The sequence below is a fragment of the Stenotrophomonas sp. SXG-1 genome, from assembly GCF_014083965.1.
GTDB lineage: Bacteria > Pseudomonadota > Gammaproteobacteria > Xanthomonadales > Xanthomonadaceae > Stenotrophomonas > Stenotrophomonas geniculata.
Genome location: NZ_CP046588.1, coordinates 2,731,519 through 2,786,872 on the forward strand (window position 1 = coordinate 2,731,519; position 55,354 = coordinate 2,786,872).

At 64.7% G+C, this 55,354-nt stretch carries 59 protein-coding genes (2 of these 59 running past the window's edge); 15 read left to right on the plus strand and 44 right to left on the minus strand.

The window, feature by feature from the left end:
- Both GOC52_RS12540 and GOC52_RS12545 read right to left on the minus strand, forming a co-directional pair.
- A protein-coding gene (locus GOC52_RS12540) for a methyl-accepting chemotaxis protein (RefSeq protein WP_049482641.1) crosses the window boundary here: on the minus strand, positions 1–287 show its beginning. Its footprint begins 1,540 nt before the window's first position; 287 of the gene's 1,827 nt are visible here — the first part of the coding sequence; the start codon lies at positions 285–287; its stop codon lies beyond the left edge, outside the window.
- Positions 288–542: 255 nt separating this feature from the next.
- On the minus strand, positions 543–1,088 hold the full coding sequence (locus GOC52_RS12545; protein ID WP_029550665.1) for a GNAT family N-acetyltransferase: 546 nt from the start codon (positions 1,086–1,088) through the stop codon (positions 543–545).
- A gap of 152 nt (positions 1,089–1,240) precedes the next feature.
- Between GOC52_RS12545 and GOC52_RS12550 the strand changes: the two genes are divergently transcribed.
- A complete protein-coding gene (locus GOC52_RS12550) occupies positions 1,241–2,329 on the plus strand; it encodes a DUF5694 domain-containing protein (RefSeq protein WP_191849586.1) in 1,089 nt (362 codons plus the stop codon).
- 39 nt (positions 2,330–2,368) lie between these two features.
- On the opposite strand, the gene GOC52_RS12555 is transcribed toward GOC52_RS12550, so the two are convergent.
- The 7 genes from GOC52_RS12555 to GOC52_RS12585 all read right to left on the minus strand — a co-directional run bounded on the left by GOC52_RS12555 (position 2,369) and on the right by GOC52_RS12585 (position 9,717).
- Positions 2,369–2,599, minus strand: a complete 231-nt coding sequence (locus GOC52_RS12555; protein WP_010484939.1) for a hypothetical protein — start codon at positions 2,597–2,599, stop codon at positions 2,369–2,371.
- Between the two features lie 62 nt (positions 2,600–2,661).
- The gene (locus tag GOC52_RS12560) at positions 2,662–4,851 is read right to left on the minus strand and encodes a PAS domain S-box protein (RefSeq protein ID WP_019336521.1); all 2,190 of its coding nucleotides are present in this window, start codon (positions 4,849–4,851) and stop codon (positions 2,662–2,664) included.
- A 208-nt stretch (positions 4,852–5,059) separates the two neighbouring features.
- Complete coding sequence (locus tag GOC52_RS12565) at positions 5,060–7,441, minus strand: Tex family protein (protein WP_043403100.1); 2,382 nt, start codon at positions 7,439–7,441, stop codon at positions 5,060–5,062.
- Positions 7,442–7,648: 207 nt separating this feature from the next.
- The gene (locus GOC52_RS12570; RefSeq protein ID WP_005410085.1) at positions 7,649–7,864 is read right to left on the minus strand and encodes a hypothetical protein; all 216 of its coding nucleotides are present in this window, start codon (positions 7,862–7,864) and stop codon (positions 7,649–7,651) included.
- 766 nt (positions 7,865–8,630) lie between these two features.
- Positions 8,631–9,083, minus strand: coding sequence for a hypothetical protein (locus GOC52_RS12575; protein WP_010484931.1), 453 nt, complete (start codon positions 9,081–9,083; stop codon positions 8,631–8,633).
- Positions 9,080–9,283, minus strand: coding sequence for a PspC domain-containing protein (locus GOC52_RS12580; RefSeq protein WP_010484929.1), 204 nt, complete (start codon positions 9,281–9,283; stop codon positions 9,080–9,082). The genes GOC52_RS12575 and GOC52_RS12580 overlap by 4 nt, the downstream gene beginning before the upstream one ends.
- Positions 9,284–9,348: 65 nt before the next feature.
- Positions 9,349–9,717 (minus strand): YfeK family protein, encoded by a 369-nt coding sequence (locus GOC52_RS12585; RefSeq protein WP_191849588.1) that lies wholly within the window; start codon positions 9,715–9,717, stop codon positions 9,349–9,351.
- Between the two features lie 251 nt (positions 9,718–9,968).
- Here GOC52_RS12585 and GOC52_RS12590 point away from each other — a divergent pair, with 251 nt between their 5' ends.
- Positions 9,969–10,931, plus strand: coding sequence for an IS110 family transposase (locus GOC52_RS12590; RefSeq protein WP_019338765.1), 963 nt, complete (start codon positions 9,969–9,971; stop codon positions 10,929–10,931).
- Between the two features lie 22 nt (positions 10,932–10,953).
- Here the strand turns inward: GOC52_RS12590 and phaC are convergent, their stop codons facing one another.
- From phaC to GOC52_RS12605, 3 genes are read right to left on the minus strand one after another with little or no spacing between them, the layout of a single operon-like run.
- Positions 10,954–12,021 carry a class III poly(R)-hydroxyalkanoic acid synthase subunit PhaC gene (gene phaC, locus GOC52_RS12595; protein WP_043402892.1) on the minus strand — a complete coding sequence of 356 codons (1,068 nt, stop codon included), beginning with the start codon at positions 12,019–12,021 and terminating at the stop codon, positions 10,954–10,956.
- Complete coding sequence (gene phaE / locus GOC52_RS12600; RefSeq protein ID WP_043402895.1) at positions 12,018–13,082, minus strand: class III poly(R)-hydroxyalkanoic acid synthase subunit PhaE; 1,065 nt, start codon at positions 13,080–13,082, stop codon at positions 12,018–12,020. Before phaE ends, phaC begins: the two co-directional genes overlap by 4 nt.
- Positions 13,083–13,104: 22 nt before the next feature.
- Positions 13,105–13,719: a CDP-alcohol phosphatidyltransferase family protein gene (locus GOC52_RS12605; protein WP_043402897.1), complete on the minus strand. Its 615-nt coding sequence runs from the start codon at positions 13,717–13,719 to the stop codon at positions 13,105–13,107.
- A gap of 344 nt (positions 13,720–14,063) precedes the next feature.
- Between GOC52_RS12605 and GOC52_RS12610 the strand changes: the two genes are divergently transcribed.
- The gene (locus tag GOC52_RS12610; RefSeq protein WP_100446065.1) at positions 14,064–14,714 is read left to right on the plus strand and encodes a class I SAM-dependent methyltransferase; all 651 of its coding nucleotides are present in this window, start codon (positions 14,064–14,066) and stop codon (positions 14,712–14,714) included.
- An 81-nt stretch (positions 14,715–14,795) separates the two neighbouring features.
- Here GOC52_RS12610 and GOC52_RS12615 read toward each other — a convergent pair whose 3' ends face one another.
- The 5 genes from GOC52_RS12615 to ppsR form a co-directional block, all read right to left on the minus strand.
- Positions 14,796–16,157: an MATE family efflux transporter gene (locus GOC52_RS12615; RefSeq protein ID WP_191849590.1), complete on the minus strand. Its 1,362-nt coding sequence runs from the start codon at positions 16,155–16,157 to the stop codon at positions 14,796–14,798.
- Between the two features lie 117 nt (positions 16,158–16,274).
- Complete coding sequence (locus tag GOC52_RS12620) at positions 16,275–16,892, minus strand: DUF2239 family protein (protein ID WP_019660267.1); 618 nt, start codon at positions 16,890–16,892, stop codon at positions 16,275–16,277.
- A gap of 144 nt (positions 16,893–17,036) precedes the next feature.
- Positions 17,037–17,525 (minus strand): NUDIX hydrolase, encoded by a 489-nt coding sequence (locus GOC52_RS12625; protein WP_043402902.1) that lies wholly within the window; start codon positions 17,523–17,525, stop codon positions 17,037–17,039.
- A gap of 42 nt (positions 17,526–17,567) precedes the next feature.
- Positions 17,568–18,077: a DUF1249 domain-containing protein gene (locus GOC52_RS12630; protein ID WP_010484911.1), complete on the minus strand. Its 510-nt coding sequence runs from the start codon at positions 18,075–18,077 to the stop codon at positions 17,568–17,570.
- A gap of 147 nt (positions 18,078–18,224) precedes the next feature.
- Positions 18,225–19,046, minus strand: a complete 822-nt coding sequence (gene ppsR, locus GOC52_RS12635) for a posphoenolpyruvate synthetase regulatory kinase/phosphorylase PpsR (RefSeq protein WP_010484909.1) — start codon at positions 19,044–19,046, stop codon at positions 18,225–18,227.
- A gap of 144 nt (positions 19,047–19,190) precedes the next feature.
- Between ppsR and ppsA the strand changes: the two genes are divergently transcribed.
- Entirely contained in the window at positions 19,191–21,569 is a 2,379-nt protein-coding gene (gene ppsA / locus GOC52_RS12640; RefSeq protein ID WP_010484907.1) for a phosphoenolpyruvate synthase, read from the plus strand.
- A 154-nt stretch (positions 21,570–21,723) separates the two neighbouring features.
- Entirely contained in the window at positions 21,724–22,617 is an 894-nt protein-coding gene (locus GOC52_RS12645) for a mechanosensitive ion channel family protein (protein ID WP_191849592.1), read from the plus strand.
- Positions 22,618–22,663: 46 nt separating this feature from the next.
- Here the strand turns inward: GOC52_RS12645 and GOC52_RS12650 are convergent, their stop codons facing one another.
- The 5 genes from GOC52_RS12650 to GOC52_RS12670 all read right to left on the minus strand — a co-directional run bounded on the left by GOC52_RS12650 (position 22,664) and on the right by GOC52_RS12670 (position 26,527).
- On the minus strand, positions 22,664–23,779 hold the full coding sequence (locus GOC52_RS12650; RefSeq protein ID WP_043402908.1) for an alkene reductase: 1,116 nt from the start codon (positions 23,777–23,779) through the stop codon (positions 22,664–22,666).
- Positions 23,780–23,918: 139 nt separating this feature from the next.
- Positions 23,919–24,794 carry an EcsC family protein gene (locus GOC52_RS12655; RefSeq protein ID WP_010484901.1) on the minus strand — a complete coding sequence of 292 codons (876 nt, stop codon included), beginning with the start codon at positions 24,792–24,794 and terminating at the stop codon, positions 23,919–23,921.
- A 125-nt stretch (positions 24,795–24,919) separates the two neighbouring features.
- A complete protein-coding gene (gene orn / locus GOC52_RS12660; protein ID WP_043402905.1) occupies positions 24,920–25,492 on the minus strand; it encodes an oligoribonuclease in 573 nt (190 codons plus the stop codon).
- Positions 25,493–25,567: 75 nt separating this feature from the next.
- Positions 25,568–26,092, minus strand: a complete 525-nt coding sequence (gene tadA / locus GOC52_RS12665; protein ID WP_049436615.1) for a tRNA adenosine(34) deaminase TadA — start codon at positions 26,090–26,092, stop codon at positions 25,568–25,570.
- Positions 26,093–26,167: 75 nt separating this feature from the next.
- The gene (locus GOC52_RS12670) at positions 26,168–26,527 is read right to left on the minus strand and encodes a winged helix-turn-helix transcriptional regulator (RefSeq protein WP_010484895.1); all 360 of its coding nucleotides are present in this window, start codon (positions 26,525–26,527) and stop codon (positions 26,168–26,170) included.
- A gap of 77 nt (positions 26,528–26,604) precedes the next feature.
- Between GOC52_RS12670 and GOC52_RS12675 the strand changes: the two genes are divergently transcribed.
- From GOC52_RS12675 to GOC52_RS12685, 3 genes are all read left to right on the plus strand, one after another.
- Positions 26,605–27,372: an NAD(P)H-dependent oxidoreductase gene (locus tag GOC52_RS12675; RefSeq protein WP_043403253.1), complete on the plus strand. Its 768-nt coding sequence runs from the start codon at positions 26,605–26,607 to the stop codon at positions 27,370–27,372.
- A 68-nt stretch (positions 27,373–27,440) separates the two neighbouring features.
- Complete coding sequence (locus GOC52_RS12680; protein WP_010484891.1) at positions 27,441–27,878, plus strand: acetyltransferase; 438 nt, start codon at positions 27,441–27,443, stop codon at positions 27,876–27,878.
- Between the two features lie 58 nt (positions 27,879–27,936).
- Entirely contained in the window at positions 27,937–28,143 is a 207-nt protein-coding gene (locus GOC52_RS12685; protein WP_005410107.1) for a hypothetical protein, read from the plus strand.
- A gap of 22 nt (positions 28,144–28,165) precedes the next feature.
- On the opposite strand, the gene GOC52_RS12690 is transcribed toward GOC52_RS12685, so the two are convergent.
- A complete protein-coding gene (locus GOC52_RS12690) occupies positions 28,166–28,672 on the minus strand; it encodes a GNAT family N-acetyltransferase (RefSeq protein ID WP_071306062.1) in 507 nt (168 codons plus the stop codon).
- Positions 28,673–28,946: 274 nt separating this feature from the next.
- On the opposite strand from GOC52_RS12690, the gene GOC52_RS12695 reads away from it, so the two are divergent.
- From GOC52_RS12695 to GOC52_RS12705, 3 genes are read left to right on the plus strand one after another with little or no spacing between them, the layout of a single operon-like run.
- The gene (locus GOC52_RS12695) at positions 28,947–29,603 is read left to right on the plus strand and encodes a hypothetical protein (RefSeq protein ID WP_458309528.1); all 657 of its coding nucleotides are present in this window, start codon (positions 28,947–28,949) and stop codon (positions 29,601–29,603) included.
- Positions 29,604–29,643: 40 nt separating this feature from the next.
- Complete coding sequence (locus tag GOC52_RS12700; protein WP_029379978.1) at positions 29,644–30,297, plus strand: hypothetical protein; 654 nt, start codon at positions 29,644–29,646, stop codon at positions 30,295–30,297.
- Positions 30,294–31,619 carry an XVIPCD domain-containing protein gene (locus tag GOC52_RS12705; protein WP_010484883.1) on the plus strand — a complete coding sequence of 442 codons (1,326 nt, stop codon included), beginning with the start codon at positions 30,294–30,296 and terminating at the stop codon, positions 31,617–31,619. Before GOC52_RS12700 ends, GOC52_RS12705 begins: the two co-directional genes overlap by 4 nt.
- 54 nt (positions 31,620–31,673) lie before the next feature.
- On the opposite strand, the gene GOC52_RS12710 is transcribed toward GOC52_RS12705, so the two are convergent.
- From GOC52_RS12710 to GOC52_RS12805, 20 genes are all read right to left on the minus strand, one after another.
- Positions 31,674–32,942 carry a hypothetical protein gene (locus GOC52_RS12710; RefSeq protein ID WP_235304025.1) on the minus strand — a complete coding sequence of 423 codons (1,269 nt, stop codon included), beginning with the start codon at positions 32,940–32,942 and terminating at the stop codon, positions 31,674–31,676.
- Between the two features lie 97 nt (positions 32,943–33,039).
- Positions 33,040–34,044 (minus strand): XVIPCD domain-containing protein, encoded by a 1,005-nt coding sequence (locus tag GOC52_RS12715; protein ID WP_010484880.1) that lies wholly within the window; start codon positions 34,042–34,044, stop codon positions 33,040–33,042.
- Positions 34,045–34,101: 57 nt separating this feature from the next.
- Entirely contained in the window at positions 34,102–34,638 is a 537-nt protein-coding gene (locus tag GOC52_RS12720) for a hypothetical protein (protein WP_010484878.1), read from the minus strand.
- A gap of 733 nt (positions 34,639–35,371) precedes the next feature.
- Positions 35,372–35,920 carry a DUF4189 domain-containing protein gene (locus GOC52_RS12725; RefSeq protein WP_080356529.1) on the minus strand — a complete coding sequence of 183 codons (549 nt, stop codon included), beginning with the start codon at positions 35,918–35,920 and terminating at the stop codon, positions 35,372–35,374.
- A gap of 318 nt (positions 35,921–36,238) precedes the next feature.
- On the minus strand, positions 36,239–36,400 hold the full coding sequence (locus GOC52_RS20915) for a hypothetical protein (RefSeq protein ID WP_010484874.1): 162 nt from the start codon (positions 36,398–36,400) through the stop codon (positions 36,239–36,241).
- A 42-nt stretch (positions 36,401–36,442) separates the two neighbouring features.
- Positions 36,443–36,991 (minus strand): DUF4189 domain-containing protein, encoded by a 549-nt coding sequence (locus tag GOC52_RS12735; RefSeq protein WP_100053227.1) that lies wholly within the window; start codon positions 36,989–36,991, stop codon positions 36,443–36,445.
- A 322-nt stretch (positions 36,992–37,313) separates the two neighbouring features.
- Positions 37,314–37,853, minus strand: a complete 540-nt coding sequence (locus tag GOC52_RS12740; protein WP_080356581.1) for a DUF4189 domain-containing protein — start codon at positions 37,851–37,853, stop codon at positions 37,314–37,316.
- A gap of 39 nt (positions 37,854–37,892) precedes the next feature.
- A complete protein-coding gene (locus tag GOC52_RS12745; protein ID WP_010484868.1) occupies positions 37,893–39,038 on the minus strand; it encodes a TrbL/VirB6 family protein in 1,146 nt (381 codons plus the stop codon).
- A 61-nt stretch (positions 39,039–39,099) separates the two neighbouring features.
- Complete coding sequence (locus GOC52_RS12750; protein WP_010484866.1) at positions 39,100–39,951, minus strand: hypothetical protein; 852 nt, start codon at positions 39,949–39,951, stop codon at positions 39,100–39,102.
- Positions 39,948–42,395, minus strand: a complete 2,448-nt coding sequence (locus tag GOC52_RS12755; RefSeq protein WP_043398684.1) for a VirB4 family type IV secretion/conjugal transfer ATPase — start codon at positions 42,393–42,395, stop codon at positions 39,948–39,950. The genes GOC52_RS12750 and GOC52_RS12755 overlap by 4 nt, the downstream gene beginning before the upstream one ends.
- 81 nt (positions 42,396–42,476) lie before the next feature.
- Positions 42,477–42,785, minus strand: coding sequence for a VirB3 family type IV secretion system protein (locus GOC52_RS12760; RefSeq protein ID WP_010484859.1), 309 nt, complete (start codon positions 42,783–42,785; stop codon positions 42,477–42,479).
- Entirely contained in the window at positions 42,778–43,188 is a 411-nt protein-coding gene (locus tag GOC52_RS12765) for a TrbC/VirB2 family protein (RefSeq protein WP_010484857.1), read from the minus strand. The genes GOC52_RS12760 and GOC52_RS12765 overlap by 8 nt, the downstream gene beginning before the upstream one ends.
- A 74-nt stretch (positions 43,189–43,262) precedes the next feature.
- A complete protein-coding gene (locus tag GOC52_RS20920; RefSeq protein WP_010484855.1) occupies positions 43,263–44,246 on the minus strand; it encodes a lytic transglycosylase domain-containing protein in 984 nt (327 codons plus the stop codon).
- A 3-nt stretch (positions 44,247–44,249) separates the two neighbouring features.
- On the minus strand, positions 44,250–45,293 hold the full coding sequence (virB11, locus tag GOC52_RS12775) for a P-type DNA transfer ATPase VirB11 (protein ID WP_012511439.1): 1,044 nt from the start codon (positions 45,291–45,293) through the stop codon (positions 44,250–44,252).
- Positions 45,294–45,307: 14 nt separating this feature from the next.
- Positions 45,308–46,558: a TrbI/VirB10 family protein gene (locus tag GOC52_RS12780; RefSeq protein WP_043398679.1), complete on the minus strand. Its 1,251-nt coding sequence runs from the start codon at positions 46,556–46,558 to the stop codon at positions 45,308–45,310.
- Positions 46,555–47,334 carry a TrbG/VirB9 family P-type conjugative transfer protein gene (locus GOC52_RS12785; RefSeq protein ID WP_019338166.1) on the minus strand — a complete coding sequence of 260 codons (780 nt, stop codon included), beginning with the start codon at positions 47,332–47,334 and terminating at the stop codon, positions 46,555–46,557. The genes GOC52_RS12780 and GOC52_RS12785 overlap by 4 nt, the downstream gene beginning before the upstream one ends.
- Positions 47,331–48,386, minus strand: coding sequence for a VirB8 family type IV secretion system protein (locus GOC52_RS12790; protein ID WP_010484847.1), 1,056 nt, complete (start codon positions 48,384–48,386; stop codon positions 47,331–47,333). The genes GOC52_RS12785 and GOC52_RS12790 overlap by 4 nt, the downstream gene beginning before the upstream one ends.
- Positions 48,387–48,475: 89 nt before the next feature.
- Positions 48,476–48,922: a hypothetical protein gene (locus tag GOC52_RS12795; protein WP_010484845.1), complete on the minus strand. Its 447-nt coding sequence runs from the start codon at positions 48,920–48,922 to the stop codon at positions 48,476–48,478.
- A gap of 427 nt (positions 48,923–49,349) precedes the next feature.
- The gene (locus GOC52_RS12800) at positions 49,350–51,029 is read right to left on the minus strand and encodes a type IV secretory system conjugative DNA transfer family protein (protein ID WP_049482596.1); all 1,680 of its coding nucleotides are present in this window, start codon (positions 51,027–51,029) and stop codon (positions 49,350–49,352) included.
- A 36-nt stretch (positions 51,030–51,065) separates the two neighbouring features.
- On the minus strand, positions 51,066–51,323 hold the full coding sequence (locus GOC52_RS12805; protein WP_029379975.1) for a hypothetical protein: 258 nt from the start codon (positions 51,321–51,323) through the stop codon (positions 51,066–51,068).
- Between the two features lie 234 nt (positions 51,324–51,557).
- Here GOC52_RS12805 and GOC52_RS12810 point away from each other — a divergent pair, with 234 nt between their 5' ends.
- Positions 51,558–52,766: an MFS transporter gene (locus GOC52_RS12810; RefSeq protein ID WP_099559590.1), complete on the plus strand. Its 1,209-nt coding sequence runs from the start codon at positions 51,558–51,560 to the stop codon at positions 52,764–52,766.
- A gap of 16 nt (positions 52,767–52,782) precedes the next feature.
- On the opposite strand, the gene GOC52_RS12815 is transcribed toward GOC52_RS12810, so the two are convergent.
- Positions 52,783–53,262 carry a MerR family transcriptional regulator gene (locus GOC52_RS12815; protein ID WP_049455405.1) on the minus strand — a complete coding sequence of 160 codons (480 nt, stop codon included), beginning with the start codon at positions 53,260–53,262 and terminating at the stop codon, positions 52,783–52,785.
- An 89-nt stretch (positions 53,263–53,351) separates the two neighbouring features.
- Here GOC52_RS12815 and GOC52_RS12820 point away from each other — a divergent pair, with 89 nt between their 5' ends.
- From GOC52_RS12820 to GOC52_RS12830, 3 genes are all read left to right on the plus strand, one after another.
- Entirely contained in the window at positions 53,352–54,590 is a 1,239-nt protein-coding gene (locus GOC52_RS12820; protein WP_099559589.1) for an NADH:flavin oxidoreductase/NADH oxidase family protein, read from the plus strand.
- A 93-nt stretch (positions 54,591–54,683) separates the two neighbouring features.
- Positions 54,684–55,160 (plus strand): hypothetical protein, encoded by a 477-nt coding sequence (locus GOC52_RS12825; RefSeq protein WP_099559588.1) that lies wholly within the window; start codon positions 54,684–54,686, stop codon positions 55,158–55,160.
- A 103-nt stretch (positions 55,161–55,263) separates the two neighbouring features.
- On the plus strand, positions 55,264–55,354 hold the start of the coding sequence (locus tag GOC52_RS12830; protein ID WP_010484830.1) for a hypothetical protein. It continues 179 nt past the right edge of the window; 91 of the gene's 270 nt are visible here — the first part of the coding sequence; the start codon lies at positions 55,264–55,266; its stop codon lies beyond the right edge, outside the window.

Consider the following 55,354-nt stretch of genomic DNA (forward strand, 5'->3'; position numbering starts at 1 on the left):
AACAGGGAATGATGCCCGCCCTGGATCTCCTCCAGCCGATAGCCCATCGCCTGCAGGAAATTGTCATTGGCCTGCAGGATGGTGCCGTCGAGCGCGAACTCGATGACGGCCTGCACGCGATGCAGCGCGGCCACCTGCGCTTCCAGCTCGGTGCGGTCGGTCACCGCCTTCTCTGTGCGGGTGCGTTGCTGTGGCGCCAGTACGCCAAGCAGCGCACGCCACGGCGACCAACGGGTATGCAGCTCGGCCGGCGCCTGCGCGCCCGCCGTGAAGCCTGGAATGAGCATTGTCTGATCCTCGGTGTCCGGTAAGCGGTTGTGACCCGACGGGCGGGATGCCCGGCGGCAACATCAGTTGCCAGGGACTACAGGTGCCAACCGGCACCTCTCGAGCGACTGCCAAGAGCGTCTGCTGCGGGTGCGATCGGCATCTGGAAGCGGCGGAACACACTGCGCGGACCGCCCATCGGGGGCAGCCCCGGGTCCTGCGGCGAGTGACTGGAGCGGGATCCAGAGGGAGTATCGGCGATGCCGTCGGCCGCTTTAGCGGGATTCCGCGACGTCCGTCGCAACTCCATGCATTGCAGCCGGAATGCGGTAGACGATTGCTGTGTACTTCACGCCCTGCTCACGTGCCACCGCCTGCCCACCGAGGGACTCAGCCAGTGAACGGCTGGACCGGTTCCGTTCCGCCACCGGGTAGCGGAACGCCGCACAGCGCAGGCGCTCGGAGGCCGCCGACCACACCGCCGCCACTGCTTCGCGGCCATAGCCGTGCCCATGCATCACTTCTGCGATCCAGATGCCCAGCTCGGGTTCTGCTTCCCCGGCTCGATGCAGGCCTGCCAGGCCAAGGAATACATCATCCTCGCGCCTGCGGATCACGAACGTGATGTCGGTCCCGTCGGCAATGGTGGGTAGCCACGTCTGCCAGACCGCAGCAAACGCCGCCTCCGACGGAGGCGGCTCGAAGGCCATGTAGCGGGTCAGCCCGGGTGTGATTCCCGCAAATGCCTCGTCGGCGTCACCGGGCGTGAATGGCCGGAGGTGCAGCCGCGGACTGTCGATGGTCCAGTCGTCGGATGTCATGTTCTGCATTGCCTGAGCGCTGAGTACAGCATCGCTCAGCAGAAGGATGCAGCTCAAGGCAGAAAGGTTTACATGACCAATGCGGGATTCCCCAGCCGGAGAAAATGACCAGCATGAAGGTCCCGCAGGACGCTTATCGACATGGAGATCGCATGTTCCCTCGCTTTGCCAGCCTTCTCTTCCTGGCCGTGTGCAGCAGCAGCGCGCTGGCCAACGACACCGCCTATCGACCGGCGTTCCACCCGGACCAGCTGAAGGGACCGCCCGCAGGACGCCCGAACGAAGTACTGGTACTGGGCAGCCCGCACCTGTCCAGCCTGCCGAAGACCTTCACGCCGGCGATGCTGGAACCTCTGCTGCAGCGCCTGGAAGCCTGGCGGCCCACCGCGATCGCAGTGGAGAACCTGTCCGGCCTGCAGTGTGACTTCATGCGCCGCAATCCAGCCCGATACGCGGAGAGCGTAGCGGACTACTGCGTCGATCCGGCCCCGGCGCAGGCCGCTACCGGCCTGGACGTGCCCAGTGCCAACGTGGAGATGGAACGCCTGCTTGCGGAATGGCCGAAGGCGCCAACCGCTGCCCAGCGACGCCGATTGGCCGCAGTCTTCCTGGCCGCGGGCGAAAGCAGCTCGGCAGTCGTCCAATGGCTGCGGCTACCCAGGGAAGAGCGACGTGCTTCGGACAGTCTGACGCCGGAGCTGGTGCGGTTCCTCGACACGCGCATGACCCGCCGCAACGAGGCCGGCCTGGTGGCCGGCGTCCTTGCCGCACGCCTGGGACTGGAGCGCCTGTGGTCGGTCGACGACCACACTGCGGATTCGCCAACACCGGAATCGCAGCAGAAGGCCTACGCTGCCGCCATACGCGGTGCCTGGGACAATTCCTTCGTCAAAGCGCGCAGGGCGGCCGATGAACGGCTCGAAGCCAATCTTGACCAAGCGGATGGGTTGCTCGCGATGTATCGCGCCTACAACGCACCCGAGGCCGTGATGGCGGCCTTCAACAGCGATTTCGGCGCGACGCTCGTCGAACCCTCGCCGGAAGGCTTCGGCCGCAACTACGTGGGCTACTGGGAAACCCGCAACCTGCGCATGGTCGCCAACATGCGCGACATACTGGGCCAGCATCCAGGCACCCGCATGCTGACCATCGTCGGTGCCTCGCACAAGGGCTACTACGAGGCTTACCTCAACCTGATGCACGACGTGCAGCTGGTCAGTTCGGATGAAGTTCTGCGCTGACGCAACATGACATGGGGGATGCGGTGACCATCCACCGCATCACTCCACCGCGTTCCTGCCCGCCCGCCAGAGCACGATGCAGGCGGCACCGATGCAGGACAGCGTGAATACCAGCAGGGCGACCGCGCCGCCCTGCAGCACCGGCAGCAGGGCCTGCGCGTGCAGGTCGCCGCGCAGCTGTTCCGCACGCAGGCAGGCGGCCAGGGCCAGGCACCAACCGACCAGGGCCGGGGCGAAGGCACGCACCGTCACCGGGTTGCAGACATTCATGGGATCACCTGTACGAGGGGAAGTGCACGGAGTATTCGCGCACGCCCTCTCACAGGCTGAGATCAGCCCTCGATCGGGTCGATGTCGTCGCTCGGCAGCTCACTGGCCTCGCCCTGCACCTGTACGTTGTTGCGACCCATTGCCTTGGCCCGGTAGCACTGGGCATCAGCCGCCGCTACAGCCTGGTCCACGCTCATCCCGCCCGCCAATGGCGCGATACCGATGCTGGCGCCCACATGCAGGCGATCCCGGTCCCACGGAATCGACAGCGATGCCAGGGTGTGCAGCAGTTCACCGCCGATGCGCGCTGCACGACGCGGTGTGCAGCCGGACAGGATCACCGCGAATTCGTCGCCGCCCAGCCGCGCCACCACGTCCGAATCGCGCACGCCGTGGCGCAGCACGCTGGCCACCGCCCACAGCACGGCATCGCCGGCCAGATGGCCCCAAGTATCGTTGACCGGCTTGAAGCGGTCCAGGTCGATGTACATCAACGAGGCGGCCTGGCCGGTACGCTCGACGCGGGTGATCGCCTGCTGCAGATGCACCTCGAAGCCGCGGCGGTTGCTCAGCTCGGTCAGCGGATCGATCTCGGCCAGATGGCGCGCCTCGCGCTGGCGCGCGCGCTGCTGGGTGTCGTCGCGCAGCACCCACACTGCGCCCCGTACATGACCTTCATCATCACGCAGCCAGGCACGGGTCAGGTCAACCGGAATCGTGGCTGTGCCCAGGCGCAGCAACAGGTCAGCGTGCAGGTCCACTGCGTTGCTTTCCGGGTCCAGCAGCACGGAGACATCCAGCACTGAACCGGGTGCATACTCAGTGGTCAGTGCCAGCACATCCTGCACCTTGTGCCCGGCCAGCGACAGCGCGCCATCACCGGCCAGGGTGCGCACCGCGGCGGCATTGGCGTAGTCGATGCGACCATCCAGGCTGACACTGAGCACCAGGTCGGCCACCGCATCAAGCGTGATACGGCTGCGCTGCTCGCTCTCGAACAGGCGCTGCTCGCTGCTGCGCTGGGCGCTGATGTCCTGGATCTGCGACACGAAATGCAGCGGCTCGCCGTGCTCGGTGCGCACCAGCGACACCGACAGCCGTGCCCAGATCACCTTGCCGTCGCGATCGAGATAACGTTTTTCCAGGTGGTAGTGGCTCCGCCGCCCGGCCAGCAGGTCCTGCACCAGGGCCAGGTCGGTCTGCAGGTCATCGGGATGGGTCAGGCGCTGGAAATCAACCTGCAGCAGTTCTTCGCGGGGGTAGCCCAGGATCCGGCACAGTGCGTCATTGACGTCCAGCCAGCGCCCTTCCAGCGACACCAGCGCCATGCCCAGCGCCGCCGACGTGAACGCACCGGCGAATTTCTCTGCCGACAGGCGTGCTTCGGCACGCGCCTGCAGGATCTCGGTAATGTCGATGGACATGCCGACATAACCGATCCGCGCGCCGCCGGCACCATCCATGCGGCTGATCGACAGGCGCACCTGGCGTGGCTGGCCATCCTTGCGCCGCAGTGTCCACTGCCGTGAATAGGTCTGCTCATCGGCGCGAGCGCTGAGTGCTTCAAACGCGCCCGGCAGGCTTCCGTCCGCAGCCGCCAGCGGACGCAGCCAGGCCGCCAGCTCGTCCGGATCGTGGAAATCACCCAGTCGCCGCTGGCCGACCACTTCTTCGGCGCTGTATCCCAGCAGGCGTTCCGCGCCGGTATTGAACAAGGTGATGGTGCCTTCGGTATCGGTCGCGATCACCGCCACCTCGTCGGATGCGTCGACCACGGCCTGCAATCGCTGCCGGCTCTCGGCCGCATCCTGTCGCGCCTGCTGCAGCTCGGTCACGTCGGCGTGTGCACCGGCCATCCACAGCGGTCGTCCCTGCCCGTCCCATTCGAACACGCGGCCACGGTCGTGGATCCATATCCACTGGCCATTCTTGTGCCGCATGCGCAGCAGGCAGACATAGTTGTCGCTGCGGCCTTCGAAATGGTCCTCCAGTGCCGCATCGGACAGGACGATGTCGTCGGGGTGGACCAGCTTCAGGAACGTCTTCTGGCACACCGGCTCCAGCTCTTCCAGGCGATAGCCGACGATCTCCGCCCAGCGCGCATTGACCCGCATTTCCCCGGTCTGCACGTTCCATTCCCAGGTGCCGGCTGCGGTGCCGTCGATGATCATCGCCAGGCGACGGCGCTCCTCGGCCAGCTCCTGCAGGCGCCGTTCGAGCAGCCCGTTGCCGTTGCTTCCCTGGCCCGCCATCAACCCGCCCCGCGGCCCGCACAGGCGGGCAGTGGCCGCAGCACAACGCTGCAGCCCTCAACGAAGACAACGGGTCCTGCTGGCGTCATGGCCCTCCCCAGCGACAGCGGGGTGGCCGAACGCCTCCCCTCAAGCGCAAGTGTGCGCAATCACGGGGAAAACCGACAAGTCCCTCACCACGAATCAAGCGTGACGGGGGACACGGTCCTCAACTGCGCTTGGCGCGGGCGAAGGCCTCGGCCAGGGCATTGTTGGCCGGGGGCGCGGACACGGCGGGACGGCCACCATTGCCCTGGCCCCGGTTCGGCCCGCGGTTCGGGCCGCCTGCGTCGCGGCGCGGCCCCTGCCCGCGCTCATCGCGCTGGCCCGAGCGGCTGGTGGCCTGCCCGGGGGTGTCGTCCAAGCGCCGGGTCAGGGCGATGCGCTTGCGGGCCACGTCCACCTCCAGCACCTTCACCTTGACGATATCGCCGGCCTTGACCACGTCGCGCGGATCCTTCACGAACGTATCGGAGAGCGCCGAAATGTGGATCAGGCCGTCCTGGTGCACGCCGATATCGACGAAGGCACCAAAGGCCGCCACGTTGCTCACCACGCCTTCCAGCACCATGCCCTCGCGCAGGTCCTTGATGTCCTCGACACCCTCGGCGAAGCGCGCCGCCTTGAACTCCGGACGCGGATCGCGGCCCGGCTTTTCCAGTTCCTTCAGGATGTCGCGCACGGTCGGCACGCCGAAGGTGTCGTCGGTGAACTGTTCTGCTTTCAGGCCACGCAGGAAGCTGCCATCACCGATCAGCGCCTTGATCGGGCGCGCGGTGCTGGCAACGATGCGCTCGACCACCGGATAGGCCTCCGGGTGCACCGCCGAGGCGTCCAACGGCTGATCACCGTCGGCGATGCGCAGGAAGCCGGCGCACTGCTCGAAGGTCTTCTCGCCCAAGCGCGCAACCTTCAGCAGGTCTTTGCGACGCTTGAACGGGCCGTTGTCGTCACGATGGCGCACGATGTTCTCGGCCACCGTGGCCGACAGGCCGGACACCCGCGACAGCAGCGCGGCAGACGCGGTGTTCACGTACACGCCGACCGCGTTCACGCAGTCCTCCACGCGCGCGTCCAACGCCCGGGCCAGACGGTACTGATCCACGTCGTGCTGGTACTGGCCGACACCGATCGCCTTGGGTTCGATCTTGACCAGTTCGGCCAGCGGGTCCTGCAGGCGGCGGGCGATCGATACCGCGCCACGCAGCGACACATCCAGGCCCGGAAACTCCTTGGCCGCGAACTCGGAGGCCGAGTACACCGAGGCACCGGCCTCGCTCACCACCACCTTCTGCAGCTTCGGGTTGCCAGCGGCCTTGATCGCTTCACCGGCCAGCTTGTCGGTTTCGCGGCTGGCGGTGCCGTTGCCGATCGCGATCAGCTCCACGTTGTGCTTGGCGCACAGCTGCTTGATGGTCTGCAGCGACTGCTCCCACTGGCGGCGCGGCTCATGTGGGTAGATGGTATCGGTGGCGACCAGCTTGCCGGTGGCATCGACCACGGCAATCTTGCAGCCGGTCCGGATGCCCGGGTCCAGGCCGAGCACGGTCTTCGGGCCGGCCGGTGCCGCCAGCAGCAGGTCCTTCAGGTTGTCGCCGAACACCGCGATGGCTTCGGCCTCGGCCTTTTCGCGGGCCTGGTTGAACAGGTCCAGCAGCAGATGGGTATGCAGCTTGGCGCGCCAGGTCAGGCGGCAGGCGTCCAGCAGCCAGCGGTCGGCGGCACGGCCCTGGTCGGAAACGCCGGCCTTGCGCGCCACGCGCCCTTCGGCGTACTGGTGGCCAGCCTCGGCATCACTGCCCGGGTCCAGCTCCAGGAACAGGATCTCCTCGCGGCGCGCGCGGAACAGCGCCAGCAAGCGGTGCGAGGGAATCTTCGCCAGCGACTCGGCGTGTTCAAAATAATCGCGGTACTTGGCGCCTTCGGTTTCCTTGCCCTCGGCCACGTGGGCACGGATCACGCCGGATTCGCCGAGCCAGGTACGCAGTTCGCCGACCAGCGCAGCGTCTTCGCCCCAGCGCTCCATCAGGATCGCACGCGCGCCTTCCAGCGCAGCCTTGGTGTCGGCCACGCCCTTGTCGGTGTCGACGAAGGTGGCCGCGAACGTCTGCGGGTCCTGCGTCGGGTCGGCCAGCAGGCCATCGGCCAGCGGCTCCAGACCGGCCTCGCGGGCGATCTGGGCGCGGGTGCGGCGCTTGGGCTTGTACGGCAGGTACAGGTCTTCCAGGCGGCTCTTGGTGTCGGCGGCGAGGATGTCGTTGCGCAGTTCGTCGCTGAGCTTGCCCTGCTCGCCGATGCTGGCCAGCACCGCCGCGCGGCGGTCCTCCAGCTCGCGCAGGTAGGTCAGGCGCACTTCCAGGTTGCGCAGCTGGGTGTCGTCCAGGCCCCCGGTCACTTCCTTGCGGTAGCGCGCGATGAACGGAACGCTGGCGCCCTCGTCGAGCAGGCCGACTGCGGCGCGTACCTGGGCGGACTGGGCACCGATCTCATCGGCGATGGTCTGGGCGATCTGCTGGGCGAGCGCGCTCTGTGCGTTCTTGGCGTCGTGCATTGCTTCAGGTCTGTGCCGCGGTACGGGAAGACCCCATTCTGGCAACCCACGACGGAGCCGGACAAGGCATTGACAGGGGCCGAGGTTCAGCGGCGGGGCCGGATTGGACGCCGGCATCCTGGCAAGGAGAGGGCTCGGACTGGCCCTGGGCTGGGATGCCGGCGCGGGCGCGCGATGGTGGGCGCGCCCTGCCGCGTGTTGCGGAGGTCAGCGGTAGTGGCGGGCGGCGCGCTGCATGACGATCTCGTCACGCATGCCTTCCAGGGCCATCAGGCGGACCTTGCCGACACCCTGCAGTTCCATGAACCGCTCCGTGTAGAACTCCGGCCCCAGCGCGGTGTCGGCGCGGGATTTGCTGAAGCCGTAGGGCACCACGCCCTTCTCGCCATCCTTGCTACCACCGACATAAAGAACGATTGCCATGTGATGTATTCCTCCAAATTGCTACTGCGTACTGCACTCGATGAGCGATGCTGCGAGCTCATCGAGGGAGAGCTTACCGCGTCGAACCTGACTGGAACGTCACGAAGGCTAATGACGATCGGTTGCATGCAGATGACGGCGGGATCGCAGCAGAATGCTTACGGATCTTTAACTTCCGGCTAACGAATCGGTGGGGGATTCCAGCCAACGGCGCAGCCCCTCGTGGGTGGTTTGGTTGGTCGCGGAAAGCCGGTTTCCTGTGGGCTGGCCGGGAGGGTGGGTAGGCCGGGGACGCCGTGAACCCATCCATGGGGGCTTGGCCGCGGCATCCATGCCGCGGACACCCCGCCCTACCCACCCTCCCGGCCGCTGACAGATTCCTGGTGCCTGCCGCCACCCACGGAGAAGAAAAAAGAAGATCAAAAGCAAAGGCAGCCTGGCTGGCCGCTTTTTTGTTGTAGAGCCGAGCCTGCGCTCGGCTTCGCGAGCTGGCCTGAAAGCAGCCGAGCGTGGGCTCGGCTCTACACGAGCAAGCGCAGCGCGCGACCCGCTTTTGCCGTTCTTATTCTTCTCCGTGGCTGGACGCGCACGGAAACTGTCAGAGGTCGGGCGGGATGGGTTCGCGGGACCGTTGGCGCCATGGATGGCGCCATCGAGCCCCCATGGATGGGTTTACGGCGTGTCCCGCGAACCCATCCCGCCCGGCCCAATCGCATGAAACGTATTCCGCGACCACGCCACGAGGGGCTGCGCCGTTGGCTGGAACCTACGGCCACCAGCCGTGCCCGAACCGGGCAAAATGATCGGCCGCGCGCTCGAATGGATTCCGCGCACTCACCCCGCCACACAGCAGGTACACCGGCAGGTACAGCGGCCCCAGCACCATGTACTGGTAGACGTGCGCGCGTTCGTGGTCGTCCAGCCGGATCAGCGGCTCCACGCCCCACCCCGCCTGATGCGCATAGGTCCGGCACGAAATGCCCAGATCATGACCGGTATGCAGGATCACATTGCCCAGCGTGATCGCCCCACCCGGCCCCCACGGCCAGCGGTCGAACACCAACGCACAGTCACGGCCGCTCCAGCGCAATGTCGCGCCGCCGAGCATGCCGGCCAGGCCGCCGATCAGGCCGATCAGGGAATTGGGTGACGTCCACACCGCGCCCAGTACCTGCAGCGCGCGCAGCCAGATCGGCCAGGGCTCAGGGGCAGTCTTCAATCGGCCTCGTTCGGCATCAGCAGCCACAGGATCAGGTAGACCAGGATGCCAGGGAAGGCCGCCGAGCCGATCGAGACCAGCACGAACACGATCCGCACCAGCGTGGGGTTCCAGCCGAAGCGGTGGGCGATGCCGCCCATCACGCCGGCAATCATGCGGTCGTTCAACGAACGCGACAGCGTGCGCGGCGTGGTGTTCATGGCGGTTCTCCTGGGCTGCGGGAAAAAGCAGTCGAGCATGGCTCGACTCTACACCGCCCCCATGTCTACGGCGTGCGGTGGCGCAGGGCCTGCAGGCGTGCGCCGAACCAGGCGGCTGCGGTCTGTTCAGGCTGTCCCGGACACTGGATGCGGTAGGGCTTGCCACTCATGCTGCTCTGGCTGGCAGCGCGCTCGATGAACTGCTCGGCGCTGTCCACCATGTCCTTCTTCAGCAGGTAGTCGTACTTGCGCTGCAGGTGCGCGCGCGCATCACTGCCATCGTGCCAGCTGCCATTGCGCTGGAAGCGGCATTGGGAGCCGTCCAGGCTGGCGATCAGCTGGGCGATCTCCCGCCGTGCATCCGCACTGGGTGCGGTGTGGGCAAGCGGCGCTGCCAGCAGTGCCGCAAGAATCAACAGAATCCAGTACGTCATCATCCCCCCAGGTCAGTCGGGCATGGCTTGTATGTTCCTCCCGGCTCCTACGCTGTATGTAGGAGCCAGGGTGGAGGGACCGTCAAGCATGCATCTCCGGATACCAGCCGACAGACGAGTCGAGCGATCCCCATCCCGCACACGAACGTCGATAAAGGATCGTACGGCCCCCAAGGGGATCGTCGATGTAGGCAAGCTAACGTCGGTGCGGTACCACCCCAGCCCTTTAAAGATAGCTGGGAGCCGTACAAATGTCTGATTCTCTCGATATTGGCGTGGACGTGGACTCCAAGGAGTTCGTGCCGGCGGTGGCCGACCGCAAGGCCGGTGACAGGGTCGCCAACACCCGGGCCGGCATAGCCAAGTGGCTCAAAACCTTGCCCCAGCGATGCCGGATTGGCATGGAAGCGACGGGGCGGTACTACGAGTTGTTGGCTCGGATGGCTGGCCAGGCGGGCCACGTTGTCTATGTAATCGATCCACGGCTGATCAAGAACTACGCTCGGGCGACGGGCTCGCGCGGCAAGACAGATGCCATGGATGCCCAAGCGATCGCCCGCTATGTGAAGAAGGAGAGCGACCGCCTGCGTGAATACGTACCGCGTACCGACGAGCAGCAGCAGATGCATGATTTGCTGCGCAAGCGGCGAGCGCTGGTGGAGACGCGCGCGCGCCTGGAGCAATCCTTCGGGGTAAGCAAAAGTGACCCTGGGGAGCTATCAGATCTGTTCTGCGCTCTGGCTGGGACGCTGTCCGAGCTGGAAAGCGAACTGCAGCGCTTGGGCCGCGATGGAGAGCATGGCGCACTCTACAAGCGCCTGCTGACCATCCCGGGTATCGGCCCTGCCGTCGCGTCCCACCTGATTTACTACATGACGCGCTGGCCGTTGACCAACGCCAACGCGTGGATCGCCTGCACTGGCCTGGATCCTCGGCCCAACGAGTCTGGCGGTAGAACTGGACGGCGTCGGCTGTCCAAACAGGGCGCACCGATGCTGCGCCAGATGCTCTACATGGCCGCAATGGGGCTCAAGCGGTGTCGCCGGGGGCAACCGCTCTACGACGAGCTGTCAAAACGCGGTCACCCCAGCACCGCCGTCTTCAACATTCTGGCAAGGAAGCTGGCCAGGATCGCCTGGGGCGTGTTCAAAAGCGGCCGAGACTTCGATCCGGCCATGCTGAAGGTCGGTCAAGCCTGCTTCCAGCAGGCTTGACCACGAACATAGGATCTCGACTCTACAGGTCACGCGCCTTCAACCAGCCATCGATCGTGGCCGGCACTTCGCGCTGCGCACGGCCGGACACGTAGATGCCGATATGGCCACCGCGGAAACTGGACTCGGTGTAGTCGTCCGTGCCCAAGCGCCCACGCATCGCGCGCGAGGCGTCCGGCGGTACCAGATGGTCCTGCTCGGCGTAGATGTTCAGCACCGGCAGGGTCACCTGCGACAGATCCACCGCTTCCTCGCCGATCCGCACCGTGCCGTTCATCAATCCGTTGCCCTGGTAGAACTGCTTGATGAAGTCGCGGAACGCCTCGCCCGCCAGGTCCGGCGAGTCGAAGATCCACTTCTCCATGCGCAGGAAGTCCTCCAGCGCGGCCTTGTCATCGAGGATGTCGAGCAGGCCCACGTACTTCTGCACGTTCAAGCGGAACGGCTTGAGCATCAGGTAACTGGCATTCATCAGGTCGGCCGGGATGTTGCCCAGCGTGTCGACCAGCAGGTCCACGTCCACCTGCCGCGCCCAATGCGAGAGCATGTTGTCGTCCGTCTGGAAATCGACCGGGGTGACCATGGTGATCAGCTTGCCCAGCTTCTGCCGGCGCAACGCGGCGTAGCAGAGTGCGAACACGCCGCCCTGGCAGATACCCAGCAGGTCGACCGGGCCACCACTGCGCGCACGCAACGCATCGACGGCGCCATCGATGTAGCGCAGCAGGTAGTCCTCCAGGGTCTGGAAGCGCTCCGAGCGATCCGGGTAGCCCCAGTCCAGCACGTACACGTCCTGGCCCAGCGCCAGCAGCTTCTGCACCAGCGAACGGTCAGCCTGCAGGTCGACCATGTACGGCCGGTTGACCAGCGCGTAGACGATCAGCAGCGGCGTACGCCGGGTCGGTGGCTGTTCGCCGACGAAGCGGTACAGCACCACCTTGCCGTCGCGCCAGACTTCCTCACGCGCGGTCACGCCATAGTCCACGTCTTCCACCTGCGGCAGCAGCTTCAGCCCTTCCATCAGCTTGCGCTGCATGGCCAGGGTTTCCTGCATCAGGTCATCGGCGTTGAAGCCCAGCGGCCCCTTCATCGGTCACGCGTCCGAGTGGAAGTGCGAGGTGCGGCCTTTTTCGCTGCCGCCTTTTTCGCAGCCGCCTTCTTTGCCGGCGCGGCCTTCTTCGCGGCCTTGCGTACGACCGGCTTCACCTTCGCCGGCGCCGGCTGCGCCACTGGGTCCACCTCGGCAGTTCCAGCCAGCACCGCCACCTGTGCCTGCAGGCGACGCAGGCTGCGCTCCAGCTCGGCGATACGGCGGTGTGCGGCATCCATCTCGCTGCGGGTCGGCAGGCCGATGCGTTCACTCATCTGTTCCACCTCACGCTGCAGGCCGGCGCGCAGGCGCATCTGTGCGTTGCCCAGCGAGGCATATACCTGCTGGAACGGCTCGGACATGGCGACCTTGGCGTAGGCCTCTTCGGCCACTTCGATCCACAGGTCGAACATCGCGCGGGCGCTGGTCAGCTGGCTGCCCGGCTGTTCGTGCTCGGCCAGGCGCTGCTCGAACAACGCAAAGGCCTCGTCCAGTGCCCGCTTGATCAGGTCGACATAGGCGCGCGAATGCTGCTGGTATTCTTCCTGCGCACGCAGCAGGGCCTGCCAGCGCGCCTGGTGTTCGCGGCCCGGGCCGAATGCCGGGCTCTGCAGCCACGGGCCAGCCTGCAGCTGGAACTGCTGCAGCCATGCGGCGAATTCGGGCACGGCGGCGCCGGCGTGGGTGCTGCCACGGGCCCCCTGCAGCATCCACTGCAGCATGCCGTCGCCCTGCCCCTGCACCGCCTCGCGCCAAGCCTGTGCCACGTCCGCGCTGCTGGCGTCGCGGCCGGCGAAACGCGCGGCCACTTCCTGCATGGTGCCGTACCAGCTGCCCGCCTGTTCGCGGAACCGGCGCACGGCATCTTCCGGTGCGCCCTGCCCCTGTTCGGGCAACAGCTGGCCCCACCAGTCGAATAACCGCTGCCAGCTGCCGGGGTCGTCACCGGCCGGCGCACCGGGCGTGCTCGCATGGCGCAGGGCATCGCCCCAGGCGCCGAAGTACTGCCGCGCCAGGGCTTCGAAATCGCTGCTGCCGGCGTCATGGGCCGAGCTGGTCATCACAGGCCTCCGCAGGGCTGGCTCATGGCTTGGGAATGCGCAGGGTCTTGCTGATCATCAGCGACCCGGACAGGGCGAACAGCAGCACCATCGGGTGCAGCTGCCACGGACCGATCTGCCACTGGCCGAACCAGAGGTCCTGGCCGATGGCATCGGTACCGGCGGCGATCGCCAGCACGATCACCAGCACCAGGCTGGTCGGGATCGGAGTGCCCTCGAAAAACTTGACCTTGCCCTCGTCACCGGCCAGCGCCTCGGCGGTGACGTTGTAGCGCGCCAGGCGGCTGACGCCGCAGCAGACGAAGTAGCTCAGCACCAGCCAGTCCCAGCCGCCCTGCATGCCGCAGGCATAGGCCAGCGCCGCCGGCGCCACGCCGAAGGAGATCACGTCGGACAGCGAGTCCAGCTCGCGGCCCAGGGTAGAGCTGGACTTGCGCCAGCGCGCGATGCGCCCGTCGAGGGCATCGAAGATGAAAGCCAGCGGGATCAACGCCATGCCGAACAGCAGGTAGCCGCGCTCGCCGTCCTGCAGGAAGCGCATCGCGGCAAATACCGCACCGGTGCCGCAGAAAGCATTGGCCAAGGTGAACCAGTCGGCCAGCTGGAATTCGCGCAGCATCGAGAAGTGACGTTTCATGGGGTCTCACGGAGCATCAAGGCCCACAGGTTACCGCGAGCGCCGCCACTGGCGACAGCGCTGGCAGGACCCAGCCTTCACCGCTCCCTCACCCGCCCTCACCAGCGGTGAATTTTTCGCCACCCATCTTGACAGCCTAGGGGGGTGGCGCCTGTCGCGGCTTATCCACAAAGTTGCCCACGCGTAATCCACACCCCCTGTGGACAACCAGATCTCACCGACTGCGACGTTGGACATTTCCTCATCACCCTGCACCGGGGTTTCCCTACTTCCCAAGCCACAAGGTCGGCGCTATGGTCACCGGCGGACCCGCCGCCGCCACGTCCGAAACTCTGCAATGGACGATGATGATGCTGGATGCTCCCACCCTGGCCGCACAGCTGCGGCAGCCCCATGGCGAGGCCGCGCTGGCGGTCGCCGACTCGATGAACCGCAGCAACGGCGCACTCAACCTGGCCGCGATCGGGCTGCTGGCCGTCGGCGCCGGTGAACAGGTCCTGGAGGTCGGCCCGGGCAACGCGGCCTTCGCGCCGCTGATGCTGCAGGCCACCGGCAGCCACTATCTGGGCATCGAGCTGTCCACCGCCATGGTCGAGGCCGGCAACCAGCGGCTGGCCAGCGCCGGGTTGGCCGAGCGTGCGGCGATGCGGCACGGCGACGCCCAGGCGCTGCCGGTCGCCGATGCCGCGATGGATGCAGCGCTGGCGGTCAACACCCTGTACTTCTGGCCGAACCTGGCCCCGGTGCTGGATGAGCTGGCGCGGGTACTGCGCCGGGGCGGCCGCCTGTGCCTGGCCTTTGGCGACGCCAGCTTCATGCGCAGCCTGCCATTCGCTGCCGACTTCCAGCTGCATGAGCTGGACGCGGTGGAGCTCGCACTGCGGGTATCAGGCTTCCGTGTCTCGGCCTGGCGCAGCCATCGGGAATCCGCGGCCGGCAATGACGGCCAGACCCGCGAAAAGCACTTCCACCTGCTGTTGGCACAGCGGCGCTGAAGCTGCCCGCCTGACCGAGTGGTAGTGCCGGCCGCTGGCCGACTGCCCCGACGATTCCGGATTGCCGGCAAGCGGCCGGCACTACCCAGCCTGCACCCGCCTCCAGCGAGCAAAACAGAGCACCTGCATCACCAGCATGGCCAGCAACCCCAGCGGCCACGCCCACCACAGCCCGGCCAGTCCGTGCCGGGACTGCAGCCACATCGCCAGTGGCAGCTCCAGCAGCAATACGGCCGCCATGCCCAGCAACGCCGGCAACAACACCGTGCCACCGCCTCGCATCACTCCGACCAGCACCGCACTGCCTCCCATCGCCAGCACGCCCCACACCACGGTGCGCAATTGCTGCGTGGCCAGTTCGCGCACGTCGGTCGCCGCCAGGATCAGGCTAGTCAACCAGGGCGCCAGCCCCACAACCAGCATCACCACCCCGCTCAGTATCGCCAGTCCAAGCAGCACGCCGGTGCGGGCGATGGCGGGCAGCCGTGCCGTACGTCCCGCCCCCAGCGCATGCGCGGCGAGGATGGTGGCGGTGATGCCCAGCGACATCGCAGGCAGCTGCACCCAGCTCATCAACTGATTGACCGCGCCGTAGGCGGCCGTGGCGGTATAGCCGTGGCGATTGATCCAGCCCAGCAGCACGATCTCGGCCACGGCCAGACTGAGCATCTGCAGCGAGGACGGTACGCCGATGCGTAGCATCGGACGGATGAGTGCTCCATCGAAACGGATCGCTCGCAGCAACTCATGCCCCGGTGCCAACGGGTGCCCCATCCGCTGCCACCGCCGCATCAGCCAGGCCAGGGCCAGCAGCGAGGCGAGCGCCGCCGAGACTGCCGCACTGGCTGCGCCCAGCTGCGGCAGGCCGGCCCAGCCCAGGATCAGCAGCGGCGTGCACAGCAGGCCGACCACCGTGGCCAGCAGCAGCGCATGCAGCGGCGTCTTCGCATCGCCCACCGCGCGGCTCACCGCAGTGGCCAGCCACAGCAGGAAGAACACCGGTACCGCCAGCAGCAGGATACGGGCATAGACGATGGATTCGCCGAGGATCGGGGCCGGCGTACCGAGTGCCACCAGCAGCTCTGGAGCGAAACCGCCGCCCACGACCATCACCAGCACCGACATGAGCAGGATCAGCGCCACCGCGCTGCCAGCCACAGCGCGCGCCTGCTGCGGCCGGCCCGCGCCCCAGGCCTGGCCGATCAGCACCATCGCACCGGTCGCCAGGCCCATTACCAGGGCCAACAGCAGGAAGAAGACCGGGAAGAACGCTGCGGCGGCAGCCACCGCCTGCGTCCCCAGCAGATGGCCGAGGTAGATGTTGTCCAGCGTGCCTGCGGCAAGCTGCAGCGCATTGGTCAGCAGCATCGGCAGCAGCAGGGCCAGGTAGGTGCGCCACAGCGGTGGTGCGGCCGGGGGTGTCGGATGTACAGGGGGGGTCATGGGACTCTCTGGGCAAGGGCTGCCCTGCCCGGCGTTTCCGCCAGCAAAGCACGCACAGGGGAAGCGGGCCGTGGCCCGCGATCAGGTGGCGCCGCCGCTCAACGACGGCGCGATGGCTCAGCCGTCGGCGCTCTCGAATGCCAGGCGCAGGGCGTGGTTGCGCACGTCCTCGGGCCAGCTGCGCAACGCCATTTCCAGGCCCGCCCGGTCGTGCGCGAACAGGACACGGATCGCCTCCTCGAAACCCGGCAGGTCGCCGGCGATGGTCTGCAGGAAGTGATAGGCACGCTCGCTGTGGCGGCGCTGCTGGTCCTTGTCCGCACCGGCACGGCTGGCCGCCTCCACCAGCCTGCGCAGAACCACGGAGGCGCCACCCGGCTGTTCGGTCAGCCACGCCCAATGGCGCGGCAACAACGTTACCTCGCGGGCAACCACGCCCAGCTTGGGGCGGCCACGGCCGCGCGGGGTTGCCGGCACATCTTCGGCAGTGATGTCGGCATCCGCCTCGACGGCTGCGGGAAACGCTTCGATGACCCGCGCCAGCAGTTCTGCGTCACTACCACGCGTATCGAAATCACGGGTGCGGCCGGTAGCGTTGTCGAACACCAGCAGCGGTCCGGCAGCGTTGCCGGCGCGCAGCTGTTTCAGCGCCAGCGCCGCCACCTCCGGGGTACCGGAAGCGACCAGGCGATGGCCGTCGAAGCAACTGAAGGGAGGGAGTCGGGACGCAGGCATGGCAATGGCATCAGAGGCGATGCACCAATATTGCCCGGGTAATTTGCGGCCGTCAATATTACCCGGGCATTAATCAACCAGAAGAGCGTGCCAACCACGGTTGGCCCCCACCGGAATGGGTGGCACCCCACACGATTCGCCAGGTTACAGACGGCTGAAGGACCAGCTCACCATGCGGCCGTCCTTGTACGGCATCACGCCGTGGAACGGGCGAGGGTCGGTATCGAACACCAGCGGCAGGAAGTTGCGGTCGCCCTCCCACATCGGCAGCGTGTCCAGCTTGTCCAGGTCCACCCACTCCAGCGTGCCCTCGTGGTTGCCGTCGTGCGGGGTGCCCTCGAATCCATCGATGACGAACACGAAGCCCAGCCAGTCCTCGCCGTGCTTGCCGAAACCCGGCCAGCTGAGGGTGCCGCGCAGGCGCATGCTGGTGCAGTCGATACCGGCCTCTTCCTGGATCTCGCGGCGCATGCTGGCGGCCACATCCTCGTCCGCCTCGATCTTTCCACCCAGCCCGTTGTACTTGCCCAGATGATGGTCACCGGGGCGGGTATTGCGATGGATCATCAGCACCTGGCGACGATCGGGCGACAGCACGTAGCCCAGGGTGGCGACGATCGGGGTATACGGCATGGGGCAGCATCCAGCGGCAGGTCAGCCATGGATTATGGCCGATCAGCGCACCAGCGACAGGCGGCGCTCAGTGGGCGTGCCGGCACCATCGGGATCACGGCGCAGGGTGGCGACGCCGTGGCCGCGCTCGGCCAGGTATTCCAGCCACTTGCCGAGGAAGGTGTTCATCCGCATGCGATGGCTGATCAGCTCCGCCGGCGGCGGATACAGGCCCATCGTGTCCTGCCAGCGGCGGCCCACGTAGCAGTGGGTGGTCTCGGCCTGGCGGGCGTCACGGTACAGCCGCACATAGGCCGACGGATCCGGCTCTCCGGTGACCGGGTCGGCCAGGTCATAGGTCAGGCGCAGTTCCACCGTGTAACGGTGGCACTCGATCACGTCCAAACGAACATCCAGGCCGTCGCCGATCGAGGAAATGTAGCTGCCCGCCACCAGTCCGGCCGGTTCGAACAGGCGCACCAGGTGGCGGTAGTTCTCCGCGTACAGGCCCATGAGCCAGCTCAGCCGGCTCAGGCGGGGAATGCGTTCGGTGCGGGGCAAGGCTCGGGCCATGGGTCGATCCTACACGTTGGTGCTTCAACGTGGGGGCGGGATCGCCCCGGCCAAAGGGGCCCGGTATCGACCACCGGTCGATACCCACCACGCACGAGGGTTTCCCGCAGCATCGGTAGGCCACGACCGTTGGTCGTGGCGCGCGCCTCAATACAGCTCGCGCTGCAGCCCCAGCGTGGCCAGCACCTTGCTGGAAATCTCCTCGATCGAGGTATGGGTGGTGCTCAGCGTCGGGATCCGCTCCATCTGGAACATCACCTCGGCCGCAGCCACCTCGCGCTTGCAGGTATCCAGGTTGGCGTAGCGCGAGTTCGGGCGGCGCTCCTGGCGGATCTGCTGCAGGCGGTCCGGGTCGATGGTCAGGCCGAACAGCTTGCGCCGGTAGTTGCGCAGCCGTGGCGGCAGGCGGTCGCTTTCCAGGTCCTCGTCGGTCAGCGGGTAGTTGGCCGCGCGCACCCCGTAATGCAGGGCCAGGTAGATGCAGGTGGGTGTCTTGCCGGCGCGCGACACCGCCACCAGGATCACGTCGGCGTCGTCGTAATTCACCGCGATACCGTCGTCATGGGTCAGCGCGAAGTTCATCGCGTTGATGCGGCGGTGGTAGGTATCGAAGTCGACCATGCCATGGGCCTGGCCCACACGGTTCACGCGCGAACTGGACAACTCACGCTCCAGCGGCTCGATGAACGGCGCGAACACGTCCAGCATCAGGGCACCACTGTCGGCCAGGATCAGGCTCAGGCTCTGGTCCACGCAGGAGTTCACCACGATCGGCCGGACCTGGTACCGCTCCCCCGCCGCCTGGATCCGGGAACAGGCTTCCCGGGCTTTTTCGGGGTCGTCGACAAACGACATCCGGTCGGTAATGAAGCTGAACCCGGAGAACTGGGTCAGCAGGCTATGCCCAATGGTTTCAGCGGTGATACCGGTTCCATCGGAAACGTAGAACACCGGACGGATGGTCGACATGCGCGCTTTTACCCCCTACGAAGCCTAAAAGGGCCGCCAACACAAGCTTGTGTCGACAGCGGTCTGCCCGGCATCATATCGGCTTCTTCCTACGGACGCGGCCACTCAGCCCGCCTCGGGCGATGGCCAAACGGAGCATCGCGCTTGAACGAGAACATCCTGTGGTTGCACGAACTGCGTCTGGCCGACCTGGCCCGCGTAGGCGGCAAGAATTCCTCGCTGGGCGAGATGATCGGCAATCTGGCCGGTCTGGGCGTCTCCGTTCCCGGAGGTTATGCGACCACCGCTGAAGCCTTCAAGGACTTCATCGCGCACAACGACCTGTCCAAGCGCATCTTCGACAAGCTGGCCACGCTGGACGTTGAAGACGTCAACGCGTTGACCGCCGCGGGCAAGGAGATCCGCAGCTGGGTGATCGACGCGCCGCTGCAGCCGCAGCTGGACCAGGACATCCGCACCGCCTACGCCAAGCTGAGCGCCGACAATGGCGGCGGCGACGTGGCCGTGGCCGTGCGTTCGTCGGCCACCGCCGAGGATCTGCCGGATGCATCCTTCGCCGGCCAGCAGGAAACCTTCCTCAACGTCACCGGTGCCGACGACGTCGTGCACAAGGTCAAGGAAGTGTTCGCCTCGCTGTACAACGATCGTGCCATTGCCTACCGCGTGCACCACGGCTTCAAGCATGAGGACGTGTTCCTGTCCGCCGGCGTGCAGCTGATGGTGCGTTCGGGCGTCGGTTCCTCCGGCGTGCTGTTCACCCTGGACACCGAGTCCGGCTTCCGCGACGTGGTGTTCGTCACCTCTTCGTTCGGCCTGGGCGAAATGGTCGTGCAGGGCGCGGTCAACCCGGACGAGTACTACGTCTACAAGCCCACCCTGCAGGCCGGCAAGCCGGCGATCCTGCGCCGCTCGCTCGGCAGCAAGGCGATCCGCATGGTGTATTCGGACGTCCCCGGCGAGCGCGTGAAGATCGAGGACACCCCGGCAGAGCTGCGCAACACCTTCTCGATCAGCGACGAGGACGTGCAGGAACTGTCCAAGCAGGCGCTGGTCATCGAAAAGCACTACGGCCGCCCGATGGACATCGAGTGGGCCAAGGACGGTGTCAGCGGCAAGCTGTTCATCGTGCAGGCACGCCCGGAAACGGTGAAGTCGCGCAGCCACGCCACCCAGATCGAGCGCTTCGCGCTGACCGAAAAGGGCGGCAACGTGCTGGCCGAAGGCCGTGCCGTCGGTGCCAAGATCGGCTCGGGCGTGGCCCGCGTGGTCAAGACGCTGGACGACATGAACCGCGTGCAGCCGGGCGACGTGCTGATCGCCGACATGACCGATCCCGATTGGGAGCCGGTGATGAAGCGCGCCTCGGCCATCGTCACCAACCGCGGTGGCCGTACCTGCCACGCCGCGATCATCGCGCGCGAGCTGGGCGTGCCGGCCGTGGTCGGTTCGGGCAACGCCACCAAGGTCATCGAAGATGGCCAGCTGGTCACCGTCAGCTGCGCTGAAGGCGATACCGGCTTCATCTACGAGGGCAAGCTCGGCTTCGAGCGCACCACCACCGATCTGGGCAACATGCCGCCGGCACCGCTGAAGATCATGATGAACGTGGCCAACCCGGAACGTGCCTTCGACTTCGGCCAGCTGCCGAACGCCGGTATCGGCCTGGCCCGCCTGGAAATGATCATCGCCAGCCACATCGGCATCCACCCGAACGCGCTGCTGGAATACGACCGCCAGGATGCCGCGACCAAGAAGAAGATCGACGAGAAGATCGCCGGCTACGGTGATCCGGTCAGCTTCTACGTGGACCGCCTGGCCGAAGGCATCGCCACCCTCACTGCTTCGGTCGCGCCGAACCCGGTGATCGTGCGCCTGTCGGACTTCAAGTCCAACGAGTACGCCAACCTGATCGGCGGCAGCAACTACGAGCCGCACGAAGAGAACCCGATGATCGGCTTCCGCGGCGCCAGCCGTTACGTCGACCCGAGCTTCTCGGCCGCCTTCGCGCTGGAGTGCAAGGCCGTGCTGCGCGTGCGCAACGAAATGGGCCTGGACAACCTGTGGGTCATGATTCCGTTCGTGCGCACCCTGGAAGAAGGCCGCAAGGTCATCGAGGTGCTGGAACAGAACGGCCTGAAGCAGGGCGAGAACGGCCTGAAGATCATCATGATGTGCGAAGTGCCGTCCAACGCACTGCTCGCCGATGAATTCCTGGAAATCTTCGACGGCTTCTCGATCGGCTCCAACGACCTGACCCAGCTGAGCCTGGGCCTGGACCGCGACTCGTCGATCGTCGCGCACCTGTTCGACGAGCGTAACCCGGCAGTGAAGAAGCTGCTGTCGATGGCGATCAAGGCAGCACGTGCCAAGGGCAAGTATGTCGGCATCTGCGGCCAGGGCCCGTCCGATCACCCGGATCTGGCCGAGTGGCTGATGCAGGAAGGCATCGAGTCGGTGTCGCTGAACCCGGACACCGTGGTCGATACCTGGCTGCGCCTGGCCAAGCTGAAGGCCAACGGCTGATGCCGTAAAGGCCGCAGGCTGACGTCGTGTTCATCGGCGTCAGCCGATACTGCTGCTGCACGCAAGCCCCGCCTCTGCGGGGCTTGCTGTTTCTGGCGTCCTTGCACGCCACGCGTACCTCGCACCTGTCCCGCAGCAGCAAAGGAATTTCCGCATGATCGCCGCCGCACCGCCCTCGCCCGCCGCAACGCCCTGGTTCCACTCGCTCGACTGGGAGCGCCTGCTGGAAACCTACGGCGTACCGTTGCTGGCCGCGATCGTGGTGCTGCTGGTCGGCCTGTGGGTGGCACGACGTCTATCCAATGCAATGCCACGGGCGACCGCGCGCATGGGCGTGGACCCGATGCTGGGCAGCTTCCTGCGCAACGTGGTGTATGCCGCATCGCTTGTGATCGTGGTGGTGCTGGCGATCGGCACGCTGGGCGTGCAGATCACCCCGCTGCTGGCCGTGCTCGGCACCGCTGGCCTGGCGGTCGGTCTGGCATTGAAGGATTCGCTGTCCAACATCGCCTCGGGCGTGATGCTGGTGACGCTGCGACCGTTCCGCGTGGGCGATGTGGTCACCGTGGCCGGCCAGACCGGCACCGTGCGCGAAGTGCGCATCTTCCAGACCGTGCTTACCGGCGCCGACAACCAGCACACCACCATTCCGAACACACTGATCACCGCCGCGCCGATCATCAACCTCACCGCCGAACCGACGCGCCGCGTCGAACTGGTGATCGGCATCGGCTACGAAGACAACATCCAGCTGGCACGCGGCACCGCGCTGGCGCTGATGAAGGCCGACCCGCGCGTGCTGCAGACGCCAGCACCGGACGTGGTGGTATACGAACTCGGCGCGCACGCGATCAACCTCGGCATCCGCTGCTACGTGAAGTCGGCCGACTGGTTCGGTACCAAAGTCACGTTGCTGGAACAGCTGAAGCTGGGCTATGACAAGGCCGGCATCAACATCCCGTACCCGCAGCAGGACATGCACCTGTACCTGCATGGCAAGGATGGCGGCGTGGTCGAAGCGGACGCGCTGGTGCGCGACAAGCCCTGATCCAACCCGGGAGTGCCGGCCAACGGTCGGCACCCACCGATGGGCATCAGGCCTCGGCGGCCTCTTCCAGCGCCGGGTAATCGGTGAAACCCTTCGCACCACCACCGAAAAATGTGGCGCGATCCGGCGGATTCAGTTCTGCACCCGTACGCAGGCGCTCAGGCAGGTCCGGGTTGGCAATGAACGGCCGGCCGAAACCGATCAGGTCGGCCCAGCCTTCGGCCAGCGCCTGCCCGGCGCGCTCGGCGGTGTACTTGCCGGCGTAGATCAGCGTGCCCGGGTAGACCATGCGTAGCGCCTGCTTGAACGCCACCGGCATCAGCGGCGCATCATCCCAATCCGCTTCGGCAATGTGCAGGTAGCTCACCCCCATCTCACCGAGCAGGTGCGCGGCAGCCAGATAGGTCGCCTGCGGCGTATCGTCCACCGCCCCTTGCAGCGTGGTCAGCGGCGCCAAGCGCACGCCAACGCGGTCACCACCGGCTACTGCGACCACCGCCTGCACGACCTCGCGCAGGAAGCGCAGCCGGTTCTGCAGCGAACCGCCATAGCCATCGGTACGCTGGTTGGCCTGCGAGTCGATGAACTGGTTGATCAGGTAGCCATTGGCGCCATGCAGTTCGACGCCGTCGAAGCCCGCCTCCAGCGCATTGCGGGCGGCTTGCGCGTAATCGGCGACGATGCCCGGAATCTCGTCTTCGCGCAGCGCACGTGGCATCGAATGCTGGATCATCTCGCCGACGCCGGCTTCGGGACCTGCCCCTGTCGGGTCGACGAACACTTTCACGCCATCGGCCAGCAATGCCGAGGAAGACACCGGCGCTGCGCCATCGGGCTGCAGGGCCACATGCGAGACGCGGCCGACGTGCCACAACTGCGCGTAGATGCGGCCACCGGCGGCGTGCACCGCATCGGTCACCTGCCGCCAGCCCTTTACCTGTTCGGGGCTGTGGATGCCCGGCGTCCAGGCATAGCCCTGGCCCTGCGGGCTGATCTGGGTGCCTTCGCTGACAATCAGGCCGGCACCGGCACGCTGCGCGTAGTAGGTCGCCATCTCGGCGGTAGCAACGTTGCCGGCAGCCGCACGCGAGCGGGTCATCGGCGGCATCACGATGCGGTTGGGCAGGGTCAGCGGGCCCAGACGGTGGGAGGTGAACAACATGGCGGACATCTCTTGCGGGGGGAGTGCCAGCAAGAATGGGGACCGCCTGCGAAAGGCAACAGGCGTGTTGTGGCAAAACAGTTGTGCCCGGCAGGCAAGGATGGCCCGGCATGAAGGCTCATCCACGCATGGCGTGGATCTACTCCAGGCGGGGTTCGATCTTTACCGCGCCATGCGCCACGCGGTCATAGCAGGTGCGCACCACGTCTTCCCCGTACTTCAGCTCCAGCCGGCGCACGATGAAGTGACCGCGCGCCATGTCCTGGTAGTAGTCGGTGAACATGGTATTGAGCGTTGCACCTGCAGCGGCACCGACAATCGGCACCGCCTGCGCGGCGAATTTCTCGGTGACCACCACGCCGAAACGCGCCGCCACTTTCTCCACCATCTTCGCCAGCAGCTTGCCGGCCTCCTTCGGTGCCACGCCCAAGGTCAGGTCGCGGCCGGTCACCACGCGCCCGGCCAATTCGGCCGACAGGTGGCGCATCACGTCGGTGGTGAAGCCGCGGGCCAGGTAGTAGCCGGTCTCGCTGGCGTCATCGCGCGGCGAGTTGCCACCCAGCGCAAACACCTCCAGGCAGGCCTGGCGGGTGCTGAACTCGGACAGGTCAAAGCCCTCGCTGCGGGCCACGTCGGCCACCGCGCGCATCATGATGGTGGTCGACACCGGCAGCTCGATGAACAAGGCCGCAAAGCCAAATGCCCCGCCGACCGCGCCGGAGGTGGCCGCCGCCAATTTGTGCCAGCGGGTGGAGGCCCCCTTGCCCGGGGTGTTGTCCATGCTCCACAGCGCGGCCTGCGCCGATTTGGTCAGCGCCGCCTGCACCGCACCGTGGATGCGGTTGGAGACCGAACTGGGCAGTGCTTTCACCGCGAACTCCAGCGGCGTGCCAACCAGGTTGGCCATGCGCGCGGTCAGGGTCGGCGCTTCCAGCAGCGCCACCGCCCGCTGCAGGTCGGACCAGTCGCGGGCGTCGTGGGCGATGTCGCGGGGGAGCAGGATGGGCTCGTTCATGGCGCCGATCTTAGCGCCAGGGAGTTGAACGGTTCGTCGCGGGGCACGACAGAGGGGTCAGAGCCCTTTCCGCTGGAAAGGCATCCGCCCCCGGCGCCTTGCCGGCCAGCGGCCGGCACTACCGATCAAGGCGTCGAAAGGCCGGAAAGCGCCCCCATGAACTGGCGGTAGTGGCGCAGCTCGGCGATCGAGTCGTGCACGTCGCTCAGCGCGGTGTGGTTGCTGTTCTTGCCGACGCCGGCGGCCACGGTCGGCGCCCATCGCTTGGCCAGTTCCTTCACCGTGGACACGTCCAGGTTGCGGTAGTGGAAATACTTCTCCAGGCGCGGCATCTGGCGGTGCAGGAAGCGGCGGTCCTGGCAGATCGAGTTGCCGCACATCGGCGACAGGCCGGCCGGAATCCACTGTGCCAGGAAGTTCACGGTCTGCGCCTCGGCCTGGGCCAGCGTGGTGGTGCTGTCCACCACGCGCTGCCACAGGCCCGAACGACGATGCTGGTTGCGGTTCCACTCGTCCATCGCTTCCAGCGTTTCCAGCGGATGATGGATGGCGAATTCAGGGCCCTCGGCCAGCACGTTGAGCTGGGCATCGGTGACCACGGTGGCGATCTCGATGATCGAATCGTTGTCGGTGTCCAACCCGGTCATTTCCAGGTCGATCCAGATCAGTCGTTCGTTGGCCGCGCCGGTGTCCGCCATTGTGTCGCCTCGTTGCTGGGCAGGCGCGCGGCCTACCGGTAATGAAAAGAGGCGCCCATCATACCCGTTCGCCCCTCAGCCCTCGCCGACGTGGTCTTCGAGCAGCAGCGGCGGCTTGCCACGTTTGGCGCGGAAATAATTGGTCAGGCGTGTACTGGCCTCCTTGGCCAGCACCCCGCCGTGAATCTCGACGCGATGGTTGTGGCGGGCGTCGCCAATGAGGTCGAACACGCTGCCGCAGGCGCCCGTCTTGGGGTCACTGGCGCCGTAGACCAGACGGGCGACGCGTGCATGCACGATCGCCATCGCGCACATCGCGCACGGCTCCAGGGTCACATACAGCGTGCTGCCGAGCAGGCGGTGGTTCGCCAGCAGCTTTCCGCCGGCCCGCATCGCCACGATCTCGGCATGCGCGCTGGGGTCGTGCGAGGCGATGTTGAGGTTCCAGCCCTCCCCCAGCAGCTGGCCATCGGCACCCACCAGCACGGCTCCGACCGGAATTTCGTCGAACTCGCGCTGCGCGCGCTCGGCCAGCGCCAGCGCGTGGCGCATCCAGTGTTCATCGGTGTCGTGCACCGGCACGCCCAGGGCGTCGGTCATGGCGGTTCTCGCGTGTGTGCAGGGCCAGGATGGCCGCCGGGGCCGCATTGTACGCCCCGGGCCGTACAGGCGCCGCTAGCGCGCGTCGAAGCGCTCGCGGGCCGCATCCAGCGCCGGGAAATTGTGCTCCGCCCAGCGGTCCAGGGCGGACAACGTCTCGACCAGACCGTGCGCGACCTCGGTCAGGCGGTACTCGACATGCAGCGGTTTGCTGCCCCGGTCACACCGCTCGACCAGCCCATTGCGCTCCAGCTGTCGCAGAGTCTGGGTCAGCACCTTCTGCGAGATGCCTTCGATCTTCCGCAGCAACGCGCCGTTGCGAAGCGGGCCCTGCGCCAATGCCGGCAGCAGCAGCATCACCCACTTGCCGGAGATCAGCGCCAGCGCATCGCGCGCCGAGCAATCGGCGGCATAGACATCGCCCGGATAGGCCATGGTTACCTCAAGGTGCGTAATTGCCGGGGCATGCCGGCACCGCGAGGATGGTCGCACACTCCTCGAACACCTCGCCCATGCGCGCCCTGATCCTGCTTGCCCACCCCGAACCCCGCTCCTTCAATGCCCACCTCGCCGCGCAGGCGGCCGAGCAGCTGAGGCACGACCACTCGCAGGTGGATGTGGTCGACCTGTATGCGGAAGGCTTCGATCCGCTGGAAGCGGCCTGGCACCATCCACGGCGCCTGCAGCCCGAGCGCTTCGATGCCCAGCGCGAACAACGCCACAGCGCCGAACTGGAGCAGTTACCCGCCGATGTGCGACGTCACCTGCACCTGCTGCGGGTCGCAGACCTGGTGATCCTGCAGTTCCCGCTGTGGTGGTTCGCGGCGCCAGCCATCCTCAAGGGCTGGCTGGACCGCGTGCTGGTATATGGGCCGATGTACAACAGCCGTCAGCGCCACGAACATGGCGTGATGCAGGGCAAGCGTGCATTGCTGAGCGTCACCACCGGTTCATCGGCACGGGCATGCGCGGTGGACGGCCGCGAAGGCGACACCCGATTGCTGCTGTGGCCGTTGATGTACAGCCTGCGCTACGTCGGCTTCGAGGTGATGGAGCCATGCGTGGTGCATGGCGTGCGTTCCGGGCTTGCAGCGGAACGCGTGCAGGCCCACGACGAAGCACTGGTTGCAGCCACCCTCTCCTACCGCGAGCGACTGACGCACTGGCGGCAGTGGCCAATCGTGCCCTTCAACGACAGCGATGACTTCGAGGATGGGGTGGTGCTGCGCGCGGACGCGACTGCGCACAGCCCCTTCATCCGCCACCGCGACGCGGGATGAATCTTCGCCTGCAGGCGCTACCGGAAAGCCTCATACTTCGCACTCTTCCGAAGCACCTTGGTGAACCCATGACCACCCTGCGTCCCTCTCGCGCCGACGACGGCGCCGCCCTTGTCGACCTCTGGCGTCGCGCCGTCGACGCCACCCACGACTTCCTCAGTGCCGAAGACCGCCAGGCCATCGATGCCGAAGTGGCCGGTTTCCTGCCGCAGGCGCCGATGACCGTTGCTGTCGATGCACAGGATCGGCCGCTGGGCTTCATGCTGATCGACGGCACGCACATGGAAGCGCTGTTCATCGATCCCGACGTACGTGGCACCGGGATCGGCCGGCAACTGCTGCAACACGCACTTGCCCAGCATCCGCAGCTGAGCACTGACGTCAACGAACAGAACGCACAGGCCGTCGGCTTCTACCTGCGCATGGGCTTCGTCGAAAGCGGCCGCTCACCGCTCGATTCGCAAGGCCGTCCGTATCCGCTCATCCATCTTCGGCATAACGGCTGACATCCGTCGGCAGCGGCCACGTGCTAGCGTGGCTGCTTTCGACCAAGGAACGCCGTGCATGGATGGTGCAAAAGCCCTGCTGACCCTGTTTGCGCTGGGCATCAGCCTGGTCTGGATCCTGGTGCCATTCGCCATCTTCGCCGTGCGCAACCTGCTGCGTGAGGTACTGGTCGAGCAGCGCCGTACCAATGAACTGCTTGAACACATCGGCGGCTACCGCATTCCGAAGCCACAACCTGAACCGACCGTCTGGCGCGCGCCCTGAGCGGGAACGTGCCAGGCCCGGATCAGGCCGTCGCCTCGAAGGCCGGTGAGTACTGCACCTCGCCCTGTGCCAGCGGAGGCTGCAGGCAAAGTGCCTGGAAGTACTCTGCAGGCACACCCGGCAGGACCAGGCCCGGCTCGGCACGGAAGCCGAAGCGACCGTAATAGGCCGGCTCGCCCAGCAATACACAGCCATGTGCACCCTGCTGACGCAGCGCTTCAAGTGCGGCGTGCATCAGGGCCGCACCGATGCCCTGCCCCTGCCACGCGGGCAATACCGAGATCGGTCCCAGGCCGAACCAGCCCGTGCTGCCATCGCTGATCGTCACCGGCGACACCGCCACATGGCCGATCACCTTGCCGTCCATCTCGGCCACCAGCGAAACGCTCAGCTCCCCGAGGGCGCGCAGGGCGTCGACGATGAACTGCTCGGTATGGCTGCTGTGCGCAGCGTCCCGGAATGCGGCCTCGGTGAGCGCATGGAGGGTGGCGTGATCATCAATGGCTTCGGCGCGGATGGTGTAGTTCATGGCGTAATGTTCGCTTGCATGAGAGTTGCGTGAATTGGCGACCGTTGTCACAAATTGGCGGCGAAATGTCGAGCGCGAGGCGCAATCGCCCCGCGAACCTCGAATCGCCTGTGCCGCAATCGATTCGGCGACGCCGCCGAACGCTGAATGCGTCAAAATTCCGTCACCCACGCCTTGCCCTAGCTGGCGCCAGGTTTCCAGAACACTCCATAATCGATAAACCTGTCACCAGGGAAGGATATATGGACACGGACGCACGATGCAGGATGCCGCCATGGATGTAGCCATGCCGACACGCAAGGGACGCCATCTGGTACCGATGGGCCTCTTGCTGGCACTGACGGCCTGCTCGCCTTACGCGGACGCAGAGCGTGACGTTGCCGCAGGTGGACGCGGCCTGGCCAAGCTCAACCCGTCACCGCAGCAGGGCTACGAGCTGATACTGACACTGAACGATGCCCCCGGTCCCTTCGCGGTGGTCGAGGGCGTTGCCCAGTACGACGCCAGCAACCACAAGGACTGCGGCCGGGTCCTGAGGGCGACCGGTACCGCCAGCCGTATTACCAGCCAGGAGCTCGTCACGCTGCGCAAGGTCGGTGAGAACGAGTACCGCGGCACCTTCTACCTCGACCGCATGCAGGACGAGGATTACTACGGGCGTGGTGTCTGCCATTGGGCGCTGACGGGAGTCGGTGCGATGTTGCGCGCTACGACCGGCGAGGCGGATACGCGATTCCTGACGTTCGTCGACAAGGAGCGCATGGAGAGCGACTCACCTCTTACGCTTTATTACCCAAACCTTATCTATCCGCGCGCCGCCACTGTCGCCAACTTTGGCGCCAGTGGCGAGGAAGATCCGTCGGGGTACAGCGAAGATCTGCGCAACGCGCTGTTCTCAACCACCACCACTGTGCAGAAACTCGCGCCATGAGCTGCCAGTTCAACCATCCCTACCCCCAAGGAGGCCGACATTGCGCCACAAGATGATCCCGTGCCTTGCTCTGCTTCTATTGACCGCCTGCAATCCGGAGACCGCCATGAACCAGGAACGTGCCGCTGCTGAAGCCGATGTCGCCCAGGGTGGGCGTGGCCTCGCCAAGCTCAACCCCAGCCCGCGCAAGGCCTATGAACTGGTGCTGCGCCTGAAGGATGCCCCCGGTGATTTCGCAGTGGTCGAAGGCGTAGCGCAGTACGACGTCACCAACGAAGACCAGTGCGGCCACATCGAACCAGCCACCGGTACCGCCGCACGCATCACCAGCCAGGAGCCGGTGGAACTGCGCAAGGTCGCTGACGGCGAATACCGCGGCACGTTGTACGTGGACCGCATGCTGGATGAGGACTACTACGGCCGTGGCGTGTGCAAGTGGGAGTTCACCGGCGCCGGGGCGATGCTGAAGGCAACGGGTGCTGAAGGCGAAACGCGCTTCCTGACCTTCGTCGAGGCCAAGCCACTGACCGAAGGTAGCGCGCATACGCTCTACTACCCGGACGCGGCCTATCCGCGGGCACCGCTTGCTGCCAACTATCCGGCCACGGGCAAGACCAATCCTGCAGACTACGTCGCCGAGCTGCAGGGCAAGCTGTTCACCATGAGCCTCAGCGCCAGTGAGGTCACCCAATGACCATCACCTCTCAGGACTACGCCGCACTTTCCGATGACGCCTATAAGGATCGTGCAGTCGGGCGACGGGCTCCGGGCCAGGAAGAGAAAGTCACGCTCAACGGACACGAGTACAAAGTACTTGAGCATGTCGACAATCGACTCAACGGCTACCAAGGCACCATTTACCAACGCATCGACACCAACGAGATCGTCGTCGCTCATCGCGGCACCGAACAGATTGCTCGTGATGCAATCCTCACCGACGGAGGCATGGTCGTTGCCCGCACCAACGTGCAGGCCCCCGATGCCATCGCCCTGACCAAAAGCGCGCTGGACTATGCGAAGCAGGAAGCTGCATTTGGAGGCCGCGCGCCTCAGGTCACCGTCACAGGCCACTCCCTCGGCGGCGCCTTGGCCCAGATCACCTCGCACCACTTCAACGTCAAGGGCGAGACCTTCAATGCCTACGGCGCGGTCAGCCTCAGCTACCGCATTCCGGAAGGCGGCAACACCATGATCAATCACGTCATGGCGTCCGATCCGGTCAGCGCCGCCTCGCCGCATTTCGGCCAGGTCCGCATCTATGCCAAGCCCGACGAGATCAAGACGCTCGCGGCAAACGGCTTCAGCAATCACGCCCTGCGTGATCTGATTCCGGACCGGCCGATCATTGCGGCGACCAGCTCGTTCGGCGCGCACAAACTGGGCAACTTCCTCGACGAAGGCTCGGTGCTGAAACATCCGGAAACCCAGAAGCTGGCAAAAGACAACGCCAGGATGATCGAGGAGTACCGCGATGACGTCGAGTCACTGCGTCGCGGCGTCACCCGCGCGGCACGGGGCATCCCGGGCGGCGCCATCGATCTGTACGACCACATCCGCGGCCCGCTGCAGCCCGGTGAACCGGCACGCCGCGAGGCGGAGAAGAACGGCCATCACACCAGCATGCTGCGCATGGACGATGCCAACCACCTGGGCAACCCATTGTTCAACGATGCGATCCGTGGCGTGCATGCGCAGGACGTTCGCGTCGGCCGCGTGCCGGATGTGATGAGCACGCAGTTGGCCGGTAGCTTGGCGGCGGAGATGCACGCTGCAGGCGGCAAGCGCATCGACGAGGTGGTGATGAATGCCGACGCCTCACGCAGCTTCGCGGTGCAGGGCCAGGGCGGCGACCCGGCACACCTGCGCGTGTCGGTGGACACAGCGGTGGCGATGAACACGCCGCTGGAGCAGAGCAGCCAGCGGATTGATCAGCAAGCCGCGGGACAGCGCTTGGCACAGGACCGCGATCAGCAACTGGAACAACAGCAGAACCAGACCCGCAGCATGCAGGCCTGATGAACAGCGCGGGAGCCGGTCATTCCGGCTCCCGCTTTACTTCAGCATCGCGCGTCAGGGGCTGGAGGCCGCGACCGGCGCCGACGCACCGGCGGTTACGAACAGATCCGGCCCGGAATCCGGGAAGCCACCGCAGGCGCGATCGCCCGGCGCTACCGGGTCACAGGGCCACTGCGCCCGCGCGACCTTCTCACGCAGCTCGAAGCGATCCCCAGTCCAGACCACGAACGCGATGTGCTCGCGGTTCCAGTCACCGTAGGCGCGCGGACCGCCCTTCTGCGCAGACTCCGGGTACTGCACGAACCAGCGCATGGCCGGGCCGTACTGCAACTTGCTGTGGTCCAGGCTGATCCGTCCCTCATGCGAGCGCTGGCGCGCACGATCAGCTTCCGCCTGCTGCGGCATGGCCGGCATGGCTTCGGCGGTCACATCCCTCGGCGCCGCGTCCCCGCGGACCTGGTACACACGCTGGGTCACATAGGCCTCGCGGCAATCACCCGCTGGCACGCGGACCGGCTCCGCGCCGTACTCATCGCGGTTGGCGACCTGGTCGCTGCAGGTGAACGGTGCTGACACCAGATAGAACGTGCTGTCGGCGTCGCGCCCTTCCAGCGAGCGCACCCAGATGTCGCCCATCCGCACGATGAAGTCCGGGCGCTGGCCGTAGCCCGGCACCGCCTTGAACCACGCCTTCTGCTGCACCTCACGCTCGCGCCAGCTGCGCGGCAGGTGGATGTCCTGCTGGGGCAGCGCGACCAGCAGCGCGGCCAGATGCGCCGGCATCCTGCCCTGGCAGGCGCCGATCAGCAGCTCGCCCTGGGTCGCCAGCCGCCCGGCCAGATCCACCGGGCAACGGGCGCCAAGCGCGCGCTCGGTGGCCTGCTCGGGCTGCAACGGCACGATGACCAAGGCGGGTAGCGCGGGAGCTACCGCCGGGACGGCTGGCTCGACGACGGCAGGCGGTGCAGCCACAGGCGCCGCCGCTGCGGGCGCAACGGGCGCAGGCGCCGGGTCCGCAGCCGGCGCCGGCTGCGCGTCCACCACAGGTGTCACAGGAGGTGTCACGGCAGCCGGCACTTTGGGAGCCGGTGCCGCGGCAACAGCTTCGGCCGCCGTGGGTGCTGCAACGTGCGCCGTCCCTGCAGGCGCGTCAAAGGCCGCCTCGGCAGCGGGGGGCGTCTCCACGAGGGGTGCTGCGGCCTCCTGAGCCTGTGCCGACGCTGCGGCGAGTCCAAGTGACAGCAGCCAGAGCGGCGGCAGGCGGCGCACGGATGCACTGCAGTGGGCGGCGGCGTGCCGGGCATTCGGGGGAACGATTCGCATGTGGTGTCCTTACGAGTGGGTTTCCATGTCGGCGCCACAGGGCGCCACGCGTCGTACGTAAAGCGCCTGCGGGCACCCTGCCTGCAGGTATCAGGTGCTACAGGGATCGAGAACGCTGCTCCTGCTCGCGGGCAAGCGCAGCCGCCGGGTCCTGCTGGGCGACGCTGGTAGCCAACTGCTGGCTGCTCTGCGCCAGTGGCTGCTGCGCCGCCTGTTCGCGATCGACCGATGCGCGCAGCATGGCCGGATCGCCCAGCCCACCCTGTACCGCAAACAGCGTGCGACCGTCATTGCCGGCCAGGAGATGATCGATGCGCGACAGGCCGGCTTTATGCGCCCCCAGCGCCAATGCGCCAGCGGTATTGTCGAGCTCTTGTATGCTGCGCAGTCCACTCTGTGCTCCCATCTGCTGCAGGCGTCGGCGTGCATCCTCGAACAACGCGTTGCCGGGCTCACCAGTCTGCGACATGTCTCGGGCAACACTCTGCGCCGGCGCACCGACCTCACCCCGCTCCAGCCGCGCCATCACGTCCGGCGTCAGCTTCTGCTGCCAGACCTCGAAGCGTTGCCGGCGCGCCTCGATGCCATTGAGGGCGCCATTGAGCGCATGCGTTGCCTCGCGCACATCCTCGCGCGCCGCCTCCGGCACCCGCGTCTGCCACTGCCACACCGCAATACGGCCTGCGTGCTCGGGCTGCGCGGCCAGTTCCGGCTGATTCACCAGATCCAGATCCAGCGCTTTGCCGGCACGCTCGTAATTCTCCTTGCCGACCAACGGCAGATAGCCGCGGCCGTGGTACTTCAATGCGTCGCCGGGCACATCATTGCCCATGCGTCCGCCGTACATCAGCTCAGCCAGGTTTTCCGGGCGGCCACGCAGCGCTTCCTGGCGGGCGCTCTCCAACGCAGCGTTGCCATTGCGCCACGCAGCTTCCACCGGGATCTGCGAGATTCCCCGGGTGAAGTTGAAACTTTCATTGAGCCGGCTCAAGCCGCGCGACTCGTGCCCTGCCTGGGCCATGAAATTGGCCAGTTCAAGCGGGGAGTCGATGCCGGCTTTGGTCGCCTGCCGCAACAGCTGCGACTCTCTATCGGTCGACACAGTGCAACTCCTGAATCTTCATCAGCGCGGATTCCCTTCCGCCGGTTGGAGCTTGGCTCATGGAAGCGACACCTCCGCGACACTGGACGGGTCGAAGTCCTCGAACCGCACCCTGCCCAGCTCCGCCACCGAGTAATCCCGGATGTTGGTCGCTTCGGTCTCGATATCCACGACCTTGCGTCTCACCCCGTCCACCCAGCAGGCCTTGTCCGCGGGCGCATAGCGGAACCGGTAGGTGCTGCTCCAGCGCTCGCGGCTACCGCCGTTGGTGATCACGCTGAAGGTGCCCTCCTCGACCATTGCATACGCAAAAGGGTCGCCGGCCAGGCCACCTCGGGTGGAACACGGCACCAGCTTGTCGTTGCGCGCGGCCAGCTGCCAGCGCCCGCGCCCGTCACCGCGCAGCAACAGCAGCACCCGGTTCGGTCCGTGTTGGCCGGGCACCAGCCCTTCCGGCGTCGGCTGGTCGATGACCAGCAGCTGATACTCGATGCCATCGCCGTTGAGCTCGCCCCTGACGGCTTCCAGCAGGTTCGCACCGGACGGAACAAATGCCAGGGCATCGTCCATGTGTGCGCCAACCCTGTCTTCCATCCCCTCCCACTCCTTCAATATCGTCCCGCCGATGCTCGCGTCGTAGGCGGGCATAGTGGCGTTGCCCAGTCGCGCCAGTCACCCTGCAGATGCGGATGATAGCTCCGGGAGCACCATGGCAGCGTCGGTGGCATGCGTCACCCGTTGAGCGGAGGGACAGGGTCCTCATGGACGGGAAAGCTCCTGCAATCGGTAGCGCCGAAGCGTCATTTTTCTGACGCCAGGAGAGCTTAGCGCGAGGAGGTCGCTTGCGTCGAAGATCGAAAGCTTGAAATGGCGCTACCAGTCACAGAATCGGGGACCGCATCCACGAAGCAAGACGGGCGCAGGCGGCGCAACACCCCCAAATCGCCTGTAGCTTCACATGCAGTTGTTGAATGCCAGAGGACAGGCTTTCGCATCGGCGTCGATACATTCTCCCACTGCCTTTTCCTCCGCCTCGGGCAGCGTCCGGCCGCGTACGCCTGATATCTCTTGAAAAGTGGAATAGCACACGCGACGTAGACGGATCTGCATTGTGCTCCCGCCGCAGCTCTGCAGTCCCGCAAGGCAGTCTAAGTTGCCCAGCTTACCGTACTAGCATTAACGTATTTCGTCCCAGTGAACATCAGCGCAGTAGAAGAGACTGATGAGACACATTCAGCCGGAAGTAGGCGCGCAGCATTTTATGCCGTGGCTCTCCAACGACAACATTCTTCGAGACTATACCAGCGTGCCCGCCGACACATTTACATCAAAATTCTTCAAAAATAGGTTTGGTACAGTTTTCATACAGCACCGCGCACTTCCCGCTCACATCATTCTTGCACTTGGAGTGCGCCATTATCAGCGCCATTTCCGGCGTAGCACCACGCCCCAGCGCCGACATTCCACGACCCGTCTTCCCACTTGGAATGACCCAAGCCACACACTGATTTCGATACGCCAAACTGACGGAGCAATCGGCGGCACCAGTTGAACTGCACTTCCGCAACGCCTCTTGCTCTGCCGCTAGCTGTGATCGAAGGCCGGTCGATGCTCCTGCGTCCTGAGTAGACCGGGACTCGGCGATTGCCCCCCAAGTCTTTATCCACCGCCCAGTCGGAGAGTTTGCGGGCAATTCGGAAATCCCGCCACTCGATGTGCTACTCGGTGCGCCACTTGGAATGGGGGCACAACCTCGGGCGCCCTGACCTCCAATCGGGTAGTACCCTGGCGGACAATTGCCTTCAGCAAAGGATTGATACGCCACGCCCAAGATCAAAGTACTGGCGAGAATCGCTTGCGATACAAGAATTTTCATCGCCCGTCACCTCCACCTTTATCGTGCATATCGAACTCGCTATGCAACGCTGCCATTCGCATTTCCTCTAACCCCAGACGATGGTGGCGGAGAGTCAAGGCACCCTGCAATCTCGGAGTGACTGCAGAACCTACACCCATCGGTTGAGATTCGTGAGTCGCCGGTGCGTTCGGCTTGTATTGCCCCCCCGCCCGTCGAACCCGGCGGCTGACCATTCGGGCCCGGCGATGCCGGTACTGCACTACCGCCTATCTGCGAATATGCCATGAAGCTGCCCAATGTTCCCTGGAAGAACATCGCCGCCATCGGGCGGCGCAGTCAGAGAATCAGCATGGTCAGGATCAGGCCCATGCCGCCTTGCTGCAGTGCCATGCTCGACATACCTTCGCTGAAATTCTCACCCATCAGCGTACCCGTCAACGTGCTTCCCCAAAAGGCGAACGCAACCTTGGACACCATCTTCATCGCGATGCCGGTCACATCAATGGACCGGAATATCAGGGCGCGACATAAGCCTGCAACTTAGAACTCATCAAATATCGGTTTACTGCAGTCCGAATAGATCTCTTCGCAATATCCCGGCTGATCATTCTTGCACATGGCTTGCGCGTTGAATTTTGCCCTTTCGGGCGTGGGACCAGATCCAATCCCAGCACGACCTGCGCCAGAACGCCCCCTTGGAATGACCCACGAGACACACTGATTTTGATACGTGAAGCTAACCAAACAATCAGCGGCACCAGCTGATCCGCATTTTGAAATTGCCTCACGAGAAGCCTCCTCCTTGGATCGCTTACCGACAGAGGTGCCCGCGTCCTGAGTCGTTTTCGATTCAGCAATCGCCCCCCATGTCTTGGTCCATCGCCCAGTAGGAGAGTTTGCGGGCAATTCGGAAATCCCGCCACTCGATGTGCTACTCGGTGCGCCACTTGGAATGGGGGCGCAACCTCGGGCGCCCTGACCTCCAATTGGATAGTACCCTGGTGGACAATTGCCTTCAGCGAACGCAACTTCGGTCAATGAGACGAGAAGAAAGAAGAAAAGAATCACCCATTGCTTTGCTCCATTCATGAAACTGTCCTCACCCCCTTCTCATTGGACCAGCTAGACGGCACCGCGATTGACATTTCCTTCGTCTCATAGATCTACTCAGAACAAGCGGAGCAGGCCGCTTTACATTGCACTCCATCAGAGCACATACCGCGCGAAGCCGGCAGCTCCAGTCGCTCGATGACACACACACGGCGCTGCCGCTTGAGTCGTAACGCGGTACAGCACCACACGTGGCGCCCCTCACGCCCTATCGCTCGTAGAAGGCGAATCGCCAATAGCGCCCACCAGCGGCTATTTGGCATGGCAATTTCCGAGGCCATCAATTAACTATTTAAGAGAACTAGAACTCCTCAAAAATCGGTTTCGTGCAGTTGGCATAGAACTCCACACATTTTCCTGGCTGATCATTCCTGCACATTAACTGGGCCACAAATAGCGCTCGCTCCGGCGTGGGCCCACCACCCACTCCTGACTGCCCGCCCCCAGAACGCCCACTTGGAACGACCCAAGAAGCGCACTGATTAAAGTAGGCCAAATCGACCTTGCAGTCACGCGCTCCTCCCGATGCACACTTGGAAAGAGCCTCTTGCTCTGCCAACTCTTTGGCTCTCTTTCCCGTCGACACTCCTGCGTCTTGAGTGTTCTTGGAAGACGCTATCGCCCCCCAGGTTCGCACCCACTTGCCAGTAGGACTGGCAAGCTGAATCTCCGCTGTGGTACCACCTCCACTAGCGGCCCCGGGTATAGGCGCACACCCCCGTGCCCCTTGCCCCCCAATCGGGTAGTAACCAGGAGGGCAATTACCTTCGGCAAAGGATTGATATGCCACGCCCAAGATCAAAGAACTGGCGAGAATCGCTTGCGATACAAGAATTTTCATCGCCCGCCAACTCCACCTTTATCATGCATATCGAACTCGCTATGCAACGCTGCCATTCGCATTTCCTCTAAGCCCAGACGATGGTGGCGGAGAGTCAAAGGCACCCTGCAATCTCGGAGTGACTGCAGAGCCTACACCCATCGGTTGAGATTCGTGAGTCGCCGGTGCGTTCGGCTTGTATTGTCCGCCTCCCGTCGAACCCGGCGGCTGACCATTCGGGCCCGGCGATGCTGGTACTGCACTACCGCCTATCTGCGAATATGCCATGAAGCTGCCCAATGTTCCCTGGAAGAACATCGCCGCCATTGGGGGCGCAGTCAGAATCAGCGTGGTCAGGATCAGGCCCATGCCGCCTTGCTGCAGTGCCATGCTCGACATACCTTCACTGAAATTCTGACCCATCAGCGTGCCCGTCAACGTGCTTCCCCAGAAGGCGAACGCAACCTTGGACACCATCTTCATCGCGATGCCGGTCATCGCTGCCAGAACCGCCATGGAGAACATCGTGCCTATGCCGTAGAGCAGCCACTTCTGGAACAGCTGCTTGGTCTGGTCAAACAGCAAGCACAGGATGAACAATGGCCCCAGGCCGATGAACAACGCCAGCGCGACCTCATACAGCAAAAGCATTGAGCCAGCTGTGACTGCCGGACCACCCGTGCCCATACCAATGAACCACATGGCACGGGTCTTCGCGTTGTCCAGCGTCACGTCGCTCATCACGTCCAGCGCGTCAACGCTGGATAGCGCCAGCTGCATGTAGCCCAGGTTCTCATCGATCAGATCCTCCGGTGAGTCCTTCTTCCCGGTCACGACGTAAGTGATCTCGTTCTTCACGTCATTGATGAGAAAGCCATGCATCTCGCGACCGAACATACCCATGGTCGTGGCAACCGACACGATCAGCGCGGCCTTGGCCATGTTGGTCACGAGCACCATCATCGAATCGCGGCTGCGACCGGTGGCGATCCGGAAACCCTGAATCAGCACCCAGAGCGTCATGAGAGTCAGTGCAATGCCACCGACCCACGCCATCATGCGTCCAAGCAGCTTGACGCCGTACTCCGCGATTTCCTTATGCAGGTAATCGAGGATCAGCCGGAAGAACACAAAGTCACCAATTGAGGATGACGCGTGCAGATTCTGCAGCATGTGCAGGGGGCCTTGCCCCAACATGCCATCCATCAGCCCAAGATCCATAACTTCACCTAGAATGTGATTGCAGCTCGACCGGAGCAGCGTCTAATCAGTTGGAGAGCGCTGCCTTCAGTGCCGCGGCCTTCACTACGGTACCGAGAGGTGACTGACCGGTACCCTTCAATGCGCGCTGCGCAAGAATCTGCTGCATCTTGGTCAGCGCCTGAATCTGCTTGTCATACCCTTCAGTCTTCTTTTCCCAGGTCGCAAAATCCGCCTGCATATAGGCGTCAGAAACGACTGCATTCGCGGAGGCCTCTGCCATCGCACCCTCGCCGCTCCACAGATCGCGGATATCCTTGATCCTGTCCAGCACCTTGCGCATGTCGGGCATCGTCTTCTGCACAACTTCCACGGTCTCGTTGTACTTCTGATTCTCCATGACCTGGATTGCAGCGCAGATGTTGCGCTGCTGGGCGATGATGTCCCCACCCGGGCTCAAGTCCAACGCAGTGAGGATACCGCTCAGGCTCATGATATTGCCGGCGCCGCAGCGCTCGGCGACATTCCACTCAAGCGGAACCGGCTCCAGCTTCACGCCTTGAGGCATCAGTGGCGAGGCGATGATCTGATTGAACTTCGCCAGCTTCTGCGCCCAGTTCTGAGTTGTTTCCAGAAACCGTTGCGCCTGGGTACTGTACTCGAGCAAGGCTTCCCCCTGAGCGGCAAGCGTATGGACCTCAGTCAGCGTGCTGTTGAAGGTATTCAAGCCAACCTCAACCACCGGGATGGTGTATCCCTTCACGGGGAAGCTGAGCAATGCGGCGACGGAAATCGCCATGGCGGTGGAACGGAGCCGGGAGACTGCACTCGGCGTCTTGGCAGTACGGGCAGTGGTTTCCATGTTCTTCTCCATCGAATTCAAGGGGCTTGCTGCGTTCACGTCTGTTGCGACAGTCATGCTGCAACCTCCTTACTGTTGGATGCGGGCTTTCCGGAGCCCTTGCGGTTCTTGTAGAAATCTTCCAGCCACTGTTCCGGCGTCAGCTCATCCACCGTCACACGTGCACGCACGGCGGCGGTCTGCAGGACACGATGCATGATGTCGATGTTGTCGGTCGACGCCGAGATCACCGACAGGATGTCGTCCATGCCGCGCAGGTTGAGCTGGCAGACACTGGACGCATGACCCTGCTTGACCAGGAAGCAACGCGAGCGCTCGTCCAAGGCGGTAACCACATTGAACTCGGCCTCGGTCAACTTCAGGCCATCCATGTAGTCGCTCTTGCTGGCATTCGGGTTCGGCAGCAGGATCAGGGTAGCGGTCTGCTCGATCAGGGCGGCGGAGATATCACTCTTCAGCGCGTCCTCCGGGCTCTGTGTGGCAAAGATGCCGAGACCATTCTGCTTACGGATGGTCTTCTGCTTGTTCTTCGCGAACTCCTTCAGGCCACCCTCGCCATCCAGGATCTTCCAGAACTCGTCCATCACATAGATCAGCGGACGGCCGTCGATCAGCGACTCCAGGCGGTGCAGCAGGTAATTAATGACCGGCACGCGCACTTCAGGGTTGTCGATGATGTCGGTGTAGTCGAAACCGATGATGTTGGCCTTGCTCAGGTCAACGGTATCGATCGGATTATCGAACACCCAGCCCAGCGAATTGCCCGAGGTCCAGCGCCGCATGCGCGCGTAGAGGCCATCGTCACCCATGTTGGGCAGGCTCTTCTGGAAGTTGGTCATGCTGCGCAGGTGCATCGGCGTATCTAGCATGTTTTCCACCGCGCGGTAGATATCCTCTTCTTCGCGGGCACTGTATTCGCGCTTGCCGGCCAGCACCTTGATCAGGTCGGCCAGGAACTGCACGTTGGCTTCGTTGTTCTCGCACTGGAACGGGTTGAAGCCAGTCGGCGCACCGTTTTCCAGGGCCAAATAATTGCCACCGCAGGCACGCACGAAGATCTCCGCGCCGCGGTCCTTGTCGAAGAAGAAGATGGTCGGCGACGGCTCGTACTTCTGCACCTGGCTGAGCAGGAAGTTGATCAGCGCGGTCTTACCGGTACCGGACTTGCCGATCACCATGGTGTTGGCGATCGCCTTCTCGCCCAGCGAGTTTTCCGACGGATGGGTCGCGTGGAAATTGAAGTAGTACGGCTGACCGTTGGTGGTCTGCAACGTGGTGACGCAGTCGCCCCACGGATTGTTGTGCTGCTTGCCGGTGGCGAAGTTGTGCAGCGGCGACAGGCCCAGGAAGTTCAGCGAACTGACATTGGCCAGGCGAGTGCGGTAGCGCCAGTTACCCGGCAGCTGCGAATAGAAGGACGAGGTAACCGCCAGGTCTTCCTTGGTCGACACGAATCCGGCGTTGGACAGCTCGGCACGGGTCGAGGCGACGTTCTGCGAGAGCTTGGCCTGCGTGTCGCCGTAGACCGCCATGATGAAGTGGTATTCACCCAGCACGAAGTTGCCCGACGACAGCTGATCCATGGCCTGGTCCAGCTCGACGATCTGGCTGACCGCCTTGTCGCCGGAGGAGATCATCATGCCCTTGGTGCGGTCGAGCACCTTCAGCGCATCCTGACGCCCCATCGGGCTGAACGAATGGGTGATGACGTATTCGTAGTCGAGGTACTTCAGGCCGTTGAGGATGCCCGGGTAGGTCCCCTCGGCGTACTCCTTGATGTTCAGGATGGCGCCAAAATGGTTGGCGCCATTGGGGGTGTTGATCGCAAAATCGCCGGTCTTGGCCGAGAACATGTGGCGGCTGACAGGCAGGTAATCCTTGATCGGCGCCGACAGCACCGGCACCGGCTCATCGATGCGATTGATCAGGTAGCCGAACAGCTCCAGCGTTTCCGAGAACACCACACCGTTCTTGGCTTCGTACATGCCCAGGCGATACGGCGCGTAGTCGCGGATCACGGCCTCGACGTTGCCGGCCAGTTCCATCAGCTTCTCGACCGCCTGTTCCTGCTCGGCGCGCAGCTTGTCTACGTTCGCCGACTTTTCGACAAAGCGCTTACCGGCCACCACCGGGCGGTAGATCATGGTCAGGTACAGCTCGTTCTGCATGATGCGCTGCGAGGACAACATGCCCATGTACTGGTCGGACACGTCCTGGTTGAAGCGCTGCTTGTAGCTGCTCTTGCCCTTCAGCGTGCGGCGGCGACGGATGTCGTGCACCCAGAAAGCGACGTTGACGAAGTCCGGTGCGCGCAGGGTCTGCAGCAGGCGGTTGAACGTGTTGTGGCGATGCTCGAGCTCCCACTCCTCACGGCCGACGAACGGCAGTCCTTCCAGATGCCAGGTCATCAGGTAGTCGCCGCCCGTGGTCTTGACCACGTTCGGAGCGACATGCGACGACAACGGGATGAACTCACTGATGGAGGTGTCAGGGCTGAACATACGACTGCTTCCAAAGAGGTACTGCCAAGGAGTTTCAAGAGACCTGGCGGGCGAGAACGCCCGCCAGGCCGGATCCGGACCTCAATCCATTCGGGCCGGCTTGTTGCGGTAGTGATTGGGGTTGAACACCCACATGCCATCGTGTTCCGGCACGTTGCGCACCTTCAGCTTGAACATCAGTCGCAGGCCCAGCAGGCGGAAGATCATTTCGTCACGCTTGGCCATGTGCCGCATGATGAAAATCGCCACCGGAATGGTGAGCAGGAACCAGAAGTTCGTGTACACACTGAGCAGCAACAGCCCGCCTGCCACCATGAAAAATGGCAGATAAGGCACGCCCAGGAACATCGCTGGGCGCGTGCAGCCGCGGAACACGACGTTCTTATGCACTGTAGTACTGGATCGCGTTGTTGATCAGGTAGTAGGTCGTGCTGGTGCCAGCACCGCACTTGCCGTCGCTGCCTTCACCCAGCAGCATGCGCGCGATCTGGCCGGCGGCACCGATCAGCACGCCACCGATCAGGATCGGCGCGACGTCGCTGATGCGCTTGTGAGCAAAAGCGATCTGGTAGCCGGCGAAGATCACCGCAATGGTCACCACGGCGATCGAGGCCATGTTCAGCAGGCCGTTGATGTTGGAGAAGAAACCGCAGACCTTCTTGTCGGTGCCGCCGAAGTCGGTGTTGGTGGCGAACACCTGCGGGGCGAACAGTGCGCCAACGAAGATCGTGGCCATCAGCAGGGTCTTCAGCGTGCGCTGGGCCTGGACGAGGTCGAGATTGGATCGCTTCATGGATTGATTTCCTTGTTGATGGACTAACACAACTGAATCGACCAGCCGGGGGGACTGGCCGCACCACGACTTCGTCAGAACACGAAGGCCGCATCCCCTGCGGGAATCTGCTGCACCGGTGCAGCCTGCACCGGTGCGTTGAATGAATTTTCGCCACCGGCCACAGGCTGATTGCGCTCGCTCCAGGGGCGCAGCATCACGGGCCCCTCGTTGCCGGCGCCGGCAGCGCCCGGCAACTGCTGCGGCATGGCCATTGCCTGCGCCGGACCCTGCTGAGGCAGCTGCTGCGGCATGCCACCGGCCTGTTGCTGCGGATACGTGGCCCCTTGGGTGGGCTGCGGCTGTGGCTGCATCATCCGGTCCACCGAACCCAGCACTACCTTGGACAGCGCCTGGTCGGCGATGTTCAGCAGGCTGCCCCGCGCCATCGCACCGGTGGAGGGATACACGACATACGCACGTGCCGGGTCTTCCGAAGGCACGTACACCGGGCCATTGGACTGCGCAACGATGCGGGCCTGCGCCGGAGAGGCCAGCTGCGGATGATGCTCGACCTTCACGCTGCGGCGTTCACCGCGACTCACCACGTCGATCGGCGCAACACCATTGGTGGCAAGCTGCTGCCCGCGGCGCATCGAGTCGTAGACCTTCTGCACATAGCCATGGCGGAAGCCGGTCTCGAAATTTCCCGAGTAGTAGCAGCTGAACGACTTGCCCCAGTCACCACCGGAGCGCTTGTAGCACTCGGCCAGGATACGCGAGCCCGCCTGCAGGTTCGGGCACTGCTGGAAGGCCTTCTCGTAGGAATCCAGGCCGTACTTGCCGAGGTTGTAGCGATTGACCTGGGCCAACCCGATGGAGAAGTTGTAGCCCTTCTCTTCCAGCATCCGAACCGTCGCCAGCGCTTCATCCAGCGCCTTGGGCTGGCGCACCAGAGCGCCACCAACCACGCCGATGGCATAAGGGTTGCGTGACGATTCAACGTTGATGACGTGCTGCATCACGTCCATCGACACCGCCATCTCCGGGCACGCCATCATCTCCAGTCCTGGCAGCATCCCTCAGCCCTCCTGCCCCTGGGCGCGCCCAGGATTGAAATCGATACCGGTGATGTAGCGCGAACCGGCGTGCGCCTTGATATGCACAACGATGTCGATGGTCATCATCAACAGTCGCTTGATCACGTTGAATTCCAGGCCCGAACCTTCAGCGGAGGCCTTCACCATGAGGGCCAACTGGTCCCAGGTCTGCTCCGGACTGCCCGCATGGCAGCTGGTGATCGAACCCGGGTGGCCCGATGCACAGTTGCGGATGAAGTAGAACGCCTCGTCACCGCGCAGCTCGGCAAGGATGATGCGTTCGGGCTTCATGCGCAGGCAGGCTTCCATGCAGCTCTTTGCGCTGACGTTGCTGGTGCTCTGCCCACCCTTGGAGTACAGCAGGTGTACCACATTGGGTTGGGTCAGAAACAGCTCGCGTGCGTCCTCGATCGTGACCAGGCGTTCGTTGTCGGGGATATGATTGACCAGCGCTTTCATGAAGGTGGTCTTGCCGCTGCCGGTCGCACCGGACACCACGATGTTCTTGCGGTACATCACCGCACGCCGGAAGAACTCGGCGTATTCGCGCTGCTGGCGCAGTTCCAGCAGCTCGCGGTCCTGCTCGCTGATGCTGCCATCGCTTTCCAGGATCTGGTTGAAGAAACCATCTTCGTGATACTGGCTCAGCGACTTGGTGTGCTTGGACGGCAGACGGATGGTGATTGATACCTTCCCGGCGTCACATGCCGGCGGAATCACGAACTGCGCACGCTGGCCGGTGGGGAACGTGAGCGACACGACCGGATCGGCATCGGTAATGCGCTGACCGGTGTTGCTCTCGTTCACCACCGCCGTGCAGAACTGCCGGGCCCGCTCGAAGGTCAGGCTCGGCACGTCTACCCGCTGCCACCCCGCCCGGGTTTCCAGGTACAGCTCACCGGGACGGTTGATGCAGATTTCCGTCACTTCCGGGGAAGTCATGTACTCGGCGATGCCCAGCACTTCGTACTGATAGCGCAGGAAATCGCTGGAGACGAGGGCGAGGGGTGACACTTCGGCGTCCATGATCGTTCGTTGGGTTACCGGCGGGGGTGGAGCACGTTGGTGAAGTCGACGTCCTTGGCAACGTAGACATTCACGATCGTGCCCTGGTTGATGGTGACGGTCGGCGGACGACGGTTGCTGCTGAGTGCCTCGTTGGCCAGGCGCTCCATCGTGCGTGCGGTAGCACTCTCATAGGGCGACTGCACCGTCATGCCGTTGTTGGCGATGGTGGTCGTCTCCGGACCATGTTCGGCAGCCGCGTACTTGAAGGCATCGGAAATCAGGCTGATCATCAGCGCCGAGGCGATACGGCTGCCCCAGTGCGCGCTATACTGGCCCGGATGACCGGCGCCGCCCAGCTGATCCACGCCCGGGCTGGACATCGCAACATCGATGCCATTGGGGGTGGTGATGCGATCCCAGATCACTTCCACGCGCTTGCCGATCGGACCACCGCCATAGGCGCCATAGATCTTGGAGCCCTTCGGGAGCAGCAGGTTGCGACCGTTGATCGAGTACACCGGCTCGGTCAGCAGGCACGACGTGTAGCCGGCCAGATCGGTGATGATGCGGGTTTCCAGCACGCACCGCAGGTAGGTGCCGCGCACCAGCAGCGCATCGGGGCTCTGGATGTAGGCGGCACTGGAAACGTCTTCCACATCCGGCCCACGGCGGATCTTCTGCTGCCCCTGCTGGTTGGGCATCATGTTCGCAAGCAGCGCCTGGCGGGTCTGTTCGTCGAGCGCACTGCGCTGCGGTTGCGCGCGATTGCCTGCCGCAAGCGCGGCATCATCCACGCCAGCCATCCGGCGCTCGACCAGCGTCGGCTCACGGGGTCCCATGGCTTCCGGCCGGGACGCGATGGGCACCAGCTTCGGACCTTCGTCCTGTGGCATCGGCGGAAGCATGGGAATCGGTTCGGCGGCAGTCGGCGGCGCCTGCGGAGGCGGCGCAACGTCCGGCAGCGTTGGCGTGCTCGCGCGCGCGACATCCGGCACCTTCGGCGCATCGTCCTTGTCCTGGCCCTTGCGGAACAACAGGAAGCCCATCGCCACCAGCAGCACCACGATACCGCCCAGGAACAGCAGCGCCTTGCGGTTCAGCCGCTGCTCTTCGGCCGAGCGCAGCTGCGGCGCGGCCGCATCCAGATCCGGCGCAGGCTCGGCCTGGGTGGTGCCGAAGTACGGGTTCGACTGCGCGTCCGGGGCACCTTGTGCACCATAGGGGCTCTGGCTCTCGTCGCGTCCGTTGTTCGGGTCGTTTCCGGGAGTGTTCTGCTGGCTCATTTCTTCACGTTCCTTCGCAGGCCGACGACGAAGTCGCCGTGGCGGATGACCAGGTACGGGTAGGTCCCGTGCACGATCAGCGTATTGCCTTCAACCGTGGTGTTGACCACGAAGTCTTCACCGTATTCCGTTTCACGACCGAACACGGCCGGGAAGATGCCGGTCTTGTACTCCGGCGAGTTCGGTAGCTTCAGGTAGGTGAAGCGGCTGTCGTCGTAGGCGTTGACCGGGATCAGCCAGCCCATCTTCTTCGCCCTGCTGGTCGAATAGGAGTAGTTGAAGTTGTACTGGCGATCCTTGGCCAGCTCAGAGCTCAACAGCGGCTTGGCCTCTTCCTCGACCGCTTCCTGGGCGACGCCGAACACGGTGTCGTTCGGATAGACGAAGGCGATCTTGTACTGCACGCCTGCCCGGCGGGCCTGTTCCAGCTGGCGCCAGTCGGTGGCCACCACTTTCAGTTCGAAGATGTAGGAATGGGTCTCGGTGCGCACCATCATGTTGGTGTCGACGTCGACGTTCTTCGGCTTGAGATAGAACACGTTCTCGCGGCGCGTCAGCTCCCAGCCACTGCTGAAGCCGGTGCTGTAGTCGAGGATCTTCTCGTTCGGGCTCAGCTCGATCTGGGTGGTCAGGCCCAGGCCGGTGCGAACCGGATAGATGCGGTCCTTCTCGTACTCGTAGTGGTCCACCGCCTGCGCCATCGCCGCTGCTGAAAACAACAGCGACAACATCGACAGCAGCGCCAGCGCGCTTCCCCTGATATTTCGACTACTCATCGGTTGCTTGCTCCATCAGCAGTTCCGGTGGAATTGTTCTGCGCCGGCCTCATGGCCGGCTGTCCGGGCATGGCTTGCCCCGGCGTTACTTGCCCCTGCACCGGCTGACCCGGCATGGGTTGACCCTGTACGGGCTGGCCCGGCATCGGCTGGCCCGGCACCTGGCCGTTGACCGGAGCCGCAACCGGTTGGCCGGTGGCAGGATCGATCATCGTGGCCGCAGCCGGATTGTTCGGATCGTAGACGCCCTGTGCCTGCTGCGCGGCCTGTGCGGCCTGCTGCGCCTGCGCCTGCATGGCGCCGTCATCCGGCACCGGGACGCCACGGGAATAGTCGTTGTCGACGCGATACTCGGTGACCTGGAAGGCCAGCGGATTGAGGATACGATCCTGCTCGGACAGCGCGAGGTTCTGGTTGTAGCCGAAGCGCATCGTCACCAGCTGATTGTCCAGGTAGGTGGCAACGCCAGTGCGCTTGTCCAGCAGGCTGCGCTGGATGCGCACCGACGCACCGCGGAAGCTGCCGTTCGGTTCGGCGCCCAGCGGCGTGATGCTGAGGATCTTGACCCGGATGGCGCGCTCGCGGCCATACATCACGAACGGGTTCTGCGGGTTGTTGCCGGCATATCGCACGCGCATGGACTGCGCCACCGGATCGGTGGACATCACGAACACCAGCTCCCAGTCGCGCAGGCCCATTACCGCCGAGTCGTACGATTCACGTGCCAGCACGTACTGGGCCACGTTGCTGCGATTGATCGCTTCGTTGCTGGTGATCGTCTCGCCCTGGAAGGTGCCACTCAGGCGCGCGACGGTCGCGGTACCCGTGTAGGCGTCGGCCATCACCAGGAACGGCACCTTCTCCTTCAGCGGCAGCATGTAGTAGTAGCCGCCCGCCAGTGCGAGCGACATCAGCAACGAGCCTGTGGCGACCCACCACGCGCGCCGCTCGCTGCGACGCGCCATATCGGCCACGGTGATCTCGTAGCTGACCGCCTTGGCGACCGACTGCTCGACCTTGGGACTGTTGCCGGGATCCTTCTTGCGGAACATGGATTCTTCCGTACTGCTGAAACATCAATGGGCATGGAGCCCCTGCGACAGGCGCGGGGAGCAGCACGTTCGATGGTTTCGAGGTGGACTCAGGTGCCGCTGTTGGAATCAGCGCCCTGCGCCGACGCGGTGGGCGTCGAGCCAGCGCTCTGCACAACGATCTGGTTGCCAACAATGGAGACGGAGATGCCTTGCGCCGAATACGCCGAAGTCAGATCGATCACAGCCTGCTGCGCGTTGGTGGTATCGATCTTCGAGACCGCGCCATACAGCGTGAAGTCCGAATTGAGGCGGTAATCCAGCGTCCGGCCTGAATCCTTGGCCCAGCGCTCGAGCATGGCTTTGAGCGTGCCATCCATCGGCGAAGCCTGGTAGACGTAGCTGGAGTACAGCGGGATCTCGGTCGTCGCCACAGCAAAGCGGTTGACCGGCTTCCAGCGCCCACCGAAATCGGGGGCGGACTTGGTGGCACACCCTGCCACCATCAGCGCCGCGACTGCGGCGATGGAGATTTTCGCGATAAACGCCTGATTCATACGGGCTTCACTTTGACGTACGAAAAAGCAGTCCCGAGCGTTGGTTCCCTGGTCGTCCGGCGCTGCATGGCGCACGCCGGAATCGGGGAGACGCGCTGGCATGCAGCACACCTGCCCCGGCTCCCCTGCAGCCCGAAAGCTGCCAACCAGGTCGCGGGGCCGCCAGACGTTGCCGACGACACACCCGCACACCCTCACCAACGTCGAAACCATCCTTGTTTCCATGGCACAAACTCCTGGCCACCCTGCGTTACAACTTTTGCCATCCAGCACACACTTCTGGATGACGAACACAGAGTTACACAACCACGCGTCAATTCCATGTCAGACAAGTCTGAAAATCTATGAACAGATGCCGAATTTTTGACTCAGGTCACGATTTCATGTCAGTGAATATGAATCCACGTCACAAATTTAGCGACGTGAATTAGACGTTAAGCATCGGAACGTCGACCTTCGGCAGCAGCCTCGACGTGAAATAGCGATCCTTGTAATAGCGGATCTTGTCGCACTTCACCGGATGCGGTATGCCCTCGTAGAGGAATACTTCCTTGTCCGGCCCCATCGCCTTCAGCTCCTGAGGCAGCATCAGTGCGCGCCGCTCCTCGGTGAAGTTGTGGGTCTTCTCGCGGGCATGGGTGACGTTCTTCTTGCGGATGGTGGTGTAGCCCAGCATGTCGGAGTAGTCGTTGGCGTCCTGCTGCTCGCGCGGCGCGTACAGGATCTGCAGCGCGTGGTTGGTGATGATCGTGCGTGACACTTCCCGTCCGTAGGTGGCATCAAGCTGGGACATGCTCTGGATGATCGGCAGCAGGCGGATGTTGTAACCGGCCATGTAGGACACCGCCGAGGCGATGATCTCGACCTTGCCGATCGAGGTGAATTCGTCCATCAGCAACAGGCACTGGTACTTCAGGTCCGGGTTGGACTTGGGCAGTTCCTTGGTGTTGAGGTTGATCAGCTGGCTGAAGAACAGGTTGATGATCAGCCGGCTCTCGGCCAGCTTGTTCGGCTGGATGCCGATGTAGATGGTCATCTTCTTCCTGCGCACGTCGGTCAGCAGGAAGTCGTTGCTGCTGGTGGCCTTGTCCAGCACCGGGTTGATCCAGGGATTGAGCGGCTCCTTGAAGGTGCCGAGGATCGAAGCGAAGGTCTCGTCGGCCTGGGACAGCATGTTGGCGAACGCCGAACGGGCGTTGCCACTGAGGAACGACCGCTCCGACAAAGCCTTGAGGTACTTCTTCAGATCGGTGCCGTCGCCCGATGACAACCGGTAGACAGCGCCCAGCGTGGGCGTGCCCGAGCCGCCCGGGAAACCACTGCTGCGCTCGTCGTCCCAGTTCTCGAACAGATACAGGGTGAAGGCCATGAACGCGTTGCGCGCCTGGCTGACCCAGAACTTCTGGTCCTCGGCCCCATCCGGATACAGCATCGCGGCAATGCTCATCAGGTCCGAAACCCGGAACGCCGGGTCATCGGACACGTAACTGAGCGGGTTCCAGCGGTGCGTGCGCCGATCTTCGGCGAAGGGATTGAACAGGTAGATCTCCTGGCCCTGGCTGGCGCGCCAGCCACTGGTCAGGTCGAAGTTCTCCTGCTTGATGTCCAGCACCACCAGCGATTCGCCGTACTCCAGCAGGTTCGGGATGACCACGCCCACGCCCTTGCCTGAACGGGTGGGTGCCGCAAGGATCACGAACTGCTGGCCGTCCAGCCGCACCAGCTTGCCGCCATGGCTGCCGACCACGATGCTCTGGCCGGTCTTCTTGAACATGCCGTGCTTGGACAGGTCGGCGCCGGTGGCGAAACGCGCGTCGCCATGCAGCGAGCGCTTGTCCTTCTTCAGCAGCAGCGCCAGGCCGGTCACCAGCAGGGCCAGCAGCGGCAGACCGAAGCCCACGTAGCCAGCCCATTTGATCTTGCCCACGAAGGGCGCGACCTGTGGCTGGTCCAGCGCATTGAAGTACTGGTAATAGGTGTTCCAGGTGAACAGCTTGGTATCCAGGCCCAGGAACAACAACGTCAGGTAGCCGGAAAACACAAAACCAAGCAACAGGGTCGCCAGCGTGGTGATGGCGATGAGCAGATACTTCTTACTGGGCAACACCCGAATCCTCCATGATGCGCACAAGGGCGCGACGGCCTAGCGGCGGCGCCAGCGCGACGCCTTCTTCCGCAGGTGGTTTTCGTTCTCCAGCCCGGGCTCTTCGCCCTCTTCACGCACCCGTTGCAACAGCAGTTGGCGCGCTTCGGCCAGTGATACCAGGTCGGTCAGACGATCCCCATCGTCGGCGACGACCGCATGGCCGACCACATCGCCCGGAGCGTACACCGGCGCGTAGGACACCGCTACCAGCTGATAGCGGCCGCGCGTCTCCAGCACATGCCTGAACTCCTGCATCGACATCCTCCTTGTTCCAGCATTCCACAGCCCCTGCACGCCCATCATGCCGACCGCCGTGTCGTCATCACATGCAGGAGGCCGGCAACAGGGGGCCGCACGCGCTGCAGCACCGAGCCCGTGCCCGGCGTGCCGCAATCCCATCGATCAAACACTGATTTGCCCCGGGCGTGGCTGCTGCTGTTGCGGTGCAGCAGTACAATGGCCGGCTCCCCGCCCCCATCGCGCCCCCGCATGAGCCCCAACGCTTCCCTGGCTGCGCGGCTGACGCCCCGTCAGCGCACCTTGATCATTCTTGCCCTGTCCCTGGGCGGCTTCGCCATCGGCACCAGTGAATTTGCCAGCATGGGCCTGATGCTGGAGATCAGCCGCGGCCTGTCGATTTCCGAAACCCAGGTCGGCCACCTGATCAGCGCCTACGCCATCGGCGTGGTGGTCGGCGCCCCGATCCTCGCCTTCGTCGGCGCCAGCTTCCCGCGCCGTAAGCTGCTGCTGGCACTGATGGGCTTCTATGCCGTCGGCAACCTGGCCAGCGCATTGGCACCAAACTACGGCACGATGCTGATCGCGCGTTTCGTCGCGGGCCTGCCACACGGCGCCTACTTCGGCGTGGCGATGCTGGTGGCGGCGGCGATCAGCCCGGCCGGCCAGCGCGGCCAGGCGATGTCGCGGGTGCTGCTGGGCCTGTCGATTGCGATCCTGGTCGGCAATCCGCTGACCACCTGGCTGGGCCAGCAGCTGAACTGGCGCACCGCCTTTGCCCTGGTCAGCCTGCTGGCCATCGCCACCGTGGCGATGATCGCGCGCTTCCTGCTGCCGGATCCGGACGAAGTGCGCACTTCGCCGATGCGCGAACTGCGCGCCTTCAACACCACCCAGGTGTGGCTGGCGCTGGCAATCGGCGCCGTTGGCTTCGCTGGCATGTTCTGCGTGTTCACCTACCTGGCGCCGACCCTGGTGCAGGTCACCGGCGTAGCCGAATCGTGGATGCCGCTGGCGGTGGGCGTGTTCGGAATCGGCGCGATCATCGGCAACATCGCCGGTGGCTGGCTGGTGGACAAGTTCCACTTCAAGGCCGCCGCGGTGGTGCTGCTGTGGTCGATCGTGATGCTGCTGCTGTATCCGCTGGCCGCGCAATCGGTGTGGACCATCGGCCCGATGATCATCACCGTCGGCACCATGGGCGCGCTGGCGGCGGTGCTGCAGACACGCCTGATGGACGTGGCCGGCGAAGCGCAGACGCTGGCAGCTGCCTCCAACCATGCCGCCTTCAATACCGCCAATGCACTCGGTCCGTGGCTGGGCGGCATGGCGATCAGCGCCGGCTTCAGCCCGGCCAGCACCGGCTATGTCGGTGCGGCCACTGCGATCGGTGGCCTGCTGCTGTGGTGCGTGGCAGTGATGCTGGACAGGAAGCGCAAGGCCACCGCCGGCAGCCACTGAACACGGCGCCGGCTCGTCAGTCGCTGCCCACGCGGCGGCGGCGTCCCGGCCGCAGCAACGCCGTATCGCCGGCCGCCAGCGTCGGTCGCGCCAACCCGCCGCGCTGTACGCGGTCCAGCACCCGCCGCGAGTTGGCCGCGCAGTCGATGCCCTCCGGCCGTGCCTGGATGTCCTCGATCAGGGCCAGCAGATGGGCCCGGCTCTGTGCCAGCCGCAACTGCAGCGCCTCGATGTCGGTCACCTTCTGCTGCAGCATCGTGATCAATGCGTCGTGCTGCCACTGGCCCATGTCCGGTGGCAGCAGGGCGCGTATCTCCTCCAGGCTGAAGCCGGCGCGCTGCGCACCGGTAATCAGCTCCAGCAACAGCACCGCCTGCTCCGGGTAGTCGCGGTAGCCGTTGGCCTGCCGCTGGACCACCAGCAACCCGGCCTCTTCGTAGAAGCGGATGCGCGACGCTGCCAGACCCGTGCGCCGGGCCAGCTCACCGATCTTCATCTGCCTGAATCCTCGACATCGGAACCTGTTGACCTTCAATCAAACTTGAAGGTTAGCGTAGCGCCATTCCCCTGTCCTGGAGCTGTCCGATGTCGCTGTTCTCGCCCCTGGCACTACCCTCCGGTGCCGTCATCCGCAACCGCATCGCCAAGGCGGCGATGGAGGAAAACATGGCCGATGCCGACCACGCCCCCTCCGAAGCGCTGCTGCAGTTGTACCAGCGCTGGGCCGACGGCGGCGCCGGACTGATCATCACCGGCAACGTGATGGTCGATGGGCGCGCCATGACCGGGCCGGGCGGCGTGGTACTGGAAGACGATCGTCACCTCGACCGCTTCACCGCCTGGGCGGACACTGCCCGCTCGCGGGGTGCGCAGATGTGGATGCAGATCAATCACCCGGGGCGGCAGATGCTGGCCGCACTCGGCCAACCCGCGCTCGCGCCGTCAGCCGTTGCTTTGCAGATGGGCGCGCTGTCCAAGCAGTTCGCACCGCCGAAGGCGATGACCGAGGACGACATCGACGCGGTGATCGCGCGCTTCATCCGCAGTGCCGAGCTGGCCGAGCGCGCCGGTTTCAGCGGGGTGGAGATCCATGCTGCGCACGGCTACCTGCTCAGCCAGTTCCTGTCGCCGCTGTCGAACCAACGCAATGACCGCTGGGGCGGCAGCCTGCACAACCGCGCGCGCCTGCTGCTGGAGATCGTGCAGGGGGTGCGCGCGGCCGTGGCGCCCACCTTCGTGGTGGCGGTGAAGCTCAACTCCGCCGACTTCCAGCGGGGCGGCTTCTCGCCCGAGGACGCGCGCGCCGTGGTGGAGATGCTGGCGCCCCTCGGCGTGGATCTGGTCGAACTGTCCGGCGGCAGCTATGAAGCACCGGCCATGACCGGCGCCGCACGCGACGAACGCAGCGTGGCCCGCGAAGCGTACTTCCTCGAATTCGCACGCGAGATCGCCACGGTGGCAACGATGCCGCTGATGGTCACCGGCGGCATCCGCCGCCGCGAAGTGGCAGAACAGGTGTTGGCCAGCGGCGTGGCCATGGTCGGCATCGCCACCGCGCTGGCGATCGAGCCGGATCTGCCGCAGCACTGGCAGCAGGGCCGCGACCCGGTGCCGACACTGCGCAACATCAACTGGCGCAGCAAGTCGCTGGCGGCCAGCGCGCACATGGCCGCAGTGAAGTATCAGCTGGGCCGGTTGAGCCGGCACCGCCCCACCGCGCCCGGTATCTCACCGGCCTGGGCACTGCTGCTGGCGCAGGCGGCCGCAAAGTGTCGGACCCGCCGCTATCGGCGCTGGATCGGCGCCCGCGTCATCGCACATTGAGCCGCGCGGACTTCTCATCACCGCAGCGATGCTCCACCATCTGCAGGATCGGCGGCACTCCGCCGCCGGTCGCAACTTGGAGATGGAAGCCACGTGGCAGCAGGATCGACCAGGAACCGCGAGAAGCTGCTCGACGACCTGCTCTCGCTGGGCCGCAACTGGACACTTGCCATCGCCATCGCCGGTGCCGGCGCGGCCGTCCACTACAACGAATCGGTCTACGAGGCCGGGCTCTGGCGTGGCCTGCTGCCCACCTTCTGCTTCCTGGTCGCGATCATCTGGATCGTGCTCAGCATCATCCGCTTCGACCTGACCCTCCAGCAGCACTTCGAGCGCAAGCGCACGCGCTGGCTCAGCCGCCTGCTCTACGTGGTGCTGCTCGGTACCGGTATCACTGCCGTGTTCTTCGTGACCGAACTGGCGTCCAACAACCACATCGCAAGAATGTGCGACGCCGTGGCCAACGAACCGGCCAGCCGGATCCACAGGTCCGCCGAGTGCCAGCGCCTGTATCAGCATCGGGCGGCCTACCGGCAACGGCTGGAGTCGGCCGAGGGCGAGTTCGACTGAAGCCTGCGCCGGCTTCGCATCGCGTGCGCGAAAAACACATGGCGTGGATATGCCGTCGGGCACAGTGGCTACGCCTCCCTTGCAGCGAACGAACGCCGCCGACATGCACCACCCACCCGCCCCTGCCCGTCACGATGCCATCGCCCTTCAGGCCGGTGTACTCGGCAGTGTGTTGGGCGTGACGCTGTTCAAGG

Coding starts and splice junctions, on each gene's coding strand:
- GOC52_RS12670 (WP_010484895.1), bottom strand. CDS start 26,527: ATGGCCTATCCGGGCGATGTCTATGCCGCCGATTGCTCGGCGCGCGAT.
- GOC52_RS12720 (WP_010484878.1), bottom strand. CDS start 34,638: ATGGAAGACAGGGTTGGCGCACACATGGACGATGCCCTGGCATTTGTT.
- GOC52_RS12585 (WP_191849588.1), bottom strand. CDS start 9,717: ATGACGTACTGGATTCTGTTGATTCTTGCGGCACTGCTGGCAGCGCCG.
- GOC52_RS20920 (WP_010484855.1), bottom strand. CDS start 44,246: ATGCTGCCAGGACTGGAGATGATGGCGTGCCCGGAGATGGCGGTGTCG.
- GOC52_RS12710 (WP_235304025.1), bottom strand. CDS start 32,942: ATGCGAATCGTTCCCCCGAATGCCCGGCACGCCGCCGCCCACTGCAGT.
- GOC52_RS12545 (WP_029550665.1), bottom strand. CDS start 1,088: ATGACATCCGACGACTGGACCATCGACAGTCCGCGGCTGCACCTCCGG.
- GOC52_RS12680 (WP_010484891.1), top strand. CDS start 27,441: ATGACCACCCTGCGTCCCTCTCGCGCCGACGACGGCGCCGCCCTTGTC.
- GOC52_RS12580 (WP_010484929.1), bottom strand. CDS start 9,283: ATGAACACCACGCCGCGCACGCTGTCGCGTTCGTTGAACGACCGCATG.
- GOC52_RS12785 (WP_019338166.1), bottom strand. CDS start 47,334: ATGAGTAGTCGAAATATCAGGGGAAGCGCGCTGGCGCTGCTGTCGATG.
- tadA (WP_049436615.1), bottom strand. CDS start 26,092: ATGACCGACGCCCTGGGCGTGCCGGTGCACGACACCGATGAACACTGG.
- GOC52_RS12745 (WP_010484868.1), bottom strand. CDS start 39,038: ATGGATGGCATGTTGGGGCAAGGCCCCCTGCACATGCTGCAGAATCTG.
- GOC52_RS12565 (WP_043403100.1), bottom strand. CDS start 7,441: ATGCACGACGCCAAGAACGCACAGAGCGCGCTCGCCCAGCAGATCGCC.
- ppsR (WP_010484909.1), bottom strand. CDS start 19,046: ATGTCGACCATCCGTCCGGTGTTCTACGTTTCCGATGGAACCGGTATC.
- GOC52_RS12790 (WP_010484847.1), bottom strand. CDS start 48,386: ATGTTCCGCAAGAAGGATCCCGGCAACAGTCCCAAGGTCGAGCAGTCG.
- GOC52_RS12570 (WP_005410085.1), bottom strand. CDS start 7,864: ATGGCAATCGTTCTTTATGTCGGTGGTAGCAAGGATGGCGAGAAGGGC.
- GOC52_RS12735 (WP_100053227.1), bottom strand. CDS start 36,991: ATGAATGGAGCAAAGCAATGGGTGATTCTTTTCTTCTTTCTTCTCGTC.
- GOC52_RS12755 (WP_043398684.1), bottom strand. CDS start 42,395: ATGTTCAGCCCTGACACCTCCATCAGTGAGTTCATCCCGTTGTCGTCG.
- GOC52_RS12555 (WP_010484939.1), bottom strand. CDS start 2,599: ATGAATGTCTGCAACCCGGTGACGGTGCGTGCCTTCGCCCCGGCCCTG.
- GOC52_RS12690 (WP_071306062.1), bottom strand. CDS start 28,672: ATGAACTACACCATCCGCGCCGAAGCCATTGATGATCACGCCACCCTC.
- virB11 (WP_012511439.1), bottom strand. CDS start 45,293: ATGGACGCCGAAGTGTCACCCCTCGCCCTCGTCTCCAGCGATTTCCTG.
- GOC52_RS12560 (WP_019336521.1), bottom strand. CDS start 4,851: ATGGCGGGCCAGGGAAGCAACGGCAACGGGCTGCTCGAACGGCGCCTG.
- GOC52_RS12740 (WP_080356581.1), bottom strand. CDS start 37,853: ATGAAAATTCTTGTATCGCAAGCGATTCTCGCCAGTTCTTTGATCTTG.
- GOC52_RS12650 (WP_043402908.1), bottom strand. CDS start 23,779: ATGTTGTTCACCTCCCACCGTCTGGGCCCGCTGACCCTGCCCAACCGC.
- orn (WP_043402905.1), bottom strand. CDS start 25,492: ATGGCGGACACCGGCGCGGCCAACGAACGACTGATCTGGATCGACCTG.
- GOC52_RS12815 (WP_049455405.1), bottom strand. CDS start 53,262: ATGAAGATCGGTGAGCTGGCCCGGCGCACGGGTCTGGCAGCGTCGCGC.
- GOC52_RS12765 (WP_010484857.1), bottom strand. CDS start 43,188: ATGAAGCGATCCAATCTCGACCTCGTCCAGGCCCAGCGCACGCTGAAG.
- GOC52_RS12705 (WP_010484883.1), top strand. CDS start 30,294: ATGACCATCACCTCTCAGGACTACGCCGCACTTTCCGATGACGCCTAT.
- GOC52_RS12810 (WP_099559590.1), top strand. CDS start 51,558: ATGAGCCCCAACGCTTCCCTGGCTGCGCGGCTGACGCCCCGTCAGCGC.
- GOC52_RS12780 (WP_043398679.1), bottom strand. CDS start 46,558: ATGAGCCAGCAGAACACTCCCGGAAACGACCCGAACAACGGACGCGAC.
- phaE (WP_043402895.1), bottom strand. CDS start 13,082: ATGACCAGCTCGGCCCATGACGCCGGCAGCAGCGATTTCGAAGCCCTG.
- GOC52_RS12610 (WP_100446065.1), top strand. CDS start 14,064: ATGATGATGCTGGATGCTCCCACCCTGGCCGCACAGCTGCGGCAGCCC.
- GOC52_RS12675 (WP_043403253.1), top strand. CDS start 26,605: ATGCGCGCCCTGATCCTGCTTGCCCACCCCGAACCCCGCTCCTTCAAT.
- GOC52_RS12615 (WP_191849590.1), bottom strand. CDS start 16,157: ATGACCCCCCCTGTACATCCGACACCCCCGGCCGCACCACCGCTGTGG.
- GOC52_RS12590 (WP_019338765.1), top strand. CDS start 9,969: ATGTCTGATTCTCTCGATATTGGCGTGGACGTGGACTCCAAGGAGTTC.
- GOC52_RS12620 (WP_019660267.1), bottom strand. CDS start 16,892: ATGCCTGCGTCCCGACTCCCTCCCTTCAGTTGCTTCGACGGCCATCGC.
- GOC52_RS12805 (WP_029379975.1), bottom strand. CDS start 51,323: ATGCAGGAGTTCAGGCATGTGCTGGAGACGCGCGGCCGCTATCAGCTG.
- phaC (WP_043402892.1), bottom strand. CDS start 12,021: ATGAAGGGGCCGCTGGGCTTCAACGCCGATGACCTGATGCAGGAAACC.
- GOC52_RS12655 (WP_010484901.1), bottom strand. CDS start 24,794: ATGAACGAGCCCATCCTGCTCCCCCGCGACATCGCCCACGACGCCCGC.
- GOC52_RS12695 (WP_458309528.1), top strand. CDS start 28,947: ATGGATGTAGCCATGCCGACACGCAAGGGACGCCATCTGGTACCGATG.
- GOC52_RS12605 (WP_043402897.1), bottom strand. CDS start 13,719: ATGAAACGTCACTTCTCGATGCTGCGCGAATTCCAGCTGGCCGACTGG.
- GOC52_RS12685 (WP_005410107.1), top strand. CDS start 27,937: ATGGATGGTGCAAAAGCCCTGCTGACCCTGTTTGCGCTGGGCATCAGC.
- GOC52_RS12550 (WP_191849586.1), top strand. CDS start 1,241: ATGTTCCCTCGCTTTGCCAGCCTTCTCTTCCTGGCCGTGTGCAGCAGC.
- GOC52_RS12820 (WP_099559589.1), top strand. CDS start 53,352: ATGTCGCTGTTCTCGCCCCTGGCACTACCCTCCGGTGCCGTCATCCGC.
- GOC52_RS12645 (WP_191849592.1), top strand. CDS start 21,724: ATGATCGCCGCCGCACCGCCCTCGCCCGCCGCAACGCCCTGGTTCCAC.
- GOC52_RS12630 (WP_010484911.1), bottom strand. CDS start 18,077: ATGGCCCGAGCCTTGCCCCGCACCGAACGCATTCCCCGCCTGAGCCGG.
- GOC52_RS12625 (WP_043402902.1), bottom strand. CDS start 17,525: ATGCCGTATACCCCGATCGTCGCCACCCTGGGCTACGTGCTGTCGCCC.
- GOC52_RS12725 (WP_080356529.1), bottom strand. CDS start 35,920: ATGAAAATTCTTGTATCGCAAGCGATTCTCGCCAGTACTTTGATCTTG.
- GOC52_RS12795 (WP_010484845.1), bottom strand. CDS start 48,922: ATGAATCAGGCGTTTATCGCGAAAATCTCCATCGCCGCAGTCGCGGCG.
- GOC52_RS12750 (WP_010484866.1), bottom strand. CDS start 39,951: ATGACTGTCGCAACAGACGTGAACGCAGCAAGCCCCTTGAATTCGATG.